The organism is Aquimarina sp. BL5 (assembly GCF_003443675.1).
Lineage (GTDB): Bacteria > Bacteroidota > Bacteroidia > Flavobacteriales > Flavobacteriaceae > Aquimarina.
In genome coordinates this window covers 1,827,229-1,884,899 of sequence record NZ_CP031963.1, presented here as the reverse complement: position 1 = coordinate 1,884,899, position 57,671 = coordinate 1,827,229, and the positions used below count along the sequence as shown (strand labels likewise).

The following is a 57,671-nucleotide window of genomic DNA, read 5'->3' as shown; positions in this document are numbered from 1 at the left end:
GATGATTTTTTTTCCGGGTTTCTTAGTCTCATCTGGAGTGTAGAATACTTTGTATAAAAGTAACTCAGGATATATGGTGTTTGGGTCTGTATAGAAAAAACGATGCACACCCTTTTCAGAATATTGATATAGTGTTGTTTTACTTTTAAGGATTGTTCTAAGAAATATTTTCTTATATCTAAGATTAGGATCTTTTGATTTGGTAGATTTTCCAACAGTATCTCCGTTTAGATCAAATTGGAGAATGTATCTTTTAAATCTATAGTCTTCACCAACAGCAAACTCTTTAATGTTTTCAATAGTTTCTGTTTTAGAACTAGAGGATATGGTTCTTTTCCACTCGAATTCTGTGGGATTACTCTTCCAGGTGAGTTTTTTGATCAGGCATTCTGTACGCTTACCATTATTATCAATAAAATAACCAGCCTCATAAAGACTTTGTGCGCTAACTGTAGCTATAAAAAATAAACCTACAATAAAACAAAATAATGATTTCATGTGTGTGACGATCTGAGTTTGTGAAGGAGCAAATATAGCTTTTTTGATAAAAATCAGATGGTTTTATCACTGAATTATACTGAAAATGCGAAGATTAGATATGGTGAATTTATAGAGGTTCTAATACTAAGTATGTGTTAGCTTATCACAAAACACTCATCTAACTGGTTTCGAAATCTGCAAGATAATCTATAAGCGTAAGATTTATACCTGCGATTCCTTAACAAAATCTTCTAAGACCATATTCTTCTTATTATATGCTCTTTTGATCAGTAATTAGATTGATTTCTTCCAATTTTTGACAGGAATATTTATATTGAAGGTGTCAGATTTTATTTAAAATGGTAAAGAAAGGAAAGGATAGAATAGAATAATGGATTACTATCCTTTCCTATTTTTAATGAACCTAATTCGTTCACTTATTCTTTAGGTAGGCATCTTATAACCGTTTCGGGACATTCGTTACTAATAACTTGGCAACCGGCTGATATAAGTCCATCATCTGTAGGGCAATTAAAAGCCCCTGTTGGACAGTCCTGCGCAGACATCAAAGTACCTCCTTTGATACTTAGACCATTAAGCTTAGAGATCACATTTTTGTTTAGGGATAACCCATCGAACTTTTTTTTCTTCATGATTTGTGATTTTAAAATAATTTAAATTCTGAACATTTATAGACACTCAGATATTATGTCTACTACTGATTATTAATGTTATTGTAATAGAAGTTGTTTCTTAATATTATGTTAAGAAAGAGGAGGTGTTGATACTATATACTTTTATTGTGTTTTGGTAAGTCTATGGGTAATATGTTGAACTTAAATAGTTTTATCTATAATAAGAAGCAGCGTGACATGTTTTTTAGTAGTAGATCATTGCTTTTTCTTTTTCAAGAAAAGTTTATATAAAATAACTAAAGCTAAAACGATCCCCAACCCAATCCACAAAAACAACAAATTATTAGATTGTGGTAACAAAGTCCCACTATCACCGATTAGGACTAACGATGCCCAATAATGAGGAGAAGCCTCTGCATCGGTATTGTTGTGTAGATAGTTAAGCTTTGCGGTTCGTAAAGCTGCAGATTTGGTTTGTCCTTCGCTAAGGTTTTTATAAAAATCAGAAGTGATCGTGGCGGTTGCTTTATCATTGGTGCTCCATAATGACGGAATCACTGATTTGGCTCCGGATTTAAAAAATCCGCGGGCAAGGCTCAATACGCCTTCTCCTCGACGAACTTCTCCTAATGAGGTGTTACAAGCACTGAGTACTACTAAATCAGCATTGTTTTTCAGGGTGTTTAATTCTAGGTGATATAGTTTTTTATCTCTAAAAGCAATCCAGGGATTCAAGCTATCAGAGGCATCCGCGTGAGTCGCTAAATGTACTATTTTGTATTTATAAATTTCTTTTTTAAAGTTTTCTTTGGTAGCTTTATCTAGACTTAATAATTCTCCATCATAATAACTATTAGCATAAGAGATTTCTTCTAAACTTTTAGATAAACTAATTAGTTTGTCAGGGAATTCAACCGGTGCTATCCCGAGAAAATCTCTATTTGTTTTTCTTACAAACGAGTTATTTTGTTTTTTAAACGAAAGTGATAAGTCATAATCAATCTCTGTTTCTTCTATTAAATAGAGATTTTTTTCTATATCAGTTACTAGAGCTTCGAATGGGAAATAATTAAGAATATGATCTCCTATTATGGTAACCTTTTTATTTTTTATATAATTTCTAATTCCTTTCGGGAATAAAGAATTATATATAGTATTAGAAAGCTTTTTATATTCTTCAATTTCTTTGGAGGTACTAAAAGGCCTATTTAATTGTTGTCTTAATTTATAAATGTTTTTCTCAAACGTTTTAAGACTATCTATTTTAAATAATTTTTTTTTGTCCTTTGATAATAACATTCCATAAGCTTCTGGCGCGACACCATATACCCGTTCTGCCATAGAGTATTGAATAACAATTTCATTATTTGATAATATAACATCTTCTAAAGAGATAATAGCAGGAAGTTCTGTGGATGTAAAATATTCTGGATAAAAAGGAGCAAGAGAATCTTTGTAAGCTTGGAGTTTTGTTTTTCTATCTAATAGAAGTGAGGATATCGAATCTTTTTTACTTTCTTTTGTGTCAATCAACGCATTTTGAAGATTAATTATTTTATTTTTCAAAAAATATTCTTGTCCTATGATACTATCTGGTATATTTATTTTAATTTTATTTAAATCCTGCATTAACAATAAAGCTTTGCTTTTTTCCATAAAATAAAAGGCATCCTTTACATTATTACTTGCGTGACAGGCATCTAAAGCTATAATGTATATCTCGGAAGCTAAGCTTCTCCAGAATAACTTTGATTCCTGTGAAATATCTTCCTTTAAAAGAAAATCTATTAGGGCATTACAGGTATATGCAGTAAGAATAGCTTGTTGATAATATTTTAAACTATCCTCTCTTTTTCCCATTAATATCCACGTATGCATTTTTCTTTTTAATAATTCTAAGAAATAGGCTTTGTCATCTAAAACCTTCATATGTTTTGTCTTAGGTAACCAATAGATATCTGGGGTTTTTGTGTTAAAAAATAAGGAAAAGGATTTCCGGAAATATTCTTGTGCCTCATAGTACTCTTTATTTTGCTTAGCATCATATCCAAATCCAGCATATATAATGGGTAAAAAGGGATCATCTTTTGTGGTATGTAATAACGCTTGATTAAGATGATGTCTAGAAAGCACGGAGTCTATTTCTATATAAGAAACGCCTATGTTATAATTTATGTGAGGTAATTCGATTGTATAATCATTATTGATAACCAATGTTAGTGCTTTATTGTAATAATCAAATCCTTTTTTTATATCAACAGTTCCTGCTCCTTTTTGATATAGATTTGCTAACCGATTATACACCTGATAACGTTTAAAAGGATACTGTTTTTTACTTTTTAGCAATAATGAGTCAGAAATTAACAAATGATCAATTGCCTTTTTATTGCTAATTTTATTTCGAATATTAGTATAAGTTATACCTATATGTATGTGGTTTTCTATAATATATTTTTTGTTTTTTAAATACTGAAAAGCCTTGTTTTGAAATTCTATTGATTTATATAAGTCTTCTAAGCTTTCATAACATCTTCCAATTAGTATATAAGTTCGTCCTTTAAGAAAGTCGGTTGTACTCACTTCTATAACTTTTTTAAAATATTTTATGGCAATTTCTAAATTTCCTAAGGTTCTATTGTAATTTGCATAGTTAAAATAACTTCTTTTTAATAACTCTGGATCATATGGGTCTGCTTTTTCTCTGGCTTCATATGCCATCTTAACAATTTTAACAGCTAGTGGTCTATCGTTTTCTCTTAATATCCATTTAGCCAATAAATGTGCGTCATAGCCCAATTGTGTATAGTTTTTTTGTTCCTTGTAGAAATTTAAAAGTTCATAATATACTTTAAGTTTACTGTGATCTGTACCCGGGCTTTTATGAATAGAGTCTAAAGCAAAAGAAATATCCTGACAATGAACATTCATCGCCAGGATATAAAATAAAAAGAGGATATACTTTTTCAATTAATTAAATTATAATTTTATTGATGATTGATTAGTTGTAAAATAGTATTACAATCCATAATATTACCTTCTAAATAAATATAATTAGAAGGATTCGAGCTATCAATAGGTGAATTATCATCATCGTCCACTGCTGAATCTTCGGGGTTCTTACCTTGATAAACAGCAGTAGAACCTTCGACACTGTTACCATTATATTGTGTGGGAATTTTAGAACAATCTACGTTCCAGATTTCTATGTCTGAACATTCAGTAGTAACATAAGTGAAATTTCCAAACGATTCTGTAGTATTAATATGTTGAAATCTAAATACATCTCGATCATAAGAGCTCATAGTACTTGGATACATTACAAATAGATCACAATAGGAAGTTGGACCTTCTATCATATTATTGAATTTCATTTCCGGATTTTCCTGTAATGCTTCCTCTTCAATTCCGATTTCATCTGTCGAACAGCTTTGTATTCCAATAGCAAAGACTGCGGCTACTAATAGTAGTGTGATTTTTTTCATTCTTAAATCTTTTTTTGTTTATATATTTATTAGTATGTTTCCCTAACCTAATAAATGTTACCACGCAAAAGTAAAAAAAATCAAATAGTTAAAGATATCTTAATGCAGATAACTGAAAAAGATCAACTTAAACAGCTTGTTACGGGGGATACGAAGCTTATACAAGACCTCTATAGAAAAGAGTTTCCTAAAATAAGAAGTTTTGTCCTTGCTAATAATGGAGATATTGCAGATGCAGAGGATGTTTTTCAGAAAGCGTTGATGCAATTAATCGCCAGATATAAGGTAAAACCCTTTGTGATAGAAAGCTCTTTTAGTGCTTATTTCTATATAGTTTGTAGAAATTTATGGCGTAGAGAGCTAAATAAACAAAAAAGGATAGTAACAAATGATGAGGTTATGGAACACTCTAAAGAAGCAGAAGACATGACCATGGCAACTTTAGAACAAGAAAAGTGGGAGCTGTTTCAAGAGAAATTAACCGAACTGTCTGATAATTGTAAGCAATTATTACAATTGTTTTTTCAGAAAGTACCTTATAAAGATATCATGGAAAAACTAGGATATAATACAGATAATGTAGTGAGACAACGTATTTTTAATTGTAAATCACAATTAACTAAATTGATAAAAAGCGATACCCGATATAATCAAATAAAAGAATTATGAAGGACTACCCAATAGAAATTGATGATTATCTGAGTGGTACAATGTCCACATCAGAAAAGCAAGCATTCGAAGAAAGACTAGTAAAAGATCCGCTACTTGCGGAAGAACTAAAGTTGCAAAAAGATATGCTAACCATTTATGAAGATCAAGAATGGTTACACGGTGATACAGAAGCATTACAAACGGAAGAAGCTACACAACTGAAATCTTTTTATGAAAGTGATGAAGCAGTTAATTTAAAATCTACTATTAATGATGTAATCGCAGAGAACAGATCCAGTTCACAGAGTAAAACATTTTGGTTTATTGGTATTGCTGCATCCATTGCTGTACTGATTACGGTCTCTTTATTTGTTTTTAAAGAAAATAATTATGATGAATTGTATGCTTCCTATGTACATGTGGATGAGATCCCGTCATTAGTAACCAGAGGCGAGGATACGAATAAATTGTTAGAGAATGCGCAATTGCTATTCGAAGATAAGAAGTATCAGGAAGCAACCGAGGCTTTCGCCGCATATCATACAAAAGAAATTTCTATAGATCCGCTAAGTTATATATACAACGGGATCTCTAATATAGAACTCAATAAATTTGACGAAGCCCTAGCACAGTTTAAACTTTTAGCTGATTCTAATACTTTACAGGCTAAAAAAGCTAATTGGTATAAAGCTTTAGTGTTTTTAAAACAAAAGAAGAAGCGCAAACTCAAAGATGTATTACAAACAATTATAGTAGATAAAGCCAATTATAAATACAAAGAAGCGCAAGAGTTATTAGAGAAAATTGATTAATATTTTGTAAGTGGATAGTAATCCTATCATATGCTTTATTATTGATTAGAACCATTTTCAGGAAGTCTATTTTGAAATTAAATAACTAGGTATTCACCATTGGTATTCCTAATGATGATTATTTAGATAGTTTTCTTTTTCTTAATCATATCGGATTGTCAGATTGAGCCTGTCGAAATCCATTTAAAAATCAAATGTTTATAAACTTCGACAAGCTCAGTTTGACATCAAGGTAATAGAAAATAAAAACTATCAGATGCTTTTGACAGTTAGCAAACAATCCTAATTTTTTATACACTAAACATTAAGCAATTACCTATCTTTGCAGCTTAAAATTTAACAAGCTTAAAACACGCAGTTATGCAAGACGGATTATACGCAAAATTTAATACAACAAAAGGAAGTATTCTGGTAAATCTAGAGTATAAAAAAACTCCGGGAACAGTTGGAAACTTTGTAGGTTTAGCAGAAGGAAATATGGAAAACCAGGCTATTCCTCAAGGGAAACCTTATTATAATGGATTAAAATTTCATAGAGTTATTCCTGATTTTATGATTCAGGGAGGAGATCCTCAAGGTTCAGGAGCTGGTGGGCCAGGATATCAATTTGATGATGAGATTCATCCAGATCTTAAACATGATGGACCAGGAGTATTATCTATGGCAAATGCAGGACCGGGAACTAACGGAAGTCAGTTTTTTATTACTCACGTAGAAACTGCTTGGTTAGATGGTAAGCATACTGTTTTTGGTAAAGTGTTAGAAGGACAGGATGTAGTCAATTCGGTAGCACAAGGAGATGTTATAGAATCTTTGGAAATTGTTAGAGTAGGAGCTGATGCAGAGAGTTTTAATGCAGTGGAGACTTTTAGACAGTTTAATGGAGCTAAAGCAGAGAGAGAAGCTGCAGCAAAAAAAGAGGCAGAACAACAGTTAGAAGAATTGGCAGCTGGGTTTGATAAAACGGATAGCGGTTTGCATTATAAAATAATTCAAAAAGGTGATGGCGCGCTAGCAGAAAAAGGAAAAACTGTTTCTGTTCATTATAAGGGAAGCTTAACAGATGGAACTGTTTTTGACTCTTCTTATAAGCGTAATCAACCCATCGATTTTCCGTTAGGAATGGGGCAAGTAATTCCAGGATGGGATGAAGGTATTGCTTTATTACAAGTGGGCGATAAGGCGCGTTTCGTAATTCCACCATCTTTAGGATATGGAGCAAACGGTGCTGGAGGAGTAATCCCACCAAATGCTACTTTGATTTTTGACGTAGAATTGGTTGCGGTAAAATAAATCCTTTTCTAAAGGATATAAAAAAACCTCTGAAGTTTGTTTCAGAGGTTTTTTTGTGCTGTTTTTATGTCATTTTATAGTTGTAAATATTATTTAACGTTCTGTTAACACTTGTAGGTAGCCTTAAAATGGATGTTTTTCTATTTCATTTTGCAATTTTTACCAAAAATAGCGAACTTTTCCATCTATAATTTAGATATTTACATCCTCTTTTTGGAGTTGGGAACAAATAAAGAACCCCTTTTTTTTGTTAATTATGAAGTGGATACTAATAGTTTTTTTAACATTTTGTTGTGTAAATTTTTCTTTTTCTCAGAAAGACGAAGCAACATTAGCAGCTATCAATGATCAGATAGAAATCATCGATAGCTATATGGAATCTGATGTGTTTTCATTAGATCCAGAAGAGTTTCTTGATCAAATTGCTGATCACGGAGCAGAACTTAATGGATACTACGAACACGAGCGGTTAAAGAAAATCATAAGGAGAATCGGTATGCCTAATGCGATGGTGATTACCATTTTCTATTTTTGGAATGATCAGCTAATTCATGTGGATTACAAGCAACGTCAATACATGGAGAAGAAAAATGATAATGGTCACGTAGTGATGGATTATTCTAATGCCTTTACAAAGTATGAGTCTAAGTATTATTTTGATAAAGGAGAAGAGATCGACAAAGTAGTTACGGGTAAGGCAGTTACTAATATTGAGCCAGAAGAAACTTTTGTAGCTTATAGCCTTAGGATGAAATCTTTATTGGATAATAAGTTTAAGAATAGAAGTACGTATGAGGCTCTTCAAGGAAAATGGGTGAACGTCCAATTTCCGGATGAACATATGATTTTTGAAGAAACCATACGATTTAATTTTCGTAATGGTAAGTTTTTAAAGAGATTGAAGGTGAAAATTAAGGATGATGTTATGTATTGCTCATCTCCTAAAGATCAGTATGTTTATAAATATAAAATAGAATCATTAAATACATATGAGTTAGTAGTTAAGGATTTGCAAGATGCATCCTCAAACTTAGTGTTATATAAAAAAATAGAATAAAAACGATACTATGAATCTTCAATATCCTATAGGAGAGTTTGAATGTCCTAATCTTATTACTAAAGAACATATCTCTAAATGGATAAAGGATATAGAGGAGTTACCAGCAAAAATAGCTGAACTCGTTTCGGATTTTTCTGAAGAACAGTTAGAGACTCCTTATCGATCTGGTGGATGGACAGCAAGACAGGTTATTCATCATATTCATGATAGCCACCATAATGGCTATATACGTTTTAAATGGGCGCTTACGGAAGATAAGCCGGTCATCAAAGCCTATTATGAAGATCGATGGGCAGAATTATTTGATACTAAATCAGCACCTATTCAACTTTCATTAGATTTGATTAAAGCATTACACGCAAAATGGGTGTATTTCTTAAAAGGATTATCAGATAATGATTTAGAAAAAGTATTTATTCATCCAGAAGGTACTATAGAAATTTCGTTAGCAGAAGATATTGGAATTTATGCTTGGCATGGAAATCATCATTTGGCACATCTGCAAATAGTGGCAACGGCTGCTAAATAGGAAGTGTCATCCGTTGCATTTCTCTATAGCCATCTTTTAATCTAGGATAATCTAGATTGTAATAAGAAATAGTCTTGAATCCCAATTTTTTATAAAATTGAATAGCAGGGCTTGTTGTCATAACATCAAGCCAAATAACTTTTTTGTTCAGTTTTTTAGCAAAATTTTTTGTAAAATTCATTGCATGTGTACCTATACCTAATCCAGTAGCTTCGGCCAAAAGATATATTTTTTCTAGTTGAAGAGCCTCAGTTGGTTTGAATCCGACTAGTTCTTGATGTTTTCTTAATTTTAGCATTCCCAGGATCTTCTCAGATCTTTTAACTAAAAAATAAATAATGTTTTCAGTTTCAAAATCTTTTTTAAAAGCGGCTGTTGTAAAACTTAAATCGACATAAAAACTGGTGTCTTCATTTTCCCAGATGTGTGAGTAGTGTTCTGGATAAAATTGCTTACTTATTTTTACCAAAGCCTCAATATCGTCTTTTGTACATCTTTGGAATTCAATTTCAAAAGCCATATTTGTTCACTCTTTCCACTTAATATTACAACCTATACTTGGCTTCTGTGGTTCTATGACCTTTGCATTTTTAAGCACGGCGTCTAAAGCCTGACGAAGATCACGGCCATTTACAGGAATTCCATTTCCTGGTCTGGAATCATCTAATTGCCCTCTATAAATAAGCTTTAATTCTCCATCAAAAAGATAAAAATCTGGTGTGCAAGCAGCATCATAAGCTCTCGCTACTTCCTGAGTGTCATCAAACAAATAAGGAAACGTATAATTATTTTTTTGAGCCGTTTTCCACATATGTTCTGGAGCATCTTGTGGATAATTTTCAATATCATTACTACTTATAGCCACAAAACCAAACCCTTGTACACGGTAATCGTTAGCTACTCTCACAATCTCTTCATTCACGTGAATGACAAAAGGACAATGATTGCATATGAACATAATTACGGTTCCTTTTTCGCCCTTGATGTCTTTTAATGAAATCTTGTTATTGGTAACACTATCGACTAATGTGAAATCGGGAGCAATCGTACCAAGAGGCAACATATTAGATGGAGTTCGAGCCATATTATTTAGTTTTAATATTTTCGAAATTACAATTTTATACTATATAAGTCTAAAAAATGCTATCTTAGTTACATTAAAATTACATAGTTATGAAATAAGCCATAACAATAAAGTTGATGCTAACCGATATGATTAAATGGCGATTCCATTTGACGATTAAAAAACTATAATTATAAACAAATGAAAACTTTAGAAACTTGGTTTCAGGAATATGCTGTGAGCCATCAAAACAAAACAAATATTGCAATCCATTTTATATGTGTTCCTGCTATATTCTTTTCTGTTGTAGGCTTAATTATGAGTATTCCTAGTGGATTTTTAGCCTCAATTATACCAGGAGATAATCCTTTTATAGAAAATTGGGCCTTTGTAGTTTCTTTACTTATTCTACTTTTTTATGTTAGATTATCCGTGAAAATGGCGCTACAGATACTAATTTTTGTTGCTTTTTGTATTATCACGAATTATTATATTAGTCTATATGCACCATTATGGATGGTGTCTCTTATTATTTTTGTAGTTGCCTGGATTGGACAATTTTATGGACACCATCTAGAAGGAAAAAAGCCTTCTGCAGCACAGGATTTACAGTTTTTGTTAATCGGGCCTGCTTGGGTAATCCAAAAAATGTTTGGAAAAAAGTAATATGAATTTACAGAATTGGAAAAATTCCGGATCATATTATTCATACAAAAAACATCAAATTTTCTATAAGGAAGAAGGAGTAGAAGTGCCGCTCATTCTAGTCCACGGATTTCCAACCTCTTCTTGGGATTGGAATAAGATTTGGAACACTCTTGTTAAGAAATATAAGGTATACGCTATCGATATGTTGGGATATGGTTTTTCTTCTAAACCTACTGATTTTAGATATACCATAGCTTCGCAAGTTAATTTATGGGAAACATTTTTAAAAGAAAAAGCGATTACTTCTTTTCATATATTGGCACATGATTATGGAGATACGGTGGTTCAGGAAATGTTAGCCAGGTATAAAGAAAATCTTGAATATGAATTTAAAATTGAATCTGTTTGCTTTCTTAATGGTGGAATGTTCCCGGAGACCAATTTCCCTACTCTTACACAAAGAATGTTGCTAACTCCTTTTGGTACTATTCTGAAACATTTTATGGGCCGAAATACATTGGCAAAAAACTTCAAAAAGATATTTGGAGAGCATACGCAAGCGAGTGAAGAGGAAATAGATGATTTTTGGGAAACGATAGACTACAACGCTGGTAAAAATGTAATACCAAAACTTATAAAGTATCTAAAGGAAAGAGATACATATAGAATTCGATGGCGCGAAGCGATACAATATACAGATGTACCTAAAAGACTTATTGATGGAGGAGTGGATCCAATCTCAGGAAAACATATGGCTGAATTCTATAAAGAAATCATCCCTAACGCCGATGTAGTGATATTGGACACAATTGGCCATTATCCACAAACAGAAGCTCCTGAAGAGGTATTACATCACTATACTGAGTTTAGAAAACAATTATAGCTTTTAAATAATGCTTATTCAGAAAATACATTAGTATGAAATGTCATTATAATTCATTCGTATTTTTCAGATGCCCATTGTATAGTAGGCTCTATCCATTCTTTTAATGGTTTGAAAAGAAACCCATGACCCATTCCTGTAGTAAGTTCAATTTCTTTAAAATGTGTAATAGTACATGTTGAGTTTTCTTTTCTTGCTATAGCAGATACTCCAAATGGATCTGTTTTTTCATAAATAGTCAAAATATTTCCGCAATAATTAATTTCAGGAATATCAATAATATCACGATCTCTAAAACTGGCTATAAACACAAAATTTAAACTAGAATTATTTGCCAAAGTTGATACATATTGAGCAATATATCCACCTTTCGAAGTTCCTACTACAGTTATTTTTTTAGGATCAATCCCTTTTTTTAATAAACTGTCAATTTGATGTACAATATTGTTTGCGTATGTATTTGCATTCACATTTCCATTTCTTTTTTCACTAATAACCTTGAACCCTTTTTTTTTAAATTCTCTAATGATTTCCTCGTATTCAGTTCTCCCAAATTCTGGATGAAGTTCATCTAGTTCATGGGTTTCAAGAAATCGATTATGAAAAAAGAAAATAAACCGATCATTTTGATCGTAATTACTTTTGCAAGATGATAGCATCCAGAGGAATAGAATGGTAAATATTAAATGGGTATTCATAAATCTCCAAGCAATTACATTTCATCACTAAAGAAAATAGCATTCATCAATAACTTATTGGTTCCATACCAGAAAGCTCTAAAATTAGTATTATCCGTGAATAAAATTGTGTTTCCTCTCCCTAAACTCTGATGTCTAAAGGGTACAGTACCGGATAATGAATCTAAATTCTTTTTGCTAATGTATCCGCTTAATAATGGGGATTTTGTGTATTGAATAGGATTATTGTAGCTCTGTTTATCAGCTTTGATAAATAAAGTAGTATTTCTAAACATAGCTATCTTGTCATTTTTGTAACCAAAATTGATAGGATGTGATCTATCTGTTTTGGCTTGAAAAATTGCTCCACCAATGACTTGAGCACCAAAGAAATCTCGCCTTTGTTCGAAAGATATATTTTTAGCGTCATTTTCTGGCTTGGAAAATTCAATTTTCATTAGTTCGTTATTCTTAAAGAATTGAGCAGCGTTTCTATAGCCAATTAATGTTCCTCCGTTTCGGATCCAGGTTTTTAGTTTATCGATAACATTTTTATCCATTGACTGATTCCAACTATTTGGTAAAATTATATGTGTATACCTTGATAGATTTCTTCTTTCTAAATAATCTGTATTTAGTTTCGTGATTGGAATGTTATAACGCTGATCCATAAGATGCCAGATCTCACCAGCGTCGTAAGGAGTAATTCCATTTCCTGTAAATAGAGCAATTTTTGGTAAGGATAATGCTCTAAACTGTGTACTACCTAGATCAATCCCAGTGGTAAGCCCTGTGGATACTCCAGTAATATTTACGTGGTTTTCTGAAGCAAGTTTTTGTAAAAATGAATAAATGTCTTCGGCGTTGAGTTTTTGATTTTGTATTGGAATCATAATCGTTCCATAATCATAGTTCTTATTTTCGACAGAGAATGGTTTCATGCCGACTTTAGCTCTTAATCCTTTATTAAGGATTTTATATAGCACAGCAGGAGTATAGTACTCGTGCCATTCCATAAGGTAAGCGTAATTACTTTTGATAATATTTTTTGGTTTTCTGAAGCTTAACTCAGTAATTTCATTTCCTAAATCCGTAGTAGCCGATTTTTCAGAATAATCTAAGTTAAATGCTAGTGGAAATGTCCAAGCGGATACATCATAAAATAAGCTATCCTGAAATGTAGTTCTTTTCTCAAACATAGCTTTTATCAAACGACTTTGCTTTTGGTTTTTGGGTACTACATAACTGTACCTTTTTCTGAATTTTTTACCATCCGAGGTCATATCATTTTTTAGATCATAAAACTTAATTTGATGTCGTTTTAAAATCTCTGCCAAATGGTATGCAGAAGCAGCGTCTTTTTCATTACCAAAAACATAAGCTCCATTTTGTGCTTCTTTTCTTGCATTTGCATAAAAATTCTTTTGGTATTGAAGTAGTTCCACACGCATGGATTTTGCAGCCTCTAATGTAGAAAGAGTTGCTGTAAATTGATTTCGTATCGTAAAAGGAAAGGTAAGTATACCATTGTCACTTTCTTGAGCGTGTCCACGAGAACTTCCTTGTTCAAACAGAATACCAATTCCTCCATTGATATCAGGAAAGGTAGATCCCTTTCCATAATAAAAATCATCAAAATTTTCTTCAGTATAATATAATGATCCTATTTTATTAAATGCATCGGCATGATAATTTCCGATTTTTTTGGTAAGTTCTTGATTTAATTTTGGTGTTAATGGATGGGTTCTGGATTGTATTCCCGGCTGAAAAAAGAATGTGCTATTGGTTCCCATCTCGTGATGATCGGTAAGGATGTTTGGGTACCAGTTATGAAAAGTTTTGATTCTTGCTCTGGATTCGGGTAATTGAACTGGTAACCAATCTCGGTTCATATCAAACCAATAATGATTGGTTCTTCCTCCTGGCCATACTTCACTATATTCACGATCCTGAGGGTCTGTATTTATGTTTTTACTCTTATTCGTATTTGCCCAATATGCAAAACGTTGTAAACCATCAGGGTTCAATGATGGGTCAAACAAAATTACGACTTTATCTAGTAGTTCGTCAATTTCATTTCCTTGCCCTGCGGCTAAATAATATGCAGCAAGTAAACTAGCATTAGATCCACTTGGTTCATTACCGTGAATAGAAAACCCCTGATATACAACTGCTGGCATCGACGCGATATCTGTTGTACTCGCATTAGCTTGCGTCAATTGAAGATGTTGAGTTCTTATTTTTTCAAGGTTTTGATGATTTTTTTCTGAAGTGATCGTTAAAAGGATAATCGGACGATCTTCAAAAGTTTTTCCTCGATCCTCTAAGGTGATACGTGGAGAAGCTTCTGCTAAAGCTTTCATGTATTCTACTAGCTTATCGTGTGTTACGTGCCATTTTCCAGGAACAAATCCTAAAACACTTTGTGGTGTTGGGATTTCGGGATTGTAAGACACTCCTTTTGGTAAGTAATAATCTAATGATAGGTTTTCTTGAGAAAAGGAAGAAAAGAATAATAAGGATAAGATAATAGTAAAGAAGTGCTTCATTTTAGATTGTTTGTGCGAGTATTGAGTTTATAGTCATCGAAAATAAAAAAAACCGCTTCAGAGATTGAAGCGGTTTGCATAAGTTTAACATAAGTTATTATGTCTTATATGTCGTCAAAGCTTACATCGGTAAAACTTTCTGTAGAAGCGGTAACTTCTTCATTGGTAGTTATCGATTCTTCGGCATTTTGTTCGTAAGATTTCTGATAATCTTTTTGATGTCTTTCGCTTATAACTTCTTCACCTTTTTCATTAACTATGAAATCAGTCATTTCAGCTAAAATTTCACTAAACCCAACAAAGTCTTCTTTGTATAAATAGATTTTATGTTTTTTGTAGTGAAAAGATCCGTCGTCATTAGTGAATTTTTTACTCTCTGTAATGGTAAGATAGTAATCTCCAGCTTTTGTTGATCTTACATCAAAGAAATATGTTCTTCTTCCTGCTCTTAAAACTTTTGAGAAAATTTCCTCTTTCTCTAACATTTCATTATCGCTCATAATCCGTATTTCTTAATTAATTAGTCTGTTACGATGGAATCAAAAATCTAAAAAATTTGTTAATCGTACAACAAAATATCAAATTTCTTTTTCGCTCAGCTGTTTTAAATATAGTTCTTTATAATACCCATCTATGTCTAATAGTTGATTATGAGTGCCTTGTTGGATGATTTTCCCTTTGCTTAAAACAATTATTTTATCTGCATTTCTTACTGTAGAAACCCTATGACTCACAATAAAAGTAGTCTTATTTTTAGATATTTTATTGAGATTGTTGAGAATTTCTTCCTCAGTTTCTGTATCTACTGCAGATAAACAATCATCAAAAAGAAGGATAGATGGATTTTTAATGATTGCTCGAGCAATAGAAACTCGTTGCTTTTGTCCCCCGGATAAGGTGATCCCTCTTTCTCCTAAAACCGTATCATACCCCTTACTAAATCCTTGGATATTTTCGTGAACAACCGCATTTTTTGCAGCTTCTAAAACCTCATTATTCGTAGCATTTACTTTTCCGAATTTTATATTATTTCTTATCGAGTCGCTAAACAGGAAAGCATCCTGTGGAACATATCCTATTGATGTTCTCAGATTTACTAAATTTAGATTTCTAATAGGATTTCCATCTATTCTAATCTCTCCCTCAGAAACATCATATAGTCTGCCTAATAAATCCAGAATTGTTGATTTTCCAGAACCAGTTTTTCCAATAATGGCAATGGTTTGTCCTGAATTTATTTCAAAACTTATGTTCTTTAATGCTGTGATATTAGTATCATCATAGACAAAAGAGACATTGTCAAAAATAATATTTCCTGTTACAGGTGTTTTTTTGGTAATGGTATTTGTAATTTCAGGTTCCTGACTTAAGAACTCATTAATTCTAACCTGAGAAGCTTCTGCTTGTTGTATAATAGAAGTTACCCATCCCACAGTAGCGACTGGCCAGGTGAGCATATTAACAAAAATGATAAATTCTACAATCACACCAAGATCCTGAATTGTACCATTGATATATTGCTTGCCTCCAATATAAATAACCATAATATTGCTAATACCAATAAGTAATACCATTAAAGGAAAAAATAGCGCTTGTACTTTTACCAGATCAATGTTCTTCTCTTTGCTGGTATTTGATAACTCTGTAAAGTTCGTTAATGTTTGTGGTTCTATTCCATAAGCTTTGATAACAGAAATACCACTAAATGATTCCTGAGTAAACGTGGTTAGTTTGGATAAAAATTGCTGTACGATGGTACTTCTTTTATGTATAGCCACACTAAGTTTGTAGATAGAAATAGAAAGAATAGGTAAAGGCGCTACAGTATATAAAGTTAGCTCTGGAGCAATACTAATCATATAACCAATAACTACTATAAATAATGTAATCGTATTAACACTGTACATAATAGCTGGACCTACATACATTCTTACTTTGGATACATCTTCACTGATGCGATTCATTAAATCGCCTGTTCTATTTTTTTTATAAAAATTAAGTGACAAAATCTGATAATGTCTGAAAACTTCATTTTTTAAGTCAAATTCAATAAATCGTGATACTACTATAAATGTCTGGCGCATTAAAAAAGTAAAAAAAGCAGCAATCAAGACAGATCCCAGAATAAAAAGAATATTGGTAATCAATCCTGTTTTTACATCATTAATGTCTGTAATACTTTTATTAATGTACTGTTCTACAACATCCACAGAGTCTCCAACGAATTTAGGAACTGCAACTGCAAAAATTCTTGCTATAACCGTGATTACAAAACCGATAATAAGACGATATTTATATTTAAAAAAGTACTTGTTTAGATGGCGTAATGCACGCATAAAGTATTGATTTTTAGAAGCTGAATTATTAACAAATTCTTAAAGTTTAACAACAAAAAATTTTAAATTCGTAAAAATACATTATTTTAGCACCTCAATTTTGACTATTATATAATTTATAACATTTTAAAATTTCCGAAAATGATAACCGAAGTGCTTACTGCAAATCAATTAAAAAAAGAGGCTCCTGTATTTGGCCAATTGTCTTTTAACGATCACGAACAAGTTGTTTTTTGTCAGGACAAAGATACAGGATTAAAGGCAATAATTGGGGTGCATAACACAATTTTAGGACCAGCTTTAGGAGGGACTAGAATGTATAATTATAATACCGAATGGGATGCTCTTAATGATGTATTAAGATTATCCAGAGGAATGACCTATAAAGCGGCTATTACCGGTTTGAATCTTGGTGGTGGAAAAGCTGTTATTATTGGGGATCCTAAAACTTTAAAAACTCCAGCGTTAATGAAACGTTTCGGTGAGTTTGTACATACACTAGGAGGAAAATACTACACGGCAGAAGATGTTGGTATGGAAACTTCTGATATGGATACTGTTCGTGAAGTGACACCTTATGTAACCGGGATTTCTGAATCTAAAGGTGGAGCAGGAAACCCATCTCCTGTAACTGCATATGGTGTTTATATGGGAATGAAAGCCTCAGCTAAATTTGCTTATGGAACAGATAACCTAGAAGGTAAAAAGATATTAGTACAAGGTATTGGTCATGTAGGAGAAGAGCTTGTTCGTCTAACCGCAGAAGAAGGAGCTAATGTTATTATTGCAGATATCAACCAAGAAAGACTTCATGAAGTAAGTAAGACATATGGAGTAGAAATATTTAGAGGAGAAGATTTATATGCAGAAACTGCAGATATCTATGCGCCTTGTGCATTAGGAGCTACGGTTAACGATGAAACCATTAATAAGCTAAAGGTTAAGGTTGTTGCCGGAGCTGCCAACAACCAGTTAGCTTCAGAAAATATTCACGGTCCATTATTACAGGAAAAAGGGATTGTATATGCTCCGGACTTTTTGATCAATGCAGGAGGTATCATTAATGTATATGCAGAGATTGAAGGATACGGGAGAGACCAGATTATAACTAAAACTGAAAATATCTATAATACTACATTAGATATTTTGAACAAAGCAAAGGCTACTGGCATGACTACAAATACTGCTGCTGTTAGTATTGCGGATGAAAGAATTGCTGCCAAAAAAAAGCAATAAATAGATTTGTGTGAAATTTACGTCATAAAAAGTAAATTTTAGAATTGGTAGAATAAAAATAATAGTATTTTTGCAGGGCGAAAGTGATATACACTTTCGCCTTTTTAAATATAATAGTTCTTTGTAATTTCTTATGTTAACCAGAAGACATATCCGAGTTAAAGTAATGCAGTCCCTCTATGCTTTAGAGCAGACGCAAAGTGATAATCTAGATAAAGAAGAAAAGTTTTTACTTTTTAGTATTGAACAGATGTATGATTTATTTCTTATAAATCTTCAGCTTCTAGTAGAAATAAGAAAACATGCTACCGATTTCTTAGAAAAAAGCCAGAAAAAATATTTGGCAACTTCAGAAGAAAAAAACCCAAACCAGAAGTTTATTAATAACGAATTACTCACGCTATTAGAAAAAAATATCGAGCTTAAGGAAGCAATGGATCATAAAAAAATGAACTGTTGGGATCTTGATGATGAGTATGTGAAAATTCTTTGGAAAGAAATAAGTGAGAGTGAGCTCTATGCTGACTATATGAGTACAAAAATGAGTTCTTTTAAAGAAGACAAAGATTTTATTCTTGATGTTTTCAAAGAAATCGTAGCTCCTAATGATAAGTTGTATGAATATATAGAGGATAAAAGACTTACATGGATAGATGATTTACCTTTAATCAATACCGGAATTATAAAGATGTTAAGAAAGGTAAAACAAACTCATGATGAGCATATGTCCTTACCTAGATTGTATAAAGATGCAGATGATAAAAAGTTTGCAAAAGATATTTTTAGAAAGACCGCGCTTAATGGAGTGGAATTTGCAAAAGAAATAGAAGGTAGAACTCCTAATTGGGATAAGGATAGAATCGCAGAATTAGACAAAGCGGTGATTAAAATGGCAATTTGCGAGTTTCAGAAATTCCCGTCTATCCCTGTAAAAGTAACAATTAACGAATATTTAGAGATTGCCAAGGAATATAGTACACCAAAGAGTAGTATCTTTATCAACGGTATATTAGACAAAATATCTAAAGAATATCAAGAAAACGGTAAATTAAATAAAGTTGGCCGTGGTCTTATGTAGTTCAAAAAAAATAGTATTTTTAACCCTCAATTAATTAAAAACCCAAGTAATGAAAAAAGGAATCTTGATTTTAGCTGGTGTTTTTGCTTTGACATTTATGTCTTGTAAAGATAATGCAGCAGAAAAAGTTAAAGAAGAAAATGTAGCAGACGCTGCAGATCGTGATGCAAAGAATACAGATTTCCCTGTAATGAACTTTGATCAAACTGAACACGATTTTGGAACAATCAATGAAGGTGATGTGGTAGAGCATACATTTACATTTACTAACACTGGTAAAGCACCATTAGTAATCGTTAATGCAAAAGGAAGTTGTGGATGTACTGTTCCTGAGTGGACAAAAGAACCTGTTGCTCCTGGAGCTACTGGATCTATGTTAGTAAAGTTTAATTCTAACGGTAAACCAAACGCTCAAAACAAACAAGTTACTATTACTGCTAACACTGAAGCAGGAAAAGAAATCCTTAAGATTAAGGCAATGGTAACTCCAAAAGCTAAACCAGTAAGCGGAACTCCAGTAAGCGAGTAATTTTTATGGAAGGATTTGGAGGACAATTACCTTTTATACTTTTGATATTTGTAGTGATGTATTTTTTTATGATACGACCACAAATGCAAAAGGCAAAAAAGGAGAAGAAATTCGCTGCAGAACTTAAAAAAGGAGATCGCATTGTAACAAAAAGTGGTCTTCACGGAAAAGTTTTTGACTTCAGTGAAAAAAGTAATGCTGTTATTATTGAAACAGGATCAGGTAAGTTAACATTTGATAAATCTGCTATTTCGTTAGAAATGAGTCAGAAATTAAATGCACCACCACCTGCTGAGAAAAAGAAGTAATCATCAGCTTACAAAATAAAAAGCGTCGTATTAATTTAATACGACGCTTTTTTTGTGGAATAAATTTTCTGTTGATTATGATTTCATGGTTATAATTCGCTGTGGTAGAGGAGCAGCATAATCCGCCTTGCCAAGTGCTTCAACAATCTTCTGTCGAGTGTCCCAATATACATCCCAATAATCTTCGCAACTAGAATAAGGTAATGCTAATAACTCTACGCCATTAGCTCCTAAATTATTTACAGCAACTCTAGGAGCAGGGTCTTCCATTACATTTTTATCAGCTTTCATGACATCCATTACAATTTGTTTTGCTTTTTCGATATCAGTGCCGTATTGAATTCCGAAAGGCATATCTACTCTTAAATTTCCAATAGTTGTTAGGTTGGTGATTGTCCCTGCAGTAATAGCTCCATTCGGAATAATTTCTGTTTTATTTTGGAAAGTTTCTAAAACTGTAACGAATACAGAAATTTCTTTTACAAATCCAAGTTTACCCCCTGTTTCTATGAGATCACCGACTTTAAATGGTCTGAAAACTAGTAGCATTACTCCGGCTGCCATATGGCCCAGAGAACCATTAAAAGCGCCCCCGATAGCTAATCCAACGGCTGCTAATAAAGCTGCAAAAGTAGCTGTAGGAATACCCACAATACCCGCTATAGAAATAAATAATAATACTTTTAATAAGAAATTTACTAAAGTGACTAGGAATGGTTTTAAAGTGCCGTCTACTTTACTCTTATCGAATCCTTTTTTAATAGCCCTCATGATGAGTTTGATAATCCAAAGCCCAATTATTAATGCTACAATTCCTCCAACAATTTTTAGTCCATATTGACCAACTCCTTCTTGTATAGAATTAAAAAAACCTCCTAGAGAACTCATAATTGTTCCTCCTGTTTCTGTAGTTGTCGATACGGCTATATCTACAACCTTGTCTGTAGTTTGCATGATTTATGTTTATAGTGATTAAATAGTTATCACATAAATCTACTACTATATCAGGTTAATGGTTTCTGTTTGTAAATAAGAAAAAAATGCAAAATCGTTAAAAGTGATGAAATATCGATGAATTACAGATTATCTCTTCGCAGTTAGTTCAGCTATTTTTACAATAACTTCCACAGCCTTAATCATACTTTCTACAGGCACATATTCATATCTTCCATGAAAATTATGTCCACCAGCAAAGATATTTGGACAGGGTAGTCCCATATAACTCAATTGCGATCCATCTGTACCACCACGAATTGGTTTAATAAGTGGGGTAATACTAAGCTCTTTCATTGCTTCTTCCGCAATATCTACAATATGCATTACAGGCTCCACTTTTTCTCTCATATTATAGTATTGATCACTGATTTCAGTAGTTACAGTGTCTTTTCCGTACTGTTTATTTAGTTCGCTCGTAAGCTTAATCATCATTTCTTTACGAGCTTCAAAATGCTTTTTATCGTGATCTCTGATGATGTACTCTAGTTTAGTTTCTTCAACCTCTCCAGTCATATTATGTAAATGAAAAAATCCTTCGCGATCACTAGTGTGTTCCGGAGTTTCTAATCTTGGTAAAGAATTGATAAAATCCTGAGCGATATACATGCTGTTGATCATTTTACCCTTGGCATATCCTGGATGTACAATTTTACCTTTTACAGTAACCACAGCACCTGCAGCATTAAAATTTTCATATTCTAGCTCTCCAATTTGGCTACCATCCATGGTATAGGCCCATGCAGCTCCAAATTTTTTGACATCAAATTTATGAGCACCTCTACCAATTTCTTCATCTGGAGTAAAACCAATACGGATTTTTCCATGTTTGATTTCTGGATGCTGAACAAGGTATTCCATAGCTGAAATGATCTCAGCAATACCCGCTTTATCATCAGCTCCCAGAAGTGTAGTTCCGTCTGTGGTAATTAACGTTTGTCCTTTGTAAAGCTTTAAATCTTCAAAATAATCCGGAGACAATATAATATTTTCCTCTTTGTTAAGGATAATATCTTTTCCGTCATAGGATTCAATAATTTGTGGATTCACATTTGCTCCAGTAAAATCTGGAGTAGTATCGAAATGCGAAATAAAGCCTATAGTAGGTACTTCATGGTCTATATTAGATGGTAAGGTTGCCATGATGTAAGCATTTTCATCAATAGTAACTTCTTCCAGACCGATTGATTTTAACTCTTCTACTAATTTATTTGCCAGGTCCCATTGTTTCATAGAGCTGGGAGTGGTGTTGCTATTCGGATCGCTTTCGGTATCTATAGTAACGTAACTAACAAATCTGTCAATAATGTGATTTTTTGGAATCATAGCGGTGTGTTTTTTAGTCTGAAGATTTCAAAAATACACATTCATACACTTTTATTAGAACCTGTTAAGACTTATTTTTGCATAGCAAAAGAATCTTTCAATGTATAAATCGCTTGTCCGTCCAATTTTATTCAAATATGATCCTGAAACAGTGCATCACTTTACGTTTAAGGCGATCAGGATTATGTCTAAAATTCCATTCATCTCATCAATTTTTAGAAGTTTATACCTTGTGAAAAACCCAGTATTAGAGCGAGAGGTTTTTGGGTTAAAATTTAAAAATCCGGTTGGACTTGCTGCAGGATTTGATAAAAATGCAGTGCTCTATAATGAATTAGCTAATTTTGGTTTTGGTTTTATTGAAATTGGTACAGTAACTCCTAGAGGGCAGGAGGGAAATCCTAAAAAAAGATTGTTTAGGCTTAAAGAGGATAGCGCGATTATTAATCGAATGGGATTTAATAACGAAGGTCTGGAAGCGGCAATCGAGCAGTTAAAGAAGAACAAAGGAAAGCTTATAATAGGTGGAAATATTGGTAAGAATACGGATACCGCTCCAGAGGATTATACAAGTGATTATTTAGAATGCTTTAATGCTTTACATCCGTATGTAGATTATTTTGTTCTTAATGTAAGTTGTCCTAATGTAAGTAGTCATGCTAAGTTAAATGATAAAGACTATTTGTTGGAGTTGATTAGGGCTGTTCAGAAAGCAAATATTACATTTCCAAGCCAAAAACCTATTGTGTTAAAAATTGCACCGGATTTGAATAACAGTCAACTTGATGAAATCATAGAATTAGTGAATGAAACAAAACTTGACGGTGTTATTGCTAGCAATACTTCAACGTTTAGAGATGGTTTAAAAGCTTCAAAAGAGCAGTTAGATGCTATCGGTAATGGAGGTTTGAGCGGTCAGCCTATAAAAAATAGGAGCACCGAAGTGATCAAGTATTTATCGGATAAAAGCAATAAGTCTTTTCCGATTATAGGGGTAGGTGGTATTCATTCTGCCTCTGATGCTTTAGGAAAATTAGAAGCAGGAGCAAGCCTTGTACAAATCTATACTGGTTTTATTTATGAAGGACCAAAATTGATTAAGGATATTAATAAAGCAGTAATCAAAAAAGGATTATAAAATATACTATCTCAAAATTATTTTTTGAGTTTCAGTTTTTCCAAGTTTTGTATGAAGTCTGACTAGATAAATCCCAGAATTAAGATTAGTGAGGTCTAAGTTAATGTTTGCATTACTTTCTTTAAAATCATAACGTCTCACTTGTTTTCCTAAAACATTATAAACTTGAATTTCTTCTACTGTAGCAGTTTTCGAAGATGATATTGATATGTTTCCATTGCTTGGATTAGGAGAAATGGTAATAGCATCCTTTAGATTATCAAAATTTTGTATGCTAAGTCGTTTTTGTGTAAAAACAATAGTTCCAATTTTTTCGGATGAAAAAGGAGCAATTCCTCGTAAACTTGATATGGTTTCTTGAGGAACTGTAGCTGGATTATTTAAACTATAACCAGTTCCATTTTCAGTTCCTGCATCATAGGCATATAGATCTAGTGTAATTTCTGGGATCCATTGTCCTCCATTATCCAATAAGGAAACACTATTTACTGCAATTATCCAATCAGGACTTGGAGCAATCATTGAAGCAAGACTAATTAAAGGGTAGTCAGAATTTATAGTAATATCGCTTATGGTTATAGTTCTGCCAGATCCTGTAAAAAATAAACTAGGACCTTCAATAAATTGATCAGCATTATTAGCGTTTATTGCATTTATAACTTCTGAGTTAAAAGTGCCGAAAGCACCAGTTTCTGCAACTTGTGTTACACCATTAGTAGCTAGACCACCCATTTCAAGAAAAGTAACATTGCTATTATGTGCAGCACCTACTAATTCAGTAAAATGAGCATTACCTGGCAATGAGCCATGAGCTTCCCAATTACTAGTAAAAATAATATCGTAGGTAGCTGTTGTCTGGCCAAAAGTTGTTAAAGAAAGAAATAATAGTGTAGTTTTTAGAATAAGCTTTTCCATTTGTGTGGTTATTGGTTATTTGGATTTGTGTTGTATACTTTAAACAGTTGAATGAACAATAACCCTAATTATTCAATAATAATTTATTATGAACTGGTTTTAAAATGATATGTATACTTTTGAGCTGTCGGTTGTTTATATAAAACCTTACAAAAAAGTACAAATGAATTTTGAAATTTTATACACTTTTGTAATTGCTACCTCTGCTTTGGCAATCTCTCCGGGGCCGGATAATATTTATGTATTAATGCAAAGCATTGTTAATGGAAAAAAGTTCGGCTTAGCTACGGTAGTAGGTTTAATGTCTGGATGTTTGGTGCATACTACCTTGGTTGCTTTTGGAGTATCCGTGATTATTAAACAAAGCGAATTATTATTTTTCATCATAAAACTTTTGGGGGCATTATATTTATTTTTTTTGGCTTATAAGGTTTGGAGAAGTGATGGGGCTATTCAATTAAATGGAGATAATGTAGAGAAAAAGAGCTTAGGACAGTTGTTTAGACAAGGGTTTATTATGAATGTATTAAACCCTAAAGTATCCATATTCTTTCTAGCATTTTTTCCTGGGTTTTTATTTAGTAAAGAATTAAGTAATGTAACCCAGTTTTATATTTTGGGATTTCTGTTTATACTAGTTTCATTTTTTATTTTTGGTTTAATAGCTGTGATGGCTGGGTATATTTCTGATTATGTAAAAGAGAATTCTAAAGTAGGAGTACTTCTAAAATGGTTACAGATCATAGTCTTTATCGGAATCGGAATTTTTATCCTCTTTTCTGAAAAATAATCATATTTTTATACTCTTAATTAAATTTCTTTCAGACCAACGCTGATACATGGCCGAAAAAATAAAAATCATTGAATGTCCAAGAGATGCTATGCAAGGTATCAAGGACTTTATTCCAACAGAAAAAAAAGTTCAATATATACAATCGCTGCTTCGTTGTGGATTTGATACTATAGATTTTGGCAGTTTTGTGTCTCCTAAAGCTATTCCACAGATGGTGGATACTGCCGAGGTTCTATCTCAGTTAGATTTGTCGACAACAGAAAGTAAACTATTGGCGATTATAGCCAATGTTCGTGGGGCGAATGATGCAGCGCAACATAAAGAAATTGATTATTTGGGATATCCTTTTTCGATTTCTGAGAATTTCCAAATGCGTAATACGCACAAAACAATTGCAGAATCTGTAGAAACATTACAAGAAATTCTCAACATTGCCGATAGGTCAAATAAAGAAGTAGTAGCGTATCTTTCCATGGGTTTTGGTAATCCTTATGGAGATCCTTGGAATGTAGAGATTGTTGGAGATTGGACAGAGAAATTAAATACTATGGGAGTGAAGATTTTATCCTTGTCTGATACGGTTGGTACATCCAATCCTGAGATTATAGAATACTTATATGCAAATTTGATCCCAAAATATCCCGATATAGAGTTCGGAGCGCATTTGCATACAACTCCCACAAGTTGGCATGAAAAAGTAGATGCTGCTTATAAAGCTGGTTGTAGAAGATTTGATGGAGCAATACAGGGGTTTGGCGGATGTCCAATGGCAAAGGATGAGTTAACTGGTAATATGCCAACTGAGCGCATGCTATCTTACTTTACAGCCGAAAAAGCAGATACTAATGTTAAGATGATGAGTTTTGAATCAGCTCATAATGAAGCAACCAAAATATTTACTAAGTATCACTAATAGATAAATTGATAGAATGAAAAGTATTTTAAAAAAAGTAGGTTTATTATTGTTGTTAGTAGTAGTAATTATGCAATTTATAAGACCTGATAAGAATGAATCAGGTTATGAGTCAGTTGCTTATTTCGAAAATGAAACTAAACCAACTTCTCAAGTAAAAGAGATATTAAAAAACAATTGTTATGATTGTCATAGTAATCAAACAATTTATCCTTGGTATGCAGAAATAGTACCAGTGTCTTATTGGTTAGATCATCATGTAGAGGAAGGGAGGGAGCATTTTAATATGTCCGATTGGGAACAATATTCAGATAAAAAGAAAGATCATAAGTTAGACGAGCTAATTGAAGAAGTCGAGGAAGGAGAAATGCCACTTTCCTCTTATACATGGATTCATGGAGATTTAGAAAAAGAAGAGATGGAACTGCTGATCAATTGGACAAAAGAGCTTAGAAAAAAATATACTTCTAAATAAATACTTGTAGTAAATGATTCTATAAGAATTCTACTCTATTGTATATGTGTATTTTAGAATTGCTTTTCTTTTGGAGTAATTGGATTATCTAATTGTTAAATTTAATGTTTATTTAGATTTAGTATAAATAAAGTTTGTAAAATATGTTTTGATACATATATTTGCATTCGAAATTAGGAACTATTTATATTAAGTCTAAATAAAACAAAGCAATGAAGGTAAAAAGTCTAATCAATATTATATGCATATCAGGAACTATTATTTTAAGTTCATGCTCTTCAGATGATGATGCACCAATTGTTCAGGTAGAAGCTCCCGCTACATATGAATTTCTGCGTGACGGAGAAAGTACAGTAAGTTTTAGTGGTCAAACTACTAGGATAGCAATGGCGGAAGTCATTATTAGCGAATTTACAGATAATACAAGTACTGAAGCTATTATTGATGCTATGTTTGATCATCAGGAAAATGTCGATGATTTCGAAGATGCTGATTTAAATTCTTCTGATAAAAGTGTAAGAAGTAAGACTGCTGCAAGTGCTGATTATTTTTCTGCTAATGCTACAGATGCAGCTGCAATCAAAGCGGATTTTGATGCTTGGATAAAAGGACAGGTTGATGAAGTTTTTCCTAATTGGGCTGTAACTGCTACGGCAGGTAATTCTGGAGTTCTTCAAGAAGCTGGAGGAGGATCTGATAGATATGTAAACGCTAAGGGATTAGAGTATAATCAAGCCTTTGCAAAAAGTTTGATAGGCGCTTTGATGACTGATCAGGCATTAAATAACTATTTAGGAACTGCCGTTCTTGATGAAGCTGATAACGTAGCTAATAATAATGATGGAGTTGTAGCAGATGGGAAACCATATACTACTATGGAACACAAATGGGATGAAGCTTATGGATATTTATACGGTGCTTCTGTAAATCCAGCAAATCCTAACCCTACAATTGGAGATGATGATAGTTTTCTAAATAAATATATTGGTAGAGTAGAAGGAGATGCTGATTTTGCTGGTATAGCAGATGATATTTACGATGCGTTTAAATTGGGTAGAGCGGCTATTGTAGCTAAAAATTATACAATACGTGATCAGCAAGCAGCTATTATTAGAGAAAAGATTTCTGAAATCATTGCAATAAGAGCAGTATATTATTTACAACAAGGTAAAAATAGCTTAGAAGAAACTACAATCGATTATGCAAGTGCTTTTCATGATTTGTCAGAAGGGTATGGGTTTATCTACAGTTTACAGTTTACAAGAAGATCGGGTAGTAATGCTCCATACTTTACAAGAACTGAAGTGCAGGCATTTATTGATCAATTAATGGGAGGGACTAATGGTTTATGGGATGTGACTCCAGCGAAATTGCAATCAATTTCTGAAACTATTGCTGATAAATTTAGTTTTACTGTTACAGAAGCAGGTAGTGTTACTCCTAACTAGGCTAAACAAAACATAAAATGATAAAAAAAGAGGTGGTAAGTTATAAGGTTTCCACCTCTTTTTTTACATTTGCAAAACTTTATTAAGAATAAATAAAAATAAGATGAGGAAGTTTGGGTTTTTAACAGTAATTATTTTGGTTCTTGTTGTAGCTGCCTGTTCATCAAATGATGACGGTGGAGGGACAACTGATAATTTTGATAGAAAAGCGATGCTTGAAAATATTGCTGACAATATTGTTATTCCAGCATATCAAAATTTTTCAATGGATATGGCTGCTTTAAAAACGGCTACTTCTGATTTTGTTACTACTACTGATGAAGCGAATTTAGTTTCTTTAAGACAAGCTTGGTTAACAGCATTTGTGTCTTGGCAGTCTGTTAGTATGTTTGAAATAGGTAAAGCTGAGGATATATCTTTTAGAAATTTCATGAATGTTTATCCTGTTAATGCTGCCAATATAGAAACCAATATTTCTTCAGGGACTTATGATCTTACTTCAGTTTCTCAGCAAGATGAGCAAGGTTTTGGAGCATTAGACTATCTAATTAATGGTTTATCTGATTCTGATGCCACTATTGTTGGTTTTTATACAGATGCTACCAATGGTGATGCCTATGGAACTTATCTAACAGATCTTGTTACCAGAATGGACGATTTAACATTAGGGGTGTTGAATGATTGGACAGGAGGTTATAGAGATTCTTTTGTGAATAATAGTGGTTCTTCGGTAACGAGTTCATTAGATAAATTAGTAAATGATTTTATCTTTCATTACGAGAAACATTTACGAGCGGGTAAGATAGGTATTCCTGCAGGTGTGTTTTCCGGAACTACTTTAGATGATAAAGTAGAGGCGTTCTATAAAGGTGATGTGTCAAAAATACTGTTTAATGCTAATCTTGATGCTTTACAAGATTTCTTTAATGGGAAACATTTCAGCAGCAATGCTACTGGTGAAAGTTTAAAGACATATCTTGATTTTCTTAATACTATTAAGGATGGAGAAGATTTAAGTACCTTAATTAATAGTCAATTTAATACGGCAAGAACCACAGCAGGTAACTTAAACGATGATTTTTCTGTACAGGTTCGAACTAACAATAACTTAATGCTGAATACTTATGATGAACTTCAAAAAAATGTAGTTTTTCTGAAGGTAGACATGCTTCAGGCTATATCGGTGAATGTTGATTTTGTCGATGCAGATGGAGATTAAATTTATTTTCAGCATTATATGAATCATCATTTAAAGGAATATTTTAAAAAGAATACGGAGGCTGCACCACTTGCAGTCTTTCGTATTTTTTTTGGTTTAATGATGTTGATTAGTATTATTCGTTTTTGGAGTTATGGGTGGATAGATAAATTATATATTAAACCTACTTTTTTCTTTTCATATTATGGTTTTGATTTTATTAAACCTATTGGTGTTTATACCTATTTAATTTTTGCTTTATGTGGTATTTCTTCAGTATTTGTGGCTATTGGATTTAAATACAGAATAGCCATTATAACATTTTTTCTAAGCTTTACGTATATAGAATTAATGGATAAAACTACATATCTCAATCATTATTATTTTATTAGTATTCTGAGTTTTTTATTTATTTTTTTACCAGCTAATGCTTATTATTCATTAGATGCTAAGATAAAGAGAATGTCTTTTCAGAAAGTGCCAAGCTGGACAATTGATGCAGTTAAATTATTATTAGGAATTGTTTATTTCTATGCAGGTTTGGCAAAGTTAAATTCTGATTGGTTGCTAAAAGCGATGCCTTTAAAAATTTGGTTGCCTTCCAAATATGATATACCACTAATAGGAGATTTAATGCAACAAGAATGGGTGCATTATACTTTTAGTTATACAGGTGCTATTTATGACTTAACGATTCCGTTTTTATTGTTGTGTAAAAGAACTAGAGTTTTTGGTTTTGCAATGGTAGTTTTGTTCCATGTTTTAACAAGAGTACTTTTTCCGATAGGTATGTTTCCTTATATCATGATTGTTGGAGCTTTGATATTTTTTGATAGCAGTGTTCATCATAAAATACTACAATTAATTTCTAAAATATGTAACATAAATAAAGCAAGTTTTGATACAAATAGAGTATTGGTTTTTCTGCAAAGTAGAGCCAAAATTATGGCATCAGTATTGGGATTGTTTTTTGTAATTCAAGTATTTTTGCCGTTTCGATATATGTTATACCCTGGGGAGTTGTTTTGGACAGAAGAGGGCTACCGTTTTTCTTGGCGAGTAATGTTAATGGAAAAGGCTGGATACGCCAATTTTAAGATTGTAGATGCAGAAACCGGAAAGAGATTTTATGTGGATAATGATGATTTTCTAACTCCTTTTCAACAAAAACAAATGGCTACGCAGCCTGATTTTATATTGGAGTATGCACATTATCTTAAATCACATTTCGAAAATCAAGGGCATAAAAACATACAAGTATTTGTAGAAAGTCATGTAGCGCTTAATGGGAGATTAAGTAGCAAATATATAGATCCTAATGTGGATCTGGGAAAGCAAAAAGAGTCATTTAAACATAAAACGTGGATTATTCCATTTAAGGATGAGATTAAGGGATTGTAATGTAGTTATCTTTTTTTTATTGATAACTACTGTCGTTTCAGCGCAGTATACGATTAATGGAGTTGTAAAAAACCAAAGTGATCAACCCGTTCAAGGCGCAGAGGTTTATAATAGAACTACTGGAGAGCAAACAATAACAAAAGTAGACGGAAGTTTTGAGTTTACGGAGTTATCAGAAGGATCATACTTTCTTTCAGTTTTCAGTTTTGATTATGAGATTTTAGAACAAGAGATTACTATTAGTAAGGATACTGAGATAAAGTTGGTTCTAAACCTTTTAGGAGAAGAACTGTCGGAGGTAATTGTTACTCAGCGGAGAGAAAAGGTGTTTGGATTGAAACAATTAAAACCCGTAGAAGGAACGGCAATTTATGCAGGAAAGAAAAGTGAAGTAGTTTTGTTGAGTAATGTTCAGGGTAATTTAGCATCTAATAATGCAAGACAGATTTATGCACAAGTAGCTGGGTTAAACATTTATGAAAATAGTAGTGGAGGATTACAGCTTAATATTGGAGGGAGAGGATTGGATCCGAATCGTACTGCAAATTTTAATACGCGTCAGAATGGTTATGATATCAGTGCTGATGTGTTAGGATATCCAGAAAGTTATTATACACCACCCGCAGAAGCGATTGAAGAAATACAGGTAGTTCGTGGAGCAGCTTCTTTGCAATATGGAACACAATTCGGAGGGTTGTTAAACTTTAAAATGAAGAGGCCAAATCCGAATAAAAAAATAGAATTGGTTTCTCGTCAAACATTAGGCTCCTATAATCTTTTTACCAGTTTCAATAGTTTAGGAGGTACTATCGGAAAGTTTAGTTATTATACCTTTTTTAATTATAAAAAAGGGGATGGGTTTAGAGCTAATTCTGAATTTGATTCTAAGAACGCTTATTTCCATTTAGGATATCAGTTGTCGGATAAAACAAAGTTGATTGGAGAGTTTACATATTTAGATTATTTGGCAAAACAACCAGGAGGTTTAACAGATACGCAATTTAATATAGATCCTACATTTAGTAATAGAACCAGAAATTGGTTTGATGTAAATTGGAAATTGTTTTCGTTGAAACTAGAGCACGAATTTTCTGATAAGACTGATTTTAGTCTTAATTTATTCGGATTAGATGCTTCGAGATCTGCGGTTGGTTTTAGAGGAGTTCCAGGAAGTTTAAATACGAATCCTATTACAGATGTAGATGAAATTGATGGATCTGGTGATTTTGTAAATTCTAGGGATCTTATTGTTGATAATTTTAGGAACTGGGGAGCAGAAGCAAGGCTACTAACTAGATATCAATTATTGGATGAAGAGTCGGTTTTTCTTATTGGATCGAAATATTATAAAGCTTCTAATGATTCAAGACAAGGGTCGGGAGGTATCGGGTCAGGACCAGATTTTAATTTTCAAGATGAAGCTTTTCCTGATTATCCGAATCAGTCTTCTTTTGATTTTCCTAATGTTAACCTAGCTGTTTTTGGAGAGAACATATTTAAATTATCTGATAGGTTTTCGGTTACTCCTGGATTTAGATTTGAATATATTAAGACAGAAAGTGAAGGGACTTTTAATGATGTAGTATTTGATAATGCAGGCAATCCTATAGCAAATAGTATAGAGACAGATAATAGGGAATTAGATCGATCTTTTTTCCTTTTCGGAATTGGATCGAGTTATAAAATTAGCAACTCTTTAGAAGCGTACGCTAATGTTTCACAGAATTATAGATCTATCACTTTTAGTGATATTAGAGTTGTGAGTCCAACGTTTAGAGTTGATCCAGATATAGCAGACGAAGAGGGGTTTACTGCGGATATCGGAATACGTGGTAGGTTAAACAATATGTTATCTTATGATATCAGTGTTTTTGGATTAGTGTATGATGATAGAATTGGTATTGTATTTAATGATAGGGCTGAACGAGTAAGAGGAAACATAGGAGATGCATTTATATATGGAGTGGAGAGTTTTGTGGATTGGAATGTTTTGAATACTTTCTCAGGAGATAATGAAAACTATAGATTAAACTTGTTTGCTAATACTTCCTTTACTACTTCAGAGTATACGTCGTCTGATCTTTCTGGAATTGAAGGGAACAAAGTGGAGTTTATACCAGAAGTTAACTTGAAAGCTGGTCTGAAATTTGGTTATAAGAACTTCCTGGCAAACGTACAGTATACATATCTTGCTGAGCAATTTACGGATGTTTCTAATGCTGCTGTGGCATTAGATGGGGATAATAGAAATGGTATTATAGGAGAAATACCGTCCTATTCAATTTTAGATCTATCGCTATCGTATACCTATAAAAAGTTTAAATTAGAAACTGGAATAAATAATCTTTTGGATGAAAGTTATTTTACACAAAGAGCAACAGGATATCCGGGACCAGGAATTATTCCTTCGGATCCTTTAACATGGTATGCTACTTTGCAATTTAAATGGTAGTTTGTATAAGATTTAACTTTTGTTTACTTGTATAATTAACTTTTGTTCAATCTATAGTTTTAGTTTTAATCTATAAATTTGTTCAAAATACACATTATGAAAGAGTTTGAGGGTTATGACATCATGATGGCAGAATATTATGGTGCTAATTCAGCACTTATTTTGCCACTATCTTCTTGGGAGTTTTATGGAGAACATAACTGGTTTTTTAATAGTTTTAAGAAAGACCTTGATTCTTTGAGTAAAATTACCAAAAAGTGGGATTTTGAAAATGTTTATCATAATGAGTTGGTGAATAAACAATCAGTCATAGTTGTAACCAATCCTGATCTCGAAATAGTATATGCGACTCATAACATAGAAAAAATGAGTGGATATACTTCTGATGAAGTTATAGGTAACTCTCCTAAAATGTTTCAGGGTGAAGAAACTGATCCTAAAATATCTAATGTTATAAGAATGGCTATACAAAAACAAGAACCTTTTGAGGTTTCCATTGTCAATTATAAAAAAGATAAATCTACTTATTTATGTCATATCAAGGGCTTCCCTGTTCGTGATAAGCGTGGTAGGCTTGTTAATTATATAGCTTTCGAGCAGGCTGCGTAGTACTTTTCTAATTAAATATATTTTGTCTTTTTTTATCCTTTAAGTTTAGGAGACTAATAAAAGTATTTTTTATTTGGCTAGAAAACTAATAATTTTCAGTTCGTTAATCTGTTATTAAACATATCTAGCTTATGTAATAATGTCTAATTTTTATTCATTTTATAAGTATAAATCAATAGAATAATCTGTATCGATATTTAGAACTAGTCAAATTTATCGAATCCTATCGCTTTTTAAATTAGTTTTACATTATTTCCCTTTGATATAATTTATACTAACGGTTGCTAAATCAGAATTAGGGAATTTAGAAAAATAATCAGGGTTACTTTCTAGTCCCACTTCTTTAATAATTTTAATAAAAGAGTCTATTTCCAAAATATATTGGTCAGAAAACCCGTGAGTCGCATCATAAGCAGTGGCAGCGGTATTGCCTATGTTTTTAGCAGCAATAGCAGGTGGGATAGTATGCAGTTCTATAACAATCAATCCAAATTTAGAGATATGCGGAGCCCACTTTTTAAAATGATCTTTCAGGTTGCGTTCTACGTCATCATTATGTAATAACTTTCCTCTAAAGGCAAATGCTCCCGTGGAGTTGCTTGGTGCATTTAATGTTGCTATAGGCTCGCTCCAGATTCTATTATGGTCCAGAAAAGTTCTTACCGATAACAGATCTTTTAGTTCAATTTTATAGTTTTCTTTTAAATCTTTTTCTAGGAGATCAGGATCACTAATATCACCCCAGATTACTTTAGCCCAGATGTCTGCTTGAATCAAGTTAGCTCTGGTAACTTTAAGAGCTGCTTTATTATAATCAGCGCCAACCAAAAATAAAGGATAATCATCCAGATGTTTTCCTCTTAATGTTTTAGATGCTATAATCTCAAAAAGATGGATCAAAAAAGCACCATTTCCACATCCCATATCTAATATGCCTTTAGGTTGTTCGTCTAATGGTTTGTTGAATAAGCTGATGATAATCTCGTCAATTTTTTTGAAGTAAGTGGTATGAGCGCCACCACTTCCCCAAACGTTCATTTCGCGATCTACGTGGATTTCATTAGTATGAAGAGCAGGATTCCATAAAACTTTGGGGTTGCCAAATAATAAATCGTCTATTTGCCTAAACATAGGGATATAAGACACTGTCACTCCATATGCAGTCGCTCTTTTAGCAAAAAATAGTCCTTTATTGGTGAATGTGTAGTTTTCTTTGTTTTTATGGAACCATCCTAAATAACTTAAGAAGGAGAGTATAGTGTCGAAACTCTCTGGAAAGCGATGATACTCATCTGCGCTAAAAGATGCTTCCATAAAATATTTATGGAACATTCCACCCATTCCAAGGTGTACTATCGTAGGTCCTACCAGAATACCTTCTACGTGTTTAAGGATTTGATTTTGTATAGTGTGTGTCAGTTGATCTTCAGGAACAGGTAGCTCTAATCTATTCTGATAGAATTTAAATAGTTTTTCTAACTTTTGAAACGGTTCTAATTCGAATTTTCTCCTGTGGAATTTACCAGAATATTCAAGAAGATCAACAACACCTTCATACAAATGAAAATGATCAAAAGCTATTCCTGTGTGTTGGTTTACGGAAACAATAGGAGTGTTTTTTTTAATATTATAGTCTAGCCATCCTTGTGAGGATAACATTCGTAACCCTACATTCAGATATCCTTCATTTCCTTGAAATTCTTTAGCAATTTCTGATATAGTTATGGTTTTATGCAGGATTATATAATCAGTAACCTTCGTTTTGAATAAAGAATATGCTACCGGTGCGACTGCAATTCCGTCTAAATGCCTAAATAGTTCTTCTCGGAATATTTGTTTTTCCTGTTTTGTGAGCATGAATACTTAATTGGTTGTTAGTTGAGATACTACGTTATAGCCTCATCCAAATTAAGCATTTATTTTTGAAGATGATATCTTATACTTTCTTATTTCCTGGTGGATTATCTTTTTTTGCAGGCATAGGTCCTCTAAGATGGATTACAAGTCCATTTAAGAAATTACGTAGGATTTGATCGCCACATTCCATGTATTTAGGATGATTTTCGTTTCTGAAAATAGCTCCAAGTTCACTTTTGGTGACCTTAAAATCTACCAACGAGCAGATTTTTACAATATCATCATCACGTAATTTGTGAGCCACTCGTAATTTCTTAAAAATATCGTTGTTAGTTAATCCCATAGCGCAAAGGTACTTTTTTAAATGAGTTCGTAAGAAAAAAATATTGATTATGTTCCATAAGAAATATGTTTATAAGATATTTGTGTACTTAAAATTTTGTAATGTATAGTAAGGAAGAGAAATTAAGCTTATTGTCAGAAATGATAGAATTCGCAAAGGCTGATAAGAAAATAAAAGATGAGGAGTATAATTTTATTTTAGCGGTAGCATCACAGTTAGGAATAACAGAAGAAGAAATTGGTTATTTAGTACGTAACAATGCAGAAAAGAAAAATCTTCAGCCAGAATCACAAAGAATACTGCAATTTCATAGATTGGTTTTGTTGATGAATGTAGATCAGGAAACAACTCAAACAGAAATCCATAAGATTAGAGAAATGGGATTGCATATGGGATTGCGATCTGAGGCTATAGATACTGTTTTAAAAGAAATGCATAACTACCCTAATAAGGTGATTCCACCAAAGGAATTGATTACAATTTTTACTAGATTTTATAACTAGCCCTATAAATATTTTTTGATAATCTAAATACTAAACCCTCAAGTGAAGCTTGAGGGTTTAGTATTTTATGTGTTTTTGTCATTAAATACATTAAAAATACGCCATAATGTCATTATCTTGTTGTGTTAAAGTGACAAAATGTCTTAAAAATAACAATGGAATTCTAATTGCTATATACTCATTGAATTTAAAATATAGAATAACTTAAAAAATATAATACAATGAGTTTAGTAAAAAGAACAGACAGATTACCATTTATTCTTGATGATATTCTTAATACAGATTGGTTCGGCGGAACTAGTAATGGACAAAAAATTGGTTTTAATACACCTGCTGTAAATGTAAAAGAATCTGACAATGATTTTGTAATCGAGCTAGCCGCTCCGGGATTAGTCAAAAAAGATTTTAATATAGAATTAGATAATGAGGTATTAACGATTTCTTCTGAAGTTAAAAAAGAAACTACTGAAGAAAAAGATAATTACACTAGAAAAGAATTTGGCTACAGTGCATTTAAGCGTTCATTTACCTTACCGGATACTGTAGATATTGTTGATATTTTAGCTTCTTATGATAATGGAATTTTATCAGTAAAACTTCCTAAAAAAGAAGAAGCAAAGGTGCAACCTAAGAGATTGATAGAGATTTCATAAGTTGATTTTTAGTTAGTTAATGTTGCGAAAACGCCTTCCAGAAATGGAGGGCGTTTTTATGTTTTAAAGAATGTTACTCGTAGATAGTTGTGGCTTTAATTTTCTTTAAATTATTAAAATGTGAATTTTTTTTGTATTATTGTGATATCAAAATGATATTATTATGAAAAAAGAGAAAAGTTTAAAAGCAAGTAATGGTTATTTAATGATTCTTATATTGTTATTGGTAATAGGAGGTACAATTTTTGGTTTTGCGATTAGTAAGAATCCTTTATTTTTGATTTCTATATTTGCTATAATTTTACTTATTAAAGGTTTCTTTATAGTAAATCCAAATAGCTCGAAGGTAATGGTCCTTTTTGGAGCTTATAAAGGAACTGTTAAGGAAAACGGATTCTTTTGGGCTAATCCCTTTTACACAAAACAAAGAATTTCATTAAGAGCAAGGAACTTTTATAGTGAGCGAGTAAAAGTGAATGATAAAATTGGTAATCCGATTTTGATTAATGTAATTTTGGTGTGGAAAGTAAGTGATACGTATAAAGCAGCATTCGACGTGGATCATTATGAAGATTTTGTAAGAGTCCAAACAGATGCCGCAGTTAGAAAATTAGCAGGTTCTTATCCCTATGATAACTTTGCTGAAGGGGAAGTTGAAGTCACACTACTATCTGGTATGGATGAAGTGAATGAGGCTTTGGAAAATGAAATTACTGAACGATTATTGATGGCTGGAATAGAGGTTATGGAAGCTAGAATTGGATATTTAGCTTATGCTCCGGAAATAGCCAGTTCAATGTTAAAGAGACAGCAAGCCGTAGCTATAGTTGCTGCGCGTAAAAAGATAGTAGAAGGAGCAGTTGGAATGGTAGAGGATGCTTTGATTCAGTTATCTGAAGATAAAATTATTGATTTTGATGATGATAAGAAAGCATCTATGGTAAGCAATTTAATGGTAGTATTGTGTGGTGATAAGGAGGCTACTCCTGTTATTAATACAGGAACATTACATTCATAATTTATGAGTAAGAAAAAATCATTTGTCCTTAGAATATCCCCAGAAACTTTTAAGTTAATCGAAAAATGGGCAGATGATGAGTTTCGTAGCGTTAACGGACAATTAGAATGGATGATTCATAAAAGTCTTAAAGATGCTAAACGTTTAAAATCGAAAAAAAGAGATGATGATACTTCGGATGAAAAATAATTATAATTTATTTCCGTAATAACAATCTGTAGAAAGTGCTTTAGAATAGCTAGTTTTAGAATCTAAATCCATAATAAGATACGTCTCTTTTTTTAGTTTTATCTCTATTCTATTTTGTTTCCAGTAGACTTTTATATCTTTTGATTTAAGATTTTTAATATAACTATATTTATTTGCAAAATTAGTAGTTAGAGGAGGTGCGTTTCCATTTTTTGTAGCTTCTTTTGGGCTAATTGTAATAGATTCTGGATCGACTACAGAACAAAGAAAACCATCAAAATCAATTCCTTGTTTATCAGGGTTCAAGACATATACCCATATAGAGTATTCATCTTCTTCAATCATTAAGGTTCTACCTGATATAGGGTCAGTAGAGGTGATAAAAATTCCATCTACGCTACCTTCTGACCTTGTTTTTGGAGCGCCTATGGCAAATACACTAGTAAATATTGATAGTAAAATTAGTTTCATTTAGGGCGTACTTTATATTGTTTATACTTATCGCTAGTAATAATATACCAGCTTTATTATAAATTTTAAGCCCTAATTAAATGAGATGAATCTAGATCAAATTGAGAATACTGTCTTAAGTAATGATCAGGATGAATTGTGTAGATCACAAAAATAAGAAATTAATCGTAACGTTGTATACATCTACATGATATAAATTTGTGAGATTTTCCCCTTATTTTTTGTATAAAAAATCCTACAAAAATAAAAAAGAACATGAAAATATATGGCAGTTATTTAACTATGATTCCGTATTAACTGATATTACTGTATCTAATTTTATAGTGATTATGAGGTAATAAGCTGCGAGAAGATTAGGCACCCAACATAATCAGGCGACAATTCTTTAGGCAATTATAAAATCCCCAAATGAAGCAGAAAGAATAGGTAACAAAATCCTTAAAGTAACTGCAGCAAAACAGGCGGCATAACTATAATACATTAGTATTTGGTGTTTATATATTTTCCATTCCAGATGCATAGGTAAGCGGCAAAAGTAGTATACAATCAAACAATGCCCAAGCTTGTAAAACCTAGTGAAACTATAATACCTCCAGTTGCAAAGTATGCTATCTAAACACCTGAAGTTCCGCTAATCAAAACAGCAATGATATAGACTTCACCAAGAAACTTATGCAAACCTAATCCATTAGAACGGATAGTGCGACTAAATTGCACCCAATCGATTAATAATGCAATACCACCTAAAATTATATGACTATAGAATGCTATATTCCATAAGTTATCTGCAAGAAGTTCGTGGCTTTTAGAGTTGAGTAACCCAAATTTTCGATCAATAAAAAAGTAAATGAAAGGGTACAAGCCGATAAAATACTCAGTACTACCAATACTCCTTTAGTTATTTTTTTCATATGCTTACACTAAACTTAATTTTATGGCACTTTCAGCGCAAGCTAACACCGCTTCTTTCGTAGAAATAGGTTGCCAATCCAAGAGTTTTATTGCTTTATTATTGTTAACTCTTCTTTCTGCACCTAGATCAATTAGTATAGGTTTTATGGTTTTATCAAGATTGGAAAATAATCGTACCGCAAAATTTGGCAAGGAAAATTTAGGAACTTTCTTATTTGGATATTTTTTACGTATTATTGATGCTACTTCTTCAAAGGTCAAAAATCCGGCAGAGCCAACAAACCGCTCTCCAGCTGCTTCAGGAACTTCCATAGCTCTGATGTGTAAATCGGCTACTGATCTGACATCTACCATATCAAAACCAATCTTTGGAATCGCAGGAGAACTGCCATCCATAGCTTTGATAACAATATTGGCGGAGGTGCCAAAATCTTTTTCCAGTATTGGTCCCAAAATAGCTCCAGGACAAATAGTTGTTAATTCTAATCCGCTTTTGTCATTTTCTATAAAATCCCAGGCAGCTTTTTCTGCGATTGTTTTACTTCTGAAATAAGGAGTAGAATCTTTAATATTTGTAATATCTGTCCAATCATTCTCATCAAAAATACCTTTTCGTTTTGATTTTTCCTTTCCATAAACAATAGCCCCAGAAGAGGAAGTGAGAACAACTCTTCTAAGTCCGTGTATAGAGGCTGCTTTTAGTATATTTAGGGTGCCGGTTTTAGCAGGGATAATAAGATCATTCTCATTTTTAGGTAATTCCCGAGGAAAAGGGGAAGCAATATGTATTATATTCTGAACTTCGCTTGCTAGATCACTCCATATGTTTTCATCCATTAAATTAGCTTCAGCTAAATCCAGTCTGTCAATATTAGAAGTGTTTTTTGCGATGACTTGCTTGATCTCATTGGCTCTTTTCATATTTCTCAAGGTTCCTATAACTTCATATCCTTTATTAAGTAATTGAATAGCAGTATGAGAGCCTAGAAAACCAGTTACTCCGGTTAATAGTACTTTTTTATTTTCCATAGTATGTGATGATTTTTTATGATGTTATAGATCCAACCATTTTTTGAAGTTAGAGGTTCTTTCACGAGATACTATAATTTGTTCTTCCTCCTGAGGTTTTAGTTTAAGTAATAGCCTACTATTAAAATAACTATGAATTTCTACAACTGACTTTACGCATACCATAAACTTTCTATTAATCCTGAAAAAATGAACAGGGTCCAGAATGTCTTCTAATTGATCAATAGAATATTCTATTGGGTATTGCTGTCCTGTATGAGCATGTAAAAAAATCAATCCTTCGTTTGATTTGAAATAAGCTATGTCTTCTACATTAAAGGTGGTAAACTGATTACCGACCTTAATCATGAACCTTTTTTTGTATTCTTTAGAGAATAGATTTTTTATTTTTTCTAGTTTTTGGTCATCAAAAATTGCATCAGAGTGTACCTGTGTTTTTCTGTATTTATTCAATGCATTTTTAAGATCACCTTTATCAATGGGTTTTAACAAATAATCTAATCCATTATATTTGAACCCTCTAATAGCATATTCATTATAAGCCGTTGTGAAGATAACCGGGGGATGATCTTCCATCATATCCAGAATATCAAATCCATAACCATCATTAAGCTGAATATCAAGAAATATTAAATCAGGTTTTGGATTGTTATCAAACCATTGACGACCGTTTTCTACAGAGGTAATCTGTCCAGTTATCCTTATTTCCGGAGCAAGTTCCTCAATAAGCGTTGCTAGTCGTTTAGAGGCGAAATTTTCATCTTCTACAATTACTGCTGTCATTTTAGGATACTTTTACGATTGCAATTTCTTTTATATTCTTTGGAAGTAACGGAATTGTTACTTTAAAATACCCGTTTTCGGTTTCTATAACCACTTTTTGATTGGTATAAAAAGAATACCTCCTTTCTATATTTTTAAGTCCAAGTTTAGTGGATTCTTCTTTTTGCTTTCTTACGTGCAAATTATTCTGAACAACAAGACTATTTTTCTGTATTGAAATAATATTGATTTCTAGAGGCTTTTCTTTAGAGTAGTAATTATGTTTTAAAGCATTTTCTACTAACATCTGTAATGAAAGGGTTGGGATCACAAAATCTTTTGGGTTTATAGAAATATGAGTATGAATACTCAATGCTCCTTCATGCCGGATATTCATCATAAAAATAAAAGAATCAAGAAAGTTTGTTTCTTTTTCTAAACTCACCAAATCTTCTTCACGATTATCTAGGATATATCGATAACAGGTAGCTAATCTGGAAACAAAATCTGAGGCAAGGTCTCTATCTTCATACATAAGAGAAGTTAATGTATTTAAACTATTGAATAAGAAATGCGGGCTTATTTGATTTTTTAATGATTTGTACTTAGAAGTCATTATTTCTTTTTGCAAATCATTCATCTTATTCTCCATCTCCTTTTTTTGTTGAAGCGCATGATAAAATAAATTGAAGATTATTAAGGCAAAACCAAGAATTGCCGCTCTAAAAAAATCAATTCTAAAACGTAACCAAGGGTTATCCACATCAATCTTGCAGAGTTGATCAAATTGGAATATGGCGAGGTAATAAACTAAAGCAGAAACTGGAAGGCAGATCGCTAAGTTAATCAGTAAGACCTTAACTCCTCCCGTTAGGTCGAGTCCACCGCCTATTTTTAATTGTTGTCTTCTTACCAACCAATCATTACTTTCCCAGGCTAACATAAACAGAAAAAAAGCACTACAGTAATAAAAAATACCGGTTGCATCAAAAGGAGTATCATCCTTATCATGAACAATGGTAAGTTTTATCAACAAATACACTACGTTAATAATTAGAATACGTATTCCGAATTTTTTTATGGTAGCTTTTTTTAGCATAGATAATCTAAATAGTATTGTTAAAGATACAGAACTACAAATCAATTTACATTTTGTATTTCCTTCAATTGTCAAAATAGAAGCTGAATTGTAATAAAAACCATTTCTCTTGAAAATCCTTGTTAATAGAGAACTAAAAAAGACTCAATAGTAGTTTTGAACACTTCAAAAGCAAAATTAACAGTTCCACTATTCTGATTTGCTGAATTGGTATCAAGTTGGCAGATTTGAGTAAAATCAACAACAATATGAAAAGATATGCTCTCTTATTTGCACTTTTATGTCTTAGTATAGTTCATGCGCAAACCGGAACTATTAAAGGACTAGTAATGGATAAACAATCCGAAACTCCACTAGTTGGAGCCACTGTAGAATTGTTAAAAACGAATGAGACCAATGGTGTCATTACAGATATTGATGGTTATTTTACCTTAGAAAAAGTACCCTTAGGAAGACAAATAATTAGAGTAAGTTATATTGGTTTTGAATCTATTACATTGCCAAATATTGTAGTGACCTCTGGTAAAGACGCTATTGTTAATGTAGCATTGAATGAAGCTTTTGATCGATTAGATGAAGTGATCATAACTTCAGAAACTAATAAAGCACGGGCTATAAATAAATTAACATCAGTATCCGCCAGGCAATTTAGTTTGGAAGAAGTAACTCGTTTCTCAGGAGGTAGGAGTGATGTAGGTCGTTTAGCAGCTAATTTCGCGGGTGTATCTGCTCCGGATGACAGTAGAAATGATGTGGTAATTAGAGGTAACTCTCCAACTGGTTTGTTATGGAGGTTAGAAGGTGTTCCGATTCCTAGTCCCAATCATTATAGCACTCTGGGAACCACAGGAGGACCGGTTTCTGCATTAAACCCTAATCTACTAAAGAATTCTGATTTTATTACTTCTGCTTTCCCTTCAGAATATGGAAACGCAATCGGAGGAGTTTTTGATCTTGGTTTTAGAAAAGGAAATAAAGACGATTATGAATATACTGCGCAAGTTGGAATTTTTACGGGAATTGAAGCAATGGCAGAAGGGCCAGTTGGTAAAAATAACGGATCATTTCTGGTAGCAGGAAGATATTCATTAGTTGGTTTGTTGGGTGTTGGAGCAGGAGGGACTTCGGCAGCTCCTAATTATAGCGATGTTTCTTTTAATCTTGATTTAGGAAAAAGTAAACTAGGTAATTTTTCTTTGTTTGGAATTATAGGTTTTTCTGATATCGATTTTCTGGGAGATGATATTGATGAAGATGATCTTTTTGCTGCAGAAGATGAAAATACTTTTGTAGAATCTAGATTTGGTGTAATTGGTCTTAAACACAGAATTAATATCACCGATAAATCATATCTAAGAACTATTGTATCTGGATCATTTACAGGAAATGATTTTCTAGTGGATCGCTTTATAGATAAAGACACTCCACAAGAACGTACTATACAATATACTGAGGCTGATAATACCGAAAATAGATATACATTTTCTACGCTCTATAATGCAAAATTAAGCAGTCGAAGTACGATAAGAACTGGAGTGCTATTAGAGAATATTGGAGTAGTATCATTATTGAATGATAGAACAGAACAACCAGATCTTAATAATGATGGGGATCCTGATCTATTTACGTTTAGAGATATTGATGAAAGTCTGACTATTGTTCAGCCGTATATTCAAGGGCAGTTTAGGTTAACCGAAAAATTAACATTGAATGCAGGAGTTCATGGTCAATATAGTTCGCTTAATGAACAATTTGTAATAGAACCAAGAGCTGGGCTCAATTACAAAATATCCCAAAACCATGGCCTAAGCTTTGGGTATGGTTTGCACCATCAACCAGTTCCATTACCCCTTTTATTCTTAAATGAAGAAGTGAACGGAGCGTTGGTACAAACCAATAAAAATCTTGATTTTGTAAGAAGTAATCATTTTGTGCTAGGATATGATGTAAAGCTAAGTAGCAGCTGGAGAGGTAAGGTAGAAGTATATTATCAGGATATTGACAATGCAGCTGTAGAATCATTTCCTTCTGGTTATTCATCCTTAACCGAAGGTGCGGATTTTGGGTTTGATAATGATAGAGTTTCATTGGTGAATGAAGGGACAGGATTTAATAAAGGAATTGAATTTACGTTAGAACGATTTTTTAGTAAAGGATATTACGGATTATTGACTACTTCCTTGTTCGAAAGTAAATATGAAGGTAGTGATGGTGTGGAACGCAATACTCCTTTTAATAATGGCTATGTGGTTAATCTATTGGCAGGAAAAGAGTTCGCTATGGGAAAAACCAAAAAGGATGTATTGTTTTTTGATACCAGGCTTACTTTTTCTGGAGGAAGATATTTTACACCAGTAGATTTAGCTGCATCACAAGCTGCTGGTTTTGAAGTGTTACAAGAAGATATAGCTTTTAGTGAACAGAACGATGGATATTTTAGATGGGACGTTAAGTTTGGTTATAAGATCAATAGTCGTAAAAAGAAACGATCACATCAGTTTTATGTCGATTTACAGAATGTAACGGCCAATGAGAATCTTTTTGCAAGACGGTATAATAGATTGACAAATAACGTAGATGAAGTAAATCAGATAGGATTCTTTCCAGATTTTGGGTATCGATTTGAATTTTAACATAAATAATTCAGTGTGAACACAATGAGAATGCATTATTAGCGTTCTGTGTTATTGCAACTTGGCTTTCTGGGGGTATGGACAAGGAGATAATAATGAAGGTAAGAAAGGGTTTATGGATAGCCAATTGTATGATATCGCATATCTGATTCAGTTTAAAGACCAAGTAAATACTAAGGTTTCTAAAGTTCCAATTGCTTGGCATCTGGATCATAGTCTAAAAGTTATTAATAAGATACATGATGTGCTCAAGAGTTCTGATCCTAGTGTATATGAAAAACGTTTCAGCCTAGCTCGTAACTTCTCGTATACATTTGGTTATATACCTAGAGGAATAGGGAAATCTCCAGGGTCTGTGTTGCCTCCAAATGATATAAAAACGGAAGACATACTATCTCAATTAGAAATTGCAAGAGAAAATCTTTTAGATTTAGAAAGTTTAGACGAAAATGTGAATTTTATTCATCCTGTTTTTGGTCAATTAAACAAAAAACAAGCTAAACGGTTTCTAAAAATACATACAAGACATCATTTAAAAATTATACAGGATATCCTACGTAAGGAATAAAGTTTTAATTTTCATCCTTAAAAATTGTCAGGTTATCTTTATCGGATATTGATATAGAAGTTTATTTTGAAAGATAACTAATTTTATTTTTCACGTTTTTCTATTTCTATTGCTGTTTTATAAAATTCTCGAAATTTTTCTTTGGCATATTTTGCGCGCATTGCAGATAACACATCAAACAAGGATAAACTGCACCAATCCCAAAGCATAGTATCAAAATTATATTTGTACATCTGTTTTCCAACTTCCTTTCTTATAGTATCAATTTCAGTTTTGCTGAAACCATTTTCCAGAAGCCTGGCAGTAACCTGTTTATTGTTCTCTTCGGTAAATTCTGTATCAAGATAAGGTTCTAAAATCCAATCCCAATTCCAACTATATGGTATTAGCGGAATGTTATTTCTTTCCGCAAACATTTTTAATTGGTCTTTTTTCTCTGCAGATACGAAAATGATATCATCTTTTATTTTAATTTTTGAAGCCCCAAAATCAATGCAGATAGTATCAATTTCGGTTGCTTTAATCAACTTTTCTGGATAGGCTATGGATGGTTCAAAAGGATAGTTGGATATGAATATTGTACTTTCGTGAATTTCAGAATCCCCAATCTCACAAAACAAATTATAAGATTTAATTTTTGTATTGAGGGATTTGAATATGTTCTTTAAAAAAATCACGATGTACAACAATTTGGTTTATAAAGCCTTAAAACAATCCTGTTATTTCTCCATCATCATTGACATCTATTCCTTCTGATGCAGGATGTGCAGGTAATCCAGGCATTCTCATAATATCACCCGTTATCGGAATCAGAAAACCAGCTCCTGCTGCTATTTCAATTTCTCTTACAGTAAGTATAAAATCTTTTGGTCTACCAAGTAATTTAGGATTATCAGATAATGATTTTTGCGTTTTTGCAATACAGACAGGTAAATGATCTAGGCCTAGATTGGTGATTTTTTTCAAATGAGCTTTTGCTTTAGAGGTGTAATCAACGTGTTTAGCACCATAAATTTCTGTTGCAATAGTTTCTATTTTATCCGTTACTTTAGATTCCCATTTGTACAATGGTTTAAAATCCGAGGTATCTGACGCTACGATGTCGATTACACATTGGGCTAATTCAATTGCACCTTCTCCACCTTTTGCCCAAACATCTGCGAGTGCGACTCTAACACCTTTAGAAGCTGCGAAATCTTTGATCATATCTATTTCTGCATCACTATCCGATGTGAATTTATTAATGGCAATAACCGGCTTGACTTGAAACTTAGTAATGTTTTCCAGATGTTTTTCTAAGTTTGGTAAGCCTTTTTGCAATGCTTCTATATCTGGATTGGTCAAGGATTTTAGATCTGCACCTCCATGATATTTTAGAGCGCGTATGGTAGCAGTTAGTACTACAACTTTCGGTTTGAGTCCTGCGCTTTGACATTTAATATCAAAGAATTTTTCGGCGCCCAAATCAAATCCAAAACCAGCTTCGGTAACTGTATATTCTGAGTATGACATTCCCATCAGAGTAGCTATGGCAGTATTTGTTCCTTGAGCGATATTAGCAAAGGGCCCGCCGTGAATGATCGCCGGATTTCCTTCTATCGTTTGTACTAGGTTTGGTTTTATGGCGTCTTTGAGCAATGCTGTCATAGCGCCTTCAGCTTTTAGATCTTTAGCATATATAGGTTTTTTATCATATGTATATCCTATAAAAATATTACCTAAACGTTTTTTGAGATCACTAAGATTTTCTGCCAAACAAAGAATTGCCATAATTTCTGAAGCAGCAGTAATGTCAAAACCAGTTTCTCTTGGTACTCCTGATGTGGTTCCGCCTAATCCAACAATGACACGGCGTAATGCACGATCATTTAGATCAACGACACGTTTCCAGCTAATGGTTCTTGGATCTAACAGTAGCGTATTGGTTTTACTTTGGATATTATTATCTATGATAGCAGCCAGCAGATTATGCGCTTTTTCTATAGCGGCAAAATCTCCCGTAAAGTGTAGATTGATATCTTCCATTGGTAATACCTGCGAATAACCGCCACCTGTGGCACCGCCTTTAATTCCAAAAACAGGTCCTAAAGAAGGTTCTCTTAATACTACCGTTGTTTTTTTATCTAATCGATTCAATCCTTCGGATAAACCAATAGACATCGTTGTTTTTCCTTCACCTGCAGGAGTAGGCGATATGGCCGAAACCAATACTAGGTTGCTTTTCTGAGCATTTTCTTTATTGATGGCATGCAAGGGTAATTTAGCTTTGTATTTGCCATACATTTCTATTTGATCGGGATCGACACCAAATTTTTCTGCAATGGATGAAATGTGTGCAAGAGTTACTTTTTTTGCAATTTGTAAATCATTCATAGGGTATAGGTTTAAATCGTTCGATATTAGAAATAACAGATGCTTAAAACGTTAAGGAATTGTGCAGCTTTATTTATATCTAAAAATAGTCATTATTTTGATATCAAGTCGCTTGTGAGTTTTTGTGATTATAGAACTTTCTTATCATGATACTTGAAATTTTTCTAGTACCTTAATGTTCTTTTCTAATAAAGGCTCCAAAAGTAATGTTGATAGGATCAAGATGTTCTCCGATTTTTCATTGTTAGGATTTCTAATGACCGAAACCCACCCACCATATGTGCCTCCAGTGTTTTCGTAATTGTCAATTTCGAACTGATTCAGCTTGTGATTAATGTTTTTAACAGCTTCTGTGGATTTTAAAATTATGTTTCTTAATTCTGGTGTGATATGAGAAAATGTTTTCTTGGTTTCTTCCAGATAGTTGGCATCGGGTAGGAGTGCTCTTATTTGTAATTCTATTTCGAGATGTAGGATATAATTAGGGTATAGATTTTTATAGTGTCTGCTAGCTTCTTTTTTATGCTTATCAAACAAGGTTAATATTTTTTCCTGATATTCAGTTCTCCAAACAGCTATATGTTGTTTTAGATCGATATCTAAAAATGATTCTATCTCTGATCTCCATTGACATAGTATGGGTAAATAAGTACTTAGTAAGAATTCTTTTCTATTCTGTAATCTGTTTATTTCTTGTAGTTTACGTTCATTGTTACTGATGATCACTTTTTCAGTGTCATCTTTTCTTTGATTCCAAATAGGGATATAGGATATAAATTGCTCTTTATTAAGAATAGATTTCATAAATTGTTTAGTAAGCTCAAGTTTTTCCAATTCGCTATAATATGCACCTTGCTCATCTGTAGCGGGTTCATCCTCTTCATAATGAAATATTTGTGTGGCCTGTTTCTCGTTTAAATGTAACGTCGAGTAGGAGTGTTTGATTACTTCACTTCTGGTGTTTACAGTGAATTGGTATTCATCTTTTTCAATTTTGTGAAAACTTGTAAGCTCCTGAGGTGTAAGAAAATCTTTTAAAATTATGTTGGCAGCTTCGATAAACCTTTTGTGATGTGGTTTTCTAAGTTTATGATTTTTTAAGGATTCGTTAAACATTTTTCTAGAAAGATTTTCTATTTCATCTAGCTTGGTTCTGAACTGTAGATATCTGTCTTCAGAAAAATTTAAGTGCTTATACTTCTTCTGTAAACGCTCTGATTTGATAGTTTCGAAATTATAAGTAGCTTGTTTTTTCTTTTGATTTTTTATGATTGATTTTAGCTTGGTTATTTGAATGTTGTTTAGCGTTCGTGCTATAGATCGTAGATGTTTAAACCTTGCTTTCTTTTCATCATAATTAGGATCGCTGCTAAACATATTCTCTTTTAATAATTGATAATCTAATTCATCAATATCCCGAACCTGATCCGATGATAACGCCAGTATTTCTTCGAATTCATCCGTAAAGGTTCTTGTTTGTGTTATTTTAGGATGTGCCATATATCGATGATGATGTTTTTTAGAAACCTTATGTAATGTTCATTATTTGTACCACACGATTATTAACTCTCATTTTCTAATTCATCTAAAGAGTTTTCAATTTACTCATAAGATCCATTAATATCGTATCCAGAATACCCTAAGAAAAACCTATATAAATCCCTTTCTTGTAAAAGTAATTTATACTTACAATTTTGTGTTTTATAGTATTCAGGAGGATTTTCAAGTGCTTGAATTCTTTTAATTATTTTTTATACTCTAGCAAGCTACAATGCTATCTCGTCTTTTTCTTTCATAATGTAGTTCTAATGAAATTAATAAGGAATCAAAAAAGTTAGTTACATTTTTGATTCCTTATCTATTTAGACTAGTGTGCTATAAGTTAATATTGGATTTTTGGTAGCTTAGAGAGTTCTTTTTCTCTTTGATCATTATAAAAATCAATATTACCGATAGTTACAAAAATTGATTTAAAGGTAGTTTTTGCACCTTGTTTTAATAAGAACTTAATTTTATAATCCTTTTTATGCCATATGATATACAGAGGTTTTTCTTCAAATCTACATTTCTTAAGTGTATAGGTGCTTTCTTTACTTTTAATTCCATTACGAGCTTTTGATTCTTCTGTTATAGTTATCATTTCATCTATATTTGTCATTTCATCTGGGGCTCCATATTTTGTCACCATCATGTCATAAAATGATTTATCCATCACGCCATTAATTCCAAAAGCGAAGTACTGAATTATTCCATCTTTATCAGTGCTAATGTATAAAGTGGTATATGGTTTATCTACAAAATTAAAATCCCCATTCAAGCTATATGTATTTATATATTTATTGTCCCCATTGTTTATCAATATGGTATTTGGAATTTCCTTAATATTATGATATAATAATTTTTCTAAGTCTAAATATGAAATTTTCATAAGTAATAAAGTTAATAAACTGAATATAGTTATTTTCATTATTCTGAATGTTTATGTTTTTACCTTCAGTCACAATTTGTGGGTCCAACGGTTATAAGATATGGAGCTGGACTTCTAATTCCATATACATTCTCACCAATAACTATTGATCCACCAATAGACTGCATTCCTTGTTTTAAATAAATCTCCCATTGGATTTTAAGCTGATCAGAACTGGCTCCAGTATTCTGTAAAAACGAGAGCTGTGTTTTGTAATTAGCTCCAGTTATAACTCCCGCTGTTACGTTTGCGGCTTGACCTGGTCTAAGATAAGAAGGGGCAGTAAAAGTAGCTATGTCAATAGATAACTCTATTGTTCTTCTTACAACACCATTAACAACTGTATGATCCGCATAAAATTCATCATTAATTCCAGTTGTTGTTGCTATGTTTACACCTGTGAATGGAGCATATTTGAAACTCCTACAATCAGCTGGAAATATAGAAGTGTCAGCCGAATTAGATATATCCACAAAACCTTCTGGAAGTGGAGTAGGTTTTGCAACATTACTATTAACTACTACAGCTGTGGCACATCCTCCGCAAACATGATAATACTCAGTACTGGCAACGGTCAATTCTCTATATGAGTATGTAGCAGAGACTATTACTCCTGTATTATTATGTGTCATATGTAACTACATTGTTACCTCTTGTTTTATGTTTTATTTTTGACTTTTAAAGAGCGTTTAAAATGAATTAATCCAACTTTCATAACGCTTCGAGCCCTCAAAAAGGTAGTTCGAAGGATTGATCTAACGTTTCGAAGGATTACCGTAACCTTTATTTGGGTCTTTATAAAGGTTATGAGCCTTGTTTTATGGGCAAGTAGCACTGTCGTTAGGGGACTTTACCTTTATTTTTGGGGTTCCGATCTTAAAAAAGGTGATTCGAACTACCTTTTTAATCCTTAGAAGGATGTCGGTAATGCTTAGAAGGATTGTAGTGAGAGATAGAAGATATGGTATGATGGGTAAAGCCTTTTCGGTATGCCTTTTATGGGAGCTGCTAACGAAATAGTACTGTTTGTAGCAGATGGAGATCTCTGGAATAGAACTTTCATATCCTGACACACAGTTTTTGTACCTGGTTCATTTTCTCCGGCAAGGTAATTTACTATATGATAAAAGCTTAATATATTAGTAGAGCGTTAGAATTGTTACTATAGATTTTGGAGCTTTTTTAGATGTACTTAGTGAATTGGTTATTTTGCTTGGTAAGCAGAAGGAGTGGTTTTTTAAACTTGATAATCTATGCTAGAATAAATTATAAGCTACAATACCATTAGTTAATAGCTATGTATTTAAGGTATAGATTAGTGGAAAACATGAATATATAGAAATATAGGCATCATGGTTGCAATATAGTAGCTATCCATTCTTCTTCTTCTTTTAACTGAAAAAGAGTTCTTTTATGAAACCTACTTTTTTCGAACTCCATAAGTTCCATCCTAATTGGTTGAATGGCATAGCCGCCCCAATTTTTAGGCATAGGGATGTCTTTATTTGTATATTTCCTTTCAGCTTCCTTATAACTGTTTTTTAAAATATCCATATTTTCTATAGAAGCTCCTTGCTCGCTAATCAGTGATATGATTTTAGAATCTTTTGTTCTTTCTTTAAAATAATATACAGCTTCAGTATCTAATATTTTAGTAGCATTTCCCTGGATTCGTATTTGCCTTTCTGTTGCTTCCCACCAAAAAGTCAATGATACTTTAGATAATTTTTCTATTTCTAACCCTTTTCTGGATTTTAGTGATCCTGTAATGATAAAAGCATCATCTTTTACTTCTTTTAAAGATACAAATCGAGCATTAGGATACCCGTCCAATCCATTGGAAGAAAGACAACAAGCTGAAGGTATATTCGCTTTACTTTTCTCAAGTTCTTCGGAATACCATTTATTAAATAATTGGAATGGATTCATACTTATTTGTTCTCGTGAAAGTATTGATCAATTTCTTGTATTTTTTGTTCTTTTTCTTGATCCGATAACCAACTTGCTTTAAAACTATTTTTAACCAGTGTAGTTATTTGTTCTTTAGAAAGATGTAAAGCCAGAGCAATCCCTAGATAGTTTTCGTTCATATATCCGCCAAAATATGCTGGGTCATCAGAATTAACAGTTACCAGCAGGTTTTTATCCATCATCTTAGCAATCGGATGTTCTTTTAAATCGGATACTACTTTTAACTCTAGATTGGATAAAGGACATAAGGTAAGTGGTATTTGCAAATCAACTAATCTTTCTACTAATGCAGAATCATCCAGGCAGCGATTACCGTGATCAATTCTGGTAATTTTTAGTAAATCTAAGGCTTCCCAAATATACTCGGCAGGACCTTCTTCTCCGGCATGAGCAACAGTAAGAAATCCTTCTTCGATCGATTTAGCAAATACTCTTTTAAACTTAGAAGGAGGATTGCCTACTTCTGAAGAATCTAAGCCTACTGCGCTTATCCAATCCCTATATGGTAATGCTTGTTCTAATGTTTTAAAGGCAGAGGCCTCATCCAGATGTCTTAGGAAAGACATAATTAATTTATAGGTGATGCCCAATTTTTCTCTTCCATCTTCTAACGCAGCGCGAATTCCTTTGATAACTGTATCAAAAGAAATACCTCGATCTGTATGCGTTTGTGGATCAAAAAAAATCTCTACGTGTACTACGTTTTGTTCTTGAACTTTAGTAAGATAGGCCCAAGTAAGATCATAGAAATCTTGTTCTGTAATTAGTACATTAGCACCAGCATAATAGATATCCAGAAATTCCTGAAGGTTGTTAAACTTATACGCATTCTTTAATTCAGCAACGGAGTTGTATGGAATTTTCTTCTGATTTCGTTTAGCAATCTCAAACATCAATTCTGGTTCAAAAGTACCTTCGATATGTAAATGAAGTTCAGTTTTAGGAATACCTTCTATAAATTTTTCTATGGATGTTATATTCATTTTAGATTTGTGCGTTAGTGTTACTTCAATACAGCACTGCACTGTACATGAAGTTCTGATTGAGATGTTATTTTTATATTATTTAAAAAGTTACACTTTCTGATCCTGAACCTTAGCTTGTAACATTTTAATCTCATCTCGTAATCGTGCTGCAGTCATAAAGTCTAACTCTTTTGCAGCTTTTTCCATTTCTTTACGAACATTACGGATGCGAGTTTCTAATTGATCTTTTGTGTAATAGGCAGTTTCCTCTTCTGCAGCCTTTAAGGTTGGAGCGGTTTCAAATTGATAAGGTTCTACTTTTTTACCAGCAAGTGCATTATCCAATGATTTTTTGATAGCCGTGGGAGTGATCCCATGTTTTGTATTATAAGCAATCTGTTTTTCGCGTCGATAATTGGTTTGATCAATCGTTAACTGCATACTTTTTGTAATTTTATCTGCATATAGGATGGCTAATCCGTTTACATTTCTCGCAGCTCTACCAATGGTTTGAGTCAGAGATCTATTATTACGTAAGAATCCTTCTTTATCTGCATCCAAAATAGCAACCAAGGATACTTCTGGAAGATCCAATCCTTCTCTAAGAAGATTTACACCGATCAGTACATCAAAGAGACCTTTTCGCAGATCCTGCATAATCTCTACACGCTCTAATGTGTCTACATCACTATGTATATAACGGCATCGAATATCGATTCTAGTAAGATATTTGGTTAACTCTTCTGCCATTCTTTTAGTTAGCGTTGTAACCAGAATACGCTCATCTTTTTCGATTCGTTTATGCATTTCTTCAATCAAATCGTCTATTTGATTAAGACTTGGACGCACTTCTATAATTGGGTCGAGTAATCCGGTTGGTCTGATAATCTGTTCTACATAGGTTCCTTCGCTTTTTTGCAATTCATAATCAGCAGGTGTTGCACTGATGTAAATTATCTGATTCTGAAGCGCTTCAAATTCTTCAAATTTTAAAGGTCTATTATCCATTGCAGCAGGAAGCCTGAATCCATATTCCACAAGGTTTTCTTTTCTAGATCGGTCACCTCCGTACATCGCGTGCGTTTGAGGGATAGTTACATGACTTTCATCCACAATCATTAGGTAGTCATCAGGAAAGTAATCTAGCAGACAGAAAGGCCTTGTACCGGGATCTCTACCATCGAGATATCTCGAGTAATTTTCAATTCCAGAGCAATATCCTAGTTCCTTAATCATTTCCAAGTCAAAATTGGTGCGTTCTTCTAGGCGTTTGGCTTCCAGAAATTTTCCTATTTCTTTAAAATATTCTACTTGTTTTCCTAAATCCAGAGCAATTTGATCAATAGCTCCGTGTAATATATCCGGAGAGGTGACGAACATGTTAGCAGGATAAATATTCAGACGATCATATTTTTCTATAATTTCATTAGTTTGAACGTCAAAAGCTTCAATTTCTTCGATTTCATCACCAAAAAAGTGAACTCTAAATGCATCATCCGCATAACTTGGGTAAATATCCACCGTATCTCCTTTAATCCTGAAATTACCATGATTAAACTCTGCTTCAGTCCTGGAATAAAGACTTTGAACTAATTTATGCAGTAATGCTGTTCGGGAAACGAACTGGCCTTGTTCTATAGATATTACGTTTTTCTGAAATTCTACAGGGTTTCCAATACCATATAAACAGGAAACTGATGCAACAACGACTACGTCTCTACGTCCCGAGAGTAGTGATGAAGTAGCGCTTAATCTTAATTTCTCGATCTCATCATTAATAGACAAGTCTTTTTCTATATAAGTTCCAGTTGTAGGGATATAAGCTTCCGGTTGATAATAATCGTAGTAGGAAACAAAATACTCTATGGCGTTCTCTGGAAAGAATTGCTTAAACTCGGAATATAATTGAGCTGCTAAGGTTTTATTATGTGCTAATACTAATGTGGGACGCTGAACTTGAGAAATAACATTGGCTGCAGTAAATGTTTTACCAGATCCAGTAACTCCTAAAAGCGTTTGATATCTTTCCCCTGCTTCCATCGCATTAACAAGTTGCTTTATCGCTTCAGGTTGATCTCCTGTGGGTTTAAAATCTGACTTGAGTTCGAACTTCATTATATAGGCTATGTTTTCTGAATAAAGATACAGAATACTGTTATGATTTTTAAAACCGAATTAAAGTTTTAGGGAAAGTTTATCGAATTAAAGCAAAACTTCCCTTACGGATTCTTCCATCACCTAATTTTACCTGGAACCAATATTCGCTAGAAGGCATTAATCTTCCGCCATATGTTCCGTCCCAGCCATTTCCAGAAGGAACTAATTGTTTCAGTAGTTTACCACTACGATCAAAAATATAAATGATAGAATTGCCTAATACTTGTGATGATACTCCTTCTACATTCCAGGTCTCATGAAAACCATCACCATTCGGAGTAAAATATTTAGGAAATCCTACTACAGAAATGTCTTGAGTGGTTTCTGGGCCACATCCGTTTTTATCTCTTATATAAACCGTATGAAATCCAGGTGGTACATTGGTAAAGATTGGACTATCTTGATAGGTTCTTATATTACTACCATTATAGGCTATTGCAAATTCATAGGTACCAGATCCATTTACATTAATAGTCACAGTATTATTATCCGAAGCATCATTAATTTCAATAGTCGTAATAGTTGCCGGTGAAGATGTCTTTACGGTTACTGTTCGATCCTTAAAACATCCAGTTAGTTGATTGGTAACGGTTACTGTATAGTCCATAGCGGTGGTCACAGTTATACGCTCCGTTATTTCTCCTGTTGACCATAGATAATCAAAATCATTTGAATTACCAGATTCTAATCCTGAGTCAATAATAACGCTAGCACCTTCACATAAAAAAGCTTCACTTACTTCTTCAATATCTGGTAAGGGATTAACAAAAAGCGCTACTTGGTTGATACCAAAACATTGATTTAGATTGTCTTCTATTCTGGCATATACTATATCAACACCTTGGGTTCCTGGAGTACTATTGGTATACATTGTAAAGGCATTAGATTCGCTTAAGGCATCATTTATGGTTTCATAATAGGCCACAGATAAATTAGGGGTGGCAATCTCAAAAAGAACTTGAGCATTTGCTTGTGTAAGATCAAACGTTCTAAATCCATCTTCAATACCATCATCATCACATATTGATAAAAATGCATTGTTTGCAGAAGTAACACTTACCTGAAGATCCAGTGTGGAAATCCTAAAGCAGTTATTGGCATTATTAGTAACACGAACAAATAATTGCTGATTGGTAGTTATATTTTGATAAGTATCTGTGTTTGTAATTGAAGGTGTTCCTGCATTAGCCGATGTAAGATCTTCAAAAAATGTAACCGCTCTATCTGTAGTTCCTCCTGTAATTTGGTCAACTGCTTCGTTCAGGTTAAATAATGAAATACCATCAGCAGGGTCATTATATTCATCACATTGTACTAAGGATAAAGGGTTCGCAGCTGGTAATGGATCTACCTCTAACTCCAAACTAACGGTATTCAAACAAAGTAATCCTGTGTTTTCCTGAACACGTACAAAAATTGTCTGTGGGTTTGAAGTATTTATATATGGTGTAGTTTTATCAATAATTCCTGTGCCTGCATCTGCGTCTGCTTGAGAAGCATGATATGTGAGGGTATAATCTGTAGGATCTAAACCATTAAGAATTTCTGTGTCCTTGTTACTTAATAAAAAGGAAACAAATCCATTAGCATCATCTCCATCATCATTGTTATCACATAAAACGAATGGAGTAGGAGTGATAATCGGAGGGCCAAGGTTTGCGGTTAAAGTAAATGTATCTATTATGAAGCATTCTGTTAATGTATTTTCAATTCTTACGTAAATAGTTTGGCGATTTTGTGTGCTTAAATAAGGGCTAGCCAATGCTCCATTACCCAAACTAGCATCTTCTT

Annotated in this window: 55 protein-coding genes (2 of these 55 only partly in view); 26 read left to right on the top strand and 29 right to left on the bottom strand. The window is 32.9% G+C overall.

Features of this window, described 5'->3' with window-relative positions; translation table 11 throughout:
* The 4 genes from D1818_RS08120 to D1818_RS08105 all read right to left on the bottom strand — a co-directional run.
* Nucleotides 1-498: the start of a hypothetical protein gene (locus tag D1818_RS08120; RefSeq protein WP_118457809.1), read on the bottom strand. It extends 708 nt beyond the left edge of the window; the window shows 498 of its 1,206 coding nt (coding positions 1-498); it begins with the start codon at nucleotides 496-498; its stop codon lies off the left edge, out of view.
* A 419-nt stretch (nucleotides 499-917) separates the two neighbouring features.
* A complete protein-coding gene (locus D1818_RS08115; RefSeq protein ID WP_118457807.1) occupies nucleotides 918-1,133 on the bottom strand; it encodes a class I lanthipeptide in 216 nt (71 codons plus the stop codon).
* A 237-nt stretch (nucleotides 1,134-1,370) separates the two neighbouring features.
* A complete protein-coding gene (locus D1818_RS08110) occupies nucleotides 1,371-4,082 on the bottom strand; it encodes a CHAT domain-containing tetratricopeptide repeat protein (protein ID WP_162897269.1) in 2,712 nt (903 codons plus the stop codon).
* 17 nt (nucleotides 4,083-4,099) lie between these two features.
* On the bottom strand, nucleotides 4,100-4,597 hold the full coding sequence (locus tag D1818_RS08105) for a hypothetical protein (protein WP_118457803.1): 498 nt from the start codon (nucleotides 4,595-4,597) through the stop codon (nucleotides 4,100-4,102).
* Nucleotides 4,598-4,699: 102 nt separating this feature from the next.
* On the opposite strand from D1818_RS08105, the gene D1818_RS08100 reads away from it, so the two are divergent.
* The 5 genes from D1818_RS08100 (at nucleotide 4,700) to D1818_RS08080 (ending at nucleotide 8,942) form a co-directional block, all read left to right on the top strand.
* A complete protein-coding gene (locus D1818_RS08100; protein ID WP_118463600.1) occupies nucleotides 4,700-5,266 on the top strand; it encodes an RNA polymerase sigma factor in 567 nt (188 codons plus the stop codon).
* The gene (locus D1818_RS08095) at nucleotides 5,263-6,060 is read left to right on the top strand and encodes a hypothetical protein (RefSeq protein WP_118457801.1); all 798 of its coding nucleotides are present in this window, start codon (nucleotides 5,263-5,265) and stop codon (nucleotides 6,058-6,060) included. The genes D1818_RS08100 and D1818_RS08095 overlap by 4 nt, the downstream gene beginning before the upstream one ends.
* 360 nt (nucleotides 6,061-6,420) lie before the next feature.
* Nucleotides 6,421-7,353, top strand: coding sequence for a peptidylprolyl isomerase (locus D1818_RS08090; RefSeq protein WP_118457799.1), 933 nt, complete (start codon nucleotides 6,421-6,423; stop codon nucleotides 7,351-7,353).
* 256 nt (nucleotides 7,354-7,609) lie between these two features.
* Nucleotides 7,610-8,410 (top strand): hypothetical protein, encoded by an 801-nt coding sequence (locus D1818_RS08085; protein WP_118457797.1) that lies wholly within the window; start codon nucleotides 7,610-7,612, stop codon nucleotides 8,408-8,410.
* Between the two features lie 10 nt (nucleotides 8,411-8,420).
* On the top strand, nucleotides 8,421-8,942 hold the full coding sequence (locus D1818_RS08080; protein ID WP_118457795.1) for a YfiT family bacillithiol transferase: 522 nt from the start codon (nucleotides 8,421-8,423) through the stop codon (nucleotides 8,940-8,942).
* On the opposite strand, the gene D1818_RS08075 is transcribed toward D1818_RS08080, so the two are convergent.
* Together D1818_RS08075 and D1818_RS08070 are read right to left on the bottom strand one after the other, a co-directional pair.
* Nucleotides 8,935-9,462 carry a GNAT family N-acetyltransferase gene (locus tag D1818_RS08075; RefSeq protein ID WP_118457793.1) on the bottom strand — a complete coding sequence of 176 codons (528 nt, stop codon included), beginning with the start codon at nucleotides 9,460-9,462 and terminating at the stop codon, nucleotides 8,935-8,937. The genes D1818_RS08080 and D1818_RS08075 overlap by 8 nt on opposite strands.
* A 6-nt stretch (nucleotides 9,463-9,468) precedes the next feature.
* Complete coding sequence (locus tag D1818_RS08070; protein ID WP_118457791.1) at nucleotides 9,469-10,026, bottom strand: thioredoxin family protein; 558 nt, start codon at nucleotides 10,024-10,026, stop codon at nucleotides 9,469-9,471.
* Between the two features lie 180 nt (nucleotides 10,027-10,206).
* Between D1818_RS08070 and D1818_RS08065 the strand changes: the two genes are divergently transcribed.
* Nucleotides 10,207-10,671, top strand: coding sequence for a DUF962 domain-containing protein (locus D1818_RS08065; RefSeq protein ID WP_118457789.1), 465 nt, complete (start codon nucleotides 10,207-10,209; stop codon nucleotides 10,669-10,671).
* 1 nt (nucleotide 10,672) lies between these two features.
* Complete coding sequence (locus D1818_RS08060; RefSeq protein ID WP_118457787.1) at nucleotides 10,673-11,536, top strand: alpha/beta fold hydrolase; 864 nt, start codon at nucleotides 10,673-10,675, stop codon at nucleotides 11,534-11,536.
* Between the two features lie 53 nt (nucleotides 11,537-11,589).
* Here D1818_RS08060 and D1818_RS08055 read toward each other — a convergent pair whose 3' ends face one another.
* The 4 genes from D1818_RS08055 to D1818_RS08040 form a co-directional block, all read right to left on the bottom strand.
* Complete coding sequence (locus D1818_RS08055) at nucleotides 11,590-12,234, bottom strand: alpha/beta hydrolase (RefSeq protein WP_118457785.1); 645 nt, start codon at nucleotides 12,232-12,234, stop codon at nucleotides 11,590-11,592.
* 14 nt (nucleotides 12,235-12,248) lie between these two features.
* A complete protein-coding gene (locus tag D1818_RS08050; RefSeq protein ID WP_118457783.1) occupies nucleotides 12,249-14,762 on the bottom strand; it encodes a M14 family metallopeptidase in 2,514 nt (837 codons plus the stop codon).
* Between the two features lie 104 nt (nucleotides 14,763-14,866).
* A complete protein-coding gene (locus D1818_RS08045; protein ID WP_118457781.1) occupies nucleotides 14,867-15,262 on the bottom strand; it encodes a PUR family DNA/RNA-binding protein in 396 nt (131 codons plus the stop codon).
* 78 nt (nucleotides 15,263-15,340) lie between these two features.
* Nucleotides 15,341-17,098, bottom strand: a complete 1,758-nt coding sequence (locus D1818_RS08040; RefSeq protein ID WP_118457779.1) for an ABC transporter ATP-binding protein — start codon at nucleotides 17,096-17,098, stop codon at nucleotides 15,341-15,343.
* Between the two features lie 141 nt (nucleotides 17,099-17,239).
* Here D1818_RS08040 and D1818_RS08035 point away from each other — a divergent pair, with 141 nt between their 5' ends.
* The 4 genes from D1818_RS08035 to yajC all read left to right on the top strand — a co-directional run bounded on the left by D1818_RS08035 (nucleotide 17,240) and on the right by yajC (nucleotide 20,249).
* Nucleotides 17,240-18,334, top strand: a complete 1,095-nt coding sequence (locus D1818_RS08035) for a Glu/Leu/Phe/Val dehydrogenase (RefSeq protein ID WP_118457777.1) — start codon at nucleotides 17,240-17,242, stop codon at nucleotides 18,332-18,334.
* A 166-nt stretch (nucleotides 18,335-18,500) separates the two neighbouring features.
* Nucleotides 18,501-19,412 (top strand): transcription antitermination factor NusB, encoded by a 912-nt coding sequence (gene nusB / locus D1818_RS08030; RefSeq protein ID WP_118457775.1) that lies wholly within the window; start codon nucleotides 18,501-18,503, stop codon nucleotides 19,410-19,412.
* A gap of 49 nt (nucleotides 19,413-19,461) precedes the next feature.
* Nucleotides 19,462-19,941, top strand: coding sequence for a DUF1573 domain-containing protein (locus D1818_RS08025; RefSeq protein WP_118457773.1), 480 nt, complete (start codon nucleotides 19,462-19,464; stop codon nucleotides 19,939-19,941).
* A 5-nt stretch (nucleotides 19,942-19,946) separates the two neighbouring features.
* Nucleotides 19,947-20,249 carry a preprotein translocase subunit YajC gene (gene yajC, locus D1818_RS08020; RefSeq protein WP_118457771.1) on the top strand — a complete coding sequence of 101 codons (303 nt, stop codon included), beginning with the start codon at nucleotides 19,947-19,949 and terminating at the stop codon, nucleotides 20,247-20,249.
* 75 nt (nucleotides 20,250-20,324) lie between these two features.
* On the opposite strand, the gene D1818_RS08015 is transcribed toward yajC, so the two are convergent.
* Together D1818_RS08015 and pepT are read right to left on the bottom strand one after the other, a co-directional pair.
* Nucleotides 20,325-21,203 carry a mechanosensitive ion channel family protein gene (locus D1818_RS08015; protein WP_118457769.1) on the bottom strand — a complete coding sequence of 293 codons (879 nt, stop codon included), beginning with the start codon at nucleotides 21,201-21,203 and terminating at the stop codon, nucleotides 20,325-20,327.
* Between the two features lie 129 nt (nucleotides 21,204-21,332).
* Complete coding sequence (pepT, locus tag D1818_RS08010) at nucleotides 21,333-22,568, bottom strand: peptidase T (protein WP_118457767.1); 1,236 nt, start codon at nucleotides 22,566-22,568, stop codon at nucleotides 21,333-21,335.
* A gap of 100 nt (nucleotides 22,569-22,668) precedes the next feature.
* Between pepT and D1818_RS08005 the strand changes: the two genes are divergently transcribed.
* Nucleotides 22,669-23,706 (top strand): quinone-dependent dihydroorotate dehydrogenase, encoded by a 1,038-nt coding sequence (locus tag D1818_RS08005; protein WP_118457765.1) that lies wholly within the window; start codon nucleotides 22,669-22,671, stop codon nucleotides 23,704-23,706.
* A 6-nt stretch (nucleotides 23,707-23,712) separates the two neighbouring features.
* On the opposite strand, the gene D1818_RS08000 is transcribed toward D1818_RS08005, so the two are convergent.
* Nucleotides 23,713-24,621 carry a spondin domain-containing protein gene (locus D1818_RS08000; protein WP_118457763.1) on the bottom strand — a complete coding sequence of 303 codons (909 nt, stop codon included), beginning with the start codon at nucleotides 24,619-24,621 and terminating at the stop codon, nucleotides 23,713-23,715.
* 163 nt (nucleotides 24,622-24,784) lie between these two features.
* On the opposite strand from D1818_RS08000, the gene D1818_RS07995 reads away from it, so the two are divergent.
* From D1818_RS07995 to D1818_RS07960, 8 genes are all read left to right on the top strand, one after another.
* On the top strand, nucleotides 24,785-25,411 hold the full coding sequence (locus D1818_RS07995) for a LysE family translocator (protein WP_118463597.1): 627 nt from the start codon (nucleotides 24,785-24,787) through the stop codon (nucleotides 25,409-25,411).
* Between the two features lie 49 nt (nucleotides 25,412-25,460).
* Nucleotides 25,461-26,327 (top strand): hydroxymethylglutaryl-CoA lyase, encoded by an 867-nt coding sequence (locus tag D1818_RS07990; RefSeq protein WP_118457761.1) that lies wholly within the window; start codon nucleotides 25,461-25,463, stop codon nucleotides 26,325-26,327.
* A 16-nt stretch (nucleotides 26,328-26,343) separates the two neighbouring features.
* The gene (locus D1818_RS07985) at nucleotides 26,344-26,802 is read left to right on the top strand and encodes a heme-binding domain-containing protein (protein ID WP_118457758.1); all 459 of its coding nucleotides are present in this window, start codon (nucleotides 26,344-26,346) and stop codon (nucleotides 26,800-26,802) included.
* A gap of 212 nt (nucleotides 26,803-27,014) precedes the next feature.
* Nucleotides 27,015-28,250 (top strand): DUF4856 domain-containing protein, encoded by a 1,236-nt coding sequence (locus D1818_RS07980; RefSeq protein WP_118457755.1) that lies wholly within the window; start codon nucleotides 27,015-27,017, stop codon nucleotides 28,248-28,250.
* A gap of 103 nt (nucleotides 28,251-28,353) precedes the next feature.
* Entirely contained in the window at nucleotides 28,354-29,469 is a 1,116-nt protein-coding gene (locus D1818_RS07975; protein WP_118457753.1) for an imelysin family protein, read from the top strand.
* Nucleotides 29,470-29,487: 18 nt separating this feature from the next.
* Nucleotides 29,488-30,849: an HTTM domain-containing protein gene (locus D1818_RS07970; protein ID WP_118457751.1), complete on the top strand. Its 1,362-nt coding sequence runs from the start codon at nucleotides 29,488-29,490 to the stop codon at nucleotides 30,847-30,849.
* Complete coding sequence (locus D1818_RS07965) at nucleotides 30,830-33,301, top strand: TonB-dependent receptor domain-containing protein (RefSeq protein WP_118457749.1); 2,472 nt, start codon at nucleotides 30,830-30,832, stop codon at nucleotides 33,299-33,301. Before D1818_RS07970 ends, D1818_RS07965 begins: the two co-directional genes overlap by 20 nt.
* A gap of 96 nt (nucleotides 33,302-33,397) precedes the next feature.
* The gene (locus D1818_RS07960) at nucleotides 33,398-33,910 is read left to right on the top strand and encodes a PAS domain-containing protein (protein ID WP_118457747.1); all 513 of its coding nucleotides are present in this window, start codon (nucleotides 33,398-33,400) and stop codon (nucleotides 33,908-33,910) included.
* A gap of 249 nt (nucleotides 33,911-34,159) precedes the next feature.
* Here D1818_RS07960 and D1818_RS07955 read toward each other — a convergent pair whose 3' ends face one another.
* Complete coding sequence (locus tag D1818_RS07955) at nucleotides 34,160-35,767, bottom strand: class I SAM-dependent methyltransferase (RefSeq protein ID WP_118457744.1); 1,608 nt, start codon at nucleotides 35,765-35,767, stop codon at nucleotides 34,160-34,162.
* Nucleotides 35,768-35,846: 79 nt separating this feature from the next.
* Nucleotides 35,847-36,110, bottom strand: coding sequence for a DUF1456 family protein (locus D1818_RS07950; RefSeq protein ID WP_118457742.1), 264 nt, complete (start codon nucleotides 36,108-36,110; stop codon nucleotides 35,847-35,849).
* 101 nt (nucleotides 36,111-36,211) lie between these two features.
* On the opposite strand from D1818_RS07950, the gene D1818_RS07945 reads away from it, so the two are divergent.
* From D1818_RS07945 to D1818_RS07930, 4 genes are all read left to right on the top strand, one after another.
* Nucleotides 36,212-36,613 (top strand): TerB family tellurite resistance protein, encoded by a 402-nt coding sequence (locus tag D1818_RS07945; RefSeq protein WP_118457740.1) that lies wholly within the window; start codon nucleotides 36,212-36,214, stop codon nucleotides 36,611-36,613.
* Nucleotides 36,614-36,834: 221 nt separating this feature from the next.
* On the top strand, nucleotides 36,835-37,266 hold the full coding sequence (locus D1818_RS07940) for an Hsp20/alpha crystallin family protein (RefSeq protein ID WP_118457738.1): 432 nt from the start codon (nucleotides 36,835-36,837) through the stop codon (nucleotides 37,264-37,266).
* 163 nt (nucleotides 37,267-37,429) lie between these two features.
* On the top strand, nucleotides 37,430-38,284 hold the full coding sequence (locus D1818_RS07935) for an SPFH domain-containing protein (protein WP_118457736.1): 855 nt from the start codon (nucleotides 37,430-37,432) through the stop codon (nucleotides 38,282-38,284).
* A gap of 3 nt (nucleotides 38,285-38,287) precedes the next feature.
* A complete protein-coding gene (locus D1818_RS07930) occupies nucleotides 38,288-38,473 on the top strand; it encodes an Arc family DNA binding domain-containing protein (RefSeq protein ID WP_118457734.1) in 186 nt (61 codons plus the stop codon).
* Here the strand turns inward: D1818_RS07930 and D1818_RS07925 are convergent, their stop codons facing one another.
* From D1818_RS07925 to D1818_RS07905, 5 genes are all read right to left on the bottom strand, one after another.
* Complete coding sequence (locus tag D1818_RS07925; protein ID WP_118457732.1) at nucleotides 38,474-38,944, bottom strand: hypothetical protein; 471 nt, start codon at nucleotides 38,942-38,944, stop codon at nucleotides 38,474-38,476.
* Between the two features lie 612 nt (nucleotides 38,945-39,556).
* Entirely contained in the window at nucleotides 39,557-39,805 is a 249-nt protein-coding gene (locus D1818_RS25705; RefSeq protein WP_233558521.1) for a DUF2306 domain-containing protein, read from the bottom strand.
* Nucleotides 39,806-39,859: 54 nt separating this feature from the next.
* Nucleotides 39,860-40,885, bottom strand: coding sequence for an aldehyde reductase (locus D1818_RS07915; protein WP_118457730.1), 1,026 nt, complete (start codon nucleotides 40,883-40,885; stop codon nucleotides 39,860-39,862).
* 24 nt (nucleotides 40,886-40,909) lie between these two features.
* A complete protein-coding gene (locus D1818_RS07910; protein ID WP_118457728.1) occupies nucleotides 40,910-41,668 on the bottom strand; it encodes a LytTR family DNA-binding domain-containing protein in 759 nt (252 codons plus the stop codon).
* A 1-nt stretch (nucleotide 41,669) separates the two neighbouring features.
* Complete coding sequence (locus tag D1818_RS07905) at nucleotides 41,670-42,746, bottom strand: sensor histidine kinase (protein WP_118457726.1); 1,077 nt, start codon at nucleotides 42,744-42,746, stop codon at nucleotides 41,670-41,672.
* A gap of 248 nt (nucleotides 42,747-42,994) precedes the next feature.
* On the opposite strand from D1818_RS07905, the gene D1818_RS07900 reads away from it, so the two are divergent.
* Both D1818_RS07900 and D1818_RS07895 read left to right on the top strand, forming a co-directional pair.
* Nucleotides 42,995-45,379, top strand: a complete 2,385-nt coding sequence (locus D1818_RS07900) for a TonB-dependent receptor (protein WP_118457724.1) — start codon at nucleotides 42,995-42,997, stop codon at nucleotides 45,377-45,379.
* A 61-nt stretch (nucleotides 45,380-45,440) separates the two neighbouring features.
* Nucleotides 45,441-45,947 carry a DUF1569 domain-containing protein gene (locus D1818_RS07895; protein ID WP_118457721.1) on the top strand — a complete coding sequence of 169 codons (507 nt, stop codon included), beginning with the start codon at nucleotides 45,441-45,443 and terminating at the stop codon, nucleotides 45,945-45,947.
* 83 nt (nucleotides 45,948-46,030) lie between these two features.
* On the opposite strand, the gene D1818_RS07890 is transcribed toward D1818_RS07895, so the two are convergent.
* From D1818_RS07890 to D1818_RS07850, 9 genes are all read right to left on the bottom strand, one after another.
* Complete coding sequence (locus D1818_RS07890; RefSeq protein WP_118457719.1) at nucleotides 46,031-46,567, bottom strand: hypothetical protein; 537 nt, start codon at nucleotides 46,565-46,567, stop codon at nucleotides 46,031-46,033.
* Between the two features lie 85 nt (nucleotides 46,568-46,652).
* A complete protein-coding gene (locus tag D1818_RS07885; RefSeq protein WP_118457716.1) occupies nucleotides 46,653-48,320 on the bottom strand; it encodes a formate--tetrahydrofolate ligase in 1,668 nt (555 codons plus the stop codon).
* Between the two features lie 144 nt (nucleotides 48,321-48,464).
* Nucleotides 48,465-49,820, bottom strand: a complete 1,356-nt coding sequence (locus D1818_RS07880) for a hypothetical protein (RefSeq protein ID WP_118457714.1) — start codon at nucleotides 49,818-49,820, stop codon at nucleotides 48,465-48,467.
* A 382-nt stretch (nucleotides 49,821-50,202) separates the two neighbouring features.
* Complete coding sequence (locus tag D1818_RS07875; protein WP_120752407.1) at nucleotides 50,203-50,748, bottom strand: hypothetical protein; 546 nt, start codon at nucleotides 50,746-50,748, stop codon at nucleotides 50,203-50,205.
* Between the two features lie 65 nt (nucleotides 50,749-50,813).
* Nucleotides 50,814-51,419, bottom strand: coding sequence for a hypothetical protein (locus tag D1818_RS07870; RefSeq protein ID WP_118457709.1), 606 nt, complete (start codon nucleotides 51,417-51,419; stop codon nucleotides 50,814-50,816).
* A gap of 718 nt (nucleotides 51,420-52,137) precedes the next feature.
* Entirely contained in the window at nucleotides 52,138-52,716 is a 579-nt protein-coding gene (locus tag D1818_RS07865; protein WP_118457707.1) for a pyridoxal 5'-phosphate synthase, read from the bottom strand.
* Between the two features lie 2 nt (nucleotides 52,717-52,718).
* Nucleotides 52,719-53,741 (bottom strand): adenosine deaminase, encoded by a 1,023-nt coding sequence (locus D1818_RS07860; protein ID WP_118457704.1) that lies wholly within the window; start codon nucleotides 53,739-53,741, stop codon nucleotides 52,719-52,721.
* Nucleotides 53,742-53,831: 90 nt separating this feature from the next.
* Nucleotides 53,832-55,838 (bottom strand): excinuclease ABC subunit UvrB, encoded by a 2,007-nt coding sequence (gene uvrB, locus D1818_RS07855; protein WP_118457702.1) that lies wholly within the window; start codon nucleotides 55,836-55,838, stop codon nucleotides 53,832-53,834.
* 79 nt (nucleotides 55,839-55,917) lie between these two features.
* A protein-coding gene (locus D1818_RS07850; RefSeq protein WP_118457700.1) for a T9SS type B sorting domain-containing protein crosses the window boundary here: on the bottom strand, nucleotides 55,918-57,671 show its 3' portion. It continues 481 nt past the right edge of the window; the window shows 1,754 of its 2,235 coding nt (coding positions 482-2,235); its start codon lies beyond the right edge, outside the window; it ends in the stop codon at nucleotides 55,918-55,920.

Bases quoted from the DNA above. Each gene is read 5' to 3' on its own strand.
- D1818_RS08115 (WP_118457807.1), bottom strand. From the start codon at position 1,133: ATGAAGAAAAAAAAGTTCGATGGGTTATCCCTAAACAAAAATGTGATC.
- D1818_RS08105 (WP_118457803.1), bottom strand. From the start codon at position 4,597: ATGAAAAAAATCACACTACTATTAGTAGCCGCAGTCTTTGCTATTGGA.
- D1818_RS08100 (WP_118463600.1), top strand. From the start codon at position 4,700: ATGCAGATAACTGAAAAAGATCAACTTAAACAGCTTGTTACGGGGGAT.
- D1818_RS08095 (WP_118457801.1), top strand. From the start codon at position 5,263: ATGAAGGACTACCCAATAGAAATTGATGATTATCTGAGTGGTACAATG.
- D1818_RS08090 (WP_118457799.1), top strand. From the start codon at position 6,421: ATGCAAGACGGATTATACGCAAAATTTAATACAACAAAAGGAAGTATT.
- D1818_RS08085 (WP_118457797.1), top strand. From the start codon at position 7,610: ATGAAGTGGATACTAATAGTTTTTTTAACATTTTGTTGTGTAAATTTT.
- D1818_RS08080 (WP_118457795.1), top strand. From the start codon at position 8,421: ATGAATCTTCAATATCCTATAGGAGAGTTTGAATGTCCTAATCTTATT.
- D1818_RS08075 (WP_118457793.1), bottom strand. From the start codon at position 9,462: ATGGCTTTTGAAATTGAATTCCAAAGATGTACAAAAGACGATATTGAG.
- D1818_RS08070 (WP_118457791.1), bottom strand. From the start codon at position 10,026: ATGGCTCGAACTCCATCTAATATGTTGCCTCTTGGTACGATTGCTCCC.
- D1818_RS08065 (WP_118457789.1), top strand. From the start codon at position 10,207: ATGAAAACTTTAGAAACTTGGTTTCAGGAATATGCTGTGAGCCATCAA.
- D1818_RS08060 (WP_118457787.1), top strand. From the start codon at position 10,673: ATGAATTTACAGAATTGGAAAAATTCCGGATCATATTATTCATACAAA.
- D1818_RS08055 (WP_118457785.1), bottom strand. From the start codon at position 12,234: ATGAATACCCATTTAATATTTACCATTCTATTCCTCTGGATGCTATCA.
- D1818_RS08050 (WP_118457783.1), bottom strand. From the start codon at position 14,762: ATGAAGCACTTCTTTACTATTATCTTATCCTTATTATTCTTTTCTTCC.
- D1818_RS08045 (WP_118457781.1), bottom strand. From the start codon at position 15,262: ATGAGCGATAATGAAATGTTAGAGAAAGAGGAAATTTTCTCAAAAGTT.
- D1818_RS08040 (WP_118457779.1), bottom strand. From the start codon at position 17,098: ATGCGTGCATTACGCCATCTAAACAAGTACTTTTTTAAATATAAATAT.
- D1818_RS08035 (WP_118457777.1), top strand. From the start codon at position 17,240: ATGATAACCGAAGTGCTTACTGCAAATCAATTAAAAAAAGAGGCTCCT.
- nusB (WP_118457775.1), top strand. From the start codon at position 18,501: ATGCAGTCCCTCTATGCTTTAGAGCAGACGCAAAGTGATAATCTAGAT.
- D1818_RS08025 (WP_118457773.1), top strand. From the start codon at position 19,462: ATGAAAAAAGGAATCTTGATTTTAGCTGGTGTTTTTGCTTTGACATTT.
- yajC (WP_118457771.1), top strand. From the start codon at position 19,947: ATGGAAGGATTTGGAGGACAATTACCTTTTATACTTTTGATATTTGTA.
- D1818_RS08015 (WP_118457769.1), bottom strand. From the start codon at position 21,203: ATGCAAACTACAGACAAGGTTGTAGATATAGCCGTATCGACAACTACA.
- pepT (WP_118457767.1), bottom strand. From the start codon at position 22,568: ATGATTCCAAAAAATCACATTATTGACAGATTTGTTAGTTACGTTACT.
- D1818_RS08005 (WP_118457765.1), top strand. From the start codon at position 22,669: ATGTATAAATCGCTTGTCCGTCCAATTTTATTCAAATATGATCCTGAA.
- D1818_RS08000 (WP_118457763.1), bottom strand. From the start codon at position 24,621: ATGGAAAAGCTTATTCTAAAAACTACACTATTATTTCTTTCTTTAACA.
- D1818_RS07995 (WP_118463597.1), top strand. From the start codon at position 24,785: ATGAATTTTGAAATTTTATACACTTTTGTAATTGCTACCTCTGCTTTG.
- D1818_RS07990 (WP_118457761.1), top strand. From the start codon at position 25,461: ATGGCCGAAAAAATAAAAATCATTGAATGTCCAAGAGATGCTATGCAA.
- D1818_RS07985 (WP_118457758.1), top strand. From the start codon at position 26,344: ATGAAAAGTATTTTAAAAAAAGTAGGTTTATTATTGTTGTTAGTAGTA.
- D1818_RS07980 (WP_118457755.1), top strand. From the start codon at position 27,015: ATGAAGGTAAAAAGTCTAATCAATATTATATGCATATCAGGAACTATT.
- D1818_RS07975 (WP_118457753.1), top strand. From the start codon at position 28,354: ATGAGGAAGTTTGGGTTTTTAACAGTAATTATTTTGGTTCTTGTTGTA.
- D1818_RS07970 (WP_118457751.1), top strand. From the start codon at position 29,488: ATGAATCATCATTTAAAGGAATATTTTAAAAAGAATACGGAGGCTGCA.
- D1818_RS07965 (WP_118457749.1), top strand. From the start codon at position 30,830: ATGAGATTAAGGGATTGTAATGTAGTTATCTTTTTTTTATTGATAACT.
- D1818_RS07960 (WP_118457747.1), top strand. From the start codon at position 33,398: ATGAAAGAGTTTGAGGGTTATGACATCATGATGGCAGAATATTATGGT.
- D1818_RS07955 (WP_118457744.1), bottom strand. From the start codon at position 35,767: ATGCTCACAAAACAGGAAAAACAAATATTCCGAGAAGAACTATTTAGG.
- D1818_RS07950 (WP_118457742.1), bottom strand. From the start codon at position 36,110: ATGGGATTAACTAACAACGATATTTTTAAGAAATTACGAGTGGCTCAC.
- D1818_RS07945 (WP_118457740.1), top strand. From the start codon at position 36,212: ATGTATAGTAAGGAAGAGAAATTAAGCTTATTGTCAGAAATGATAGAA.
- D1818_RS07940 (WP_118457738.1), top strand. From the start codon at position 36,835: ATGAGTTTAGTAAAAAGAACAGACAGATTACCATTTATTCTTGATGAT.
- D1818_RS07935 (WP_118457736.1), top strand. From the start codon at position 37,430: ATGAAAAAAGAGAAAAGTTTAAAAGCAAGTAATGGTTATTTAATGATT.
- D1818_RS07930 (WP_118457734.1), top strand. From the start codon at position 38,288: ATGAGTAAGAAAAAATCATTTGTCCTTAGAATATCCCCAGAAACTTTT.
- D1818_RS07925 (WP_118457732.1), bottom strand. From the start codon at position 38,944: ATGAAACTAATTTTACTATCAATATTTACTAGTGTATTTGCCATAGGC.
- D1818_RS07915 (WP_118457730.1), bottom strand. From the start codon at position 40,885: ATGGAAAATAAAAAAGTACTATTAACCGGAGTAACTGGTTTTCTAGGC.
- D1818_RS07910 (WP_118457728.1), bottom strand. From the start codon at position 41,668: ATGACAGCAGTAATTGTAGAAGATGAAAATTTCGCCTCTAAACGACTA.
- D1818_RS07905 (WP_118457726.1), bottom strand. From the start codon at position 42,746: ATGCTAAAAAAAGCTACCATAAAAAAATTCGGAATACGTATTCTAATT.
- D1818_RS07900 (WP_118457724.1), top strand. From the start codon at position 42,995: ATGAAAAGATATGCTCTCTTATTTGCACTTTTATGTCTTAGTATAGTT.
- D1818_RS07885 (WP_118457716.1), bottom strand. From the start codon at position 48,320: ATGAATGATTTACAAATTGCAAAAAAAGTAACTCTTGCACACATTTCA.
- D1818_RS07880 (WP_118457714.1), bottom strand. From the start codon at position 49,820: ATGGCACATCCTAAAATAACACAAACAAGAACCTTTACGGATGAATTC.
- D1818_RS07875 (WP_120752407.1), bottom strand. From the start codon at position 50,748: ATGAAAATTTCATATTTAGACTTAGAAAAATTATTATATCATAATATT.
- D1818_RS07870 (WP_118457709.1), bottom strand. From the start codon at position 51,419: ATGACACATAATAATACAGGAGTAATAGTCTCTGCTACATACTCATAT.
- D1818_RS07865 (WP_118457707.1), bottom strand. From the start codon at position 52,716: ATGAATCCATTCCAATTATTTAATAAATGGTATTCCGAAGAACTTGAG.
- D1818_RS07860 (WP_118457704.1), bottom strand. From the start codon at position 53,741: ATGAATATAACATCCATAGAAAAATTTATAGAAGGTATTCCTAAAACT.
- uvrB (WP_118457702.1), bottom strand. From the start codon at position 55,838: ATGAAGTTCGAACTCAAGTCAGATTTTAAACCCACAGGAGATCAACCT.